Source organism: Streptosporangium sp. CA-115845, from assembly GCF_050943795.1.
Taxonomy (GTDB): Bacteria; Actinomycetota; Actinomycetes; order Streptosporangiales; family Streptosporangiaceae; genus Streptosporangium.
In genome coordinates this window covers 171,428-229,098 of the sequence record NZ_CP191987.1, presented here as the reverse complement: position 1 = coordinate 229,098, position 57,671 = coordinate 171,428, and the positions used below count along the sequence as shown (strand labels likewise).

General features: G+C 67.6%; 51 protein-coding genes and 1 pseudogene (2 of these 52 running past the window's edge). 30 read left to right on the top strand and 22 right to left on the bottom strand.

Going from position 1 to position 57,671, the window contains the following annotated elements; genetic code table 11:
• From ACQP0P_RS01055 to ACQP0P_RS01040, 4 genes are all read left to right on the top strand, one after another.
• A protein-coding gene (locus ACQP0P_RS01055) for a hypothetical protein (RefSeq protein WP_433358580.1) crosses the window boundary here: on the top strand, window positions 1-501 show its end. 555 nt of this gene lie to the left of the window's left edge; only the last 501 of its 1,056 coding nucleotides appear in the window; its start codon lies off the left edge, out of view; its stop codon occupies window positions 499-501.
• Complete coding sequence (locus ACQP0P_RS01050; protein ID WP_433358913.1) at window positions 501-1,235, top strand: coenzyme F420-0:L-glutamate ligase; 735 nt, start codon at window positions 501-503, stop codon at window positions 1,233-1,235. The genes ACQP0P_RS01055 and ACQP0P_RS01050 overlap by 1 nt, the downstream gene beginning before the upstream one ends.
• Window positions 1,232-1,999: an NAD-dependent epimerase/dehydratase family protein gene (locus ACQP0P_RS01045; RefSeq protein ID WP_433358578.1), complete on the top strand. Its 768-nt coding sequence runs from the start codon at window positions 1,232-1,234 to the stop codon at window positions 1,997-1,999. Before ACQP0P_RS01050 ends, ACQP0P_RS01045 begins: the two co-directional genes overlap by 4 nt.
• An 85-nt stretch (window positions 2,000-2,084) precedes the next feature.
• Window positions 2,085-3,326, top strand: a complete 1,242-nt coding sequence (locus ACQP0P_RS01040) for a DUF1173 family protein (RefSeq protein ID WP_433358576.1) — start codon at window positions 2,085-2,087, stop codon at window positions 3,324-3,326.
• 74 nt (window positions 3,327-3,400) lie between these two features.
• Here the strand turns inward: ACQP0P_RS01040 and ACQP0P_RS01035 are convergent, their stop codons facing one another.
• The 9 genes from ACQP0P_RS01035 to ACQP0P_RS00995 form a co-directional block, all read right to left on the bottom strand.
• The gene (locus tag ACQP0P_RS01035; RefSeq protein ID WP_433358575.1) at window positions 3,401-4,498 is read right to left on the bottom strand and encodes a DnaB-like helicase N-terminal domain-containing protein; all 1,098 of its coding nucleotides are present in this window, start codon (window positions 4,496-4,498) and stop codon (window positions 3,401-3,403) included.
• Window positions 4,499-4,523: 25 nt separating this feature from the next.
• Window positions 4,524-5,708, bottom strand: coding sequence for a DnaB-like helicase N-terminal domain-containing protein (locus tag ACQP0P_RS01030; RefSeq protein WP_433358574.1), 1,185 nt, complete (start codon window positions 5,706-5,708; stop codon window positions 4,524-4,526).
• Complete coding sequence (locus ACQP0P_RS01025; RefSeq protein WP_433358572.1) at window positions 5,705-6,574, bottom strand: hypothetical protein; 870 nt, start codon at window positions 6,572-6,574, stop codon at window positions 5,705-5,707. Before ACQP0P_RS01025 ends, ACQP0P_RS01030 begins: the two co-directional genes overlap by 4 nt.
• Window positions 6,571-8,256, bottom strand: coding sequence for a type IV secretory system conjugative DNA transfer family protein (locus tag ACQP0P_RS01020; protein ID WP_433358570.1), 1,686 nt, complete (start codon window positions 8,254-8,256; stop codon window positions 6,571-6,573). The genes ACQP0P_RS01025 and ACQP0P_RS01020 overlap by 4 nt, the downstream gene beginning before the upstream one ends.
• Complete coding sequence (locus ACQP0P_RS01015) at window positions 8,253-9,941, bottom strand: hypothetical protein (protein WP_433358569.1); 1,689 nt, start codon at window positions 9,939-9,941, stop codon at window positions 8,253-8,255. The genes ACQP0P_RS01020 and ACQP0P_RS01015 overlap by 4 nt, the downstream gene beginning before the upstream one ends.
• Before the next feature lie 363 nt (window positions 9,942-10,304).
• Window positions 10,305-11,852 carry an SCO6880 family protein gene (locus ACQP0P_RS01010; protein ID WP_433358568.1) on the bottom strand — a complete coding sequence of 516 codons (1,548 nt, stop codon included), beginning with the start codon at window positions 11,850-11,852 and terminating at the stop codon, window positions 10,305-10,307.
• Complete coding sequence (locus tag ACQP0P_RS01005; RefSeq protein ID WP_433358567.1) at window positions 11,849-13,708, bottom strand: hypothetical protein; 1,860 nt, start codon at window positions 13,706-13,708, stop codon at window positions 11,849-11,851. Before ACQP0P_RS01005 ends, ACQP0P_RS01010 begins: the two co-directional genes overlap by 4 nt.
• Window positions 13,709-14,203: 495 nt before the next feature.
• Window positions 14,204-14,944, bottom strand: coding sequence for a hypothetical protein (locus ACQP0P_RS01000; RefSeq protein ID WP_433358565.1), 741 nt, complete (start codon window positions 14,942-14,944; stop codon window positions 14,204-14,206).
• Window positions 14,944-15,351, bottom strand: a complete 408-nt coding sequence (locus ACQP0P_RS00995) for a DUF6112 family protein (RefSeq protein WP_433358564.1) — start codon at window positions 15,349-15,351, stop codon at window positions 14,944-14,946. The genes ACQP0P_RS01000 and ACQP0P_RS00995 overlap by 1 nt, the downstream gene beginning before the upstream one ends.
• Before the next feature lie 152 nt (window positions 15,352-15,503).
• Here ACQP0P_RS00995 and ACQP0P_RS00990 point away from each other — a divergent pair, with 152 nt between their 5' ends.
• Genes ACQP0P_RS00990 through ACQP0P_RS00980 form a run of 3 tightly spaced genes read left to right on the top strand, consistent with a single transcriptional unit; the run spans window position 15,504 to window position 17,664 of the window.
• Entirely contained in the window at window positions 15,504-15,986 is a 483-nt protein-coding gene (locus ACQP0P_RS00990; protein WP_433358563.1) for a helix-turn-helix domain-containing protein, read from the top strand.
• On the top strand, window positions 15,905-16,576 hold the full coding sequence (locus ACQP0P_RS00985; RefSeq protein ID WP_433358561.1) for a hypothetical protein: 672 nt from the start codon (window positions 15,905-15,907) through the stop codon (window positions 16,574-16,576). Before ACQP0P_RS00990 ends, ACQP0P_RS00985 begins: the two co-directional genes overlap by 82 nt.
• Window positions 16,573-17,664 carry a C40 family peptidase gene (locus tag ACQP0P_RS00980; protein WP_433358560.1) on the top strand — a complete coding sequence of 364 codons (1,092 nt, stop codon included), beginning with the start codon at window positions 16,573-16,575 and terminating at the stop codon, window positions 17,662-17,664. Before ACQP0P_RS00985 ends, ACQP0P_RS00980 begins: the two co-directional genes overlap by 4 nt.
• A gap of 576 nt (window positions 17,665-18,240) precedes the next feature.
• Here the strand turns inward: ACQP0P_RS00980 and ACQP0P_RS00975 are convergent.
• Complete coding sequence (locus tag ACQP0P_RS00975) at window positions 18,241-18,975, bottom strand: hypothetical protein (RefSeq protein WP_433358559.1); 735 nt, start codon at window positions 18,973-18,975, stop codon at window positions 18,241-18,243.
• Window positions 18,976-19,199: 224 nt separating this feature from the next.
• On the opposite strand from ACQP0P_RS00975, the gene ACQP0P_RS00970 reads away from it, so the two are divergent.
• Both ACQP0P_RS00970 and ACQP0P_RS00965 read left to right on the top strand, forming a co-directional pair.
• The gene (locus ACQP0P_RS00970) at window positions 19,200-19,991 is read left to right on the top strand and encodes a crotonase/enoyl-CoA hydratase family protein (RefSeq protein ID WP_433358558.1); all 792 of its coding nucleotides are present in this window, start codon (window positions 19,200-19,202) and stop codon (window positions 19,989-19,991) included.
• On the top strand, window positions 19,988-20,368 hold the full coding sequence (locus tag ACQP0P_RS00965; protein ID WP_433358557.1) for an AMP-binding protein: 381 nt from the start codon (window positions 19,988-19,990) through the stop codon (window positions 20,366-20,368). The genes ACQP0P_RS00970 and ACQP0P_RS00965 overlap by 4 nt, the downstream gene beginning before the upstream one ends.
• A 50-nt stretch (window positions 20,369-20,418) precedes the next feature.
• Here the strand turns inward: ACQP0P_RS00965 and ACQP0P_RS00960 are convergent, their stop codons facing one another.
• The gene (locus ACQP0P_RS00960; protein ID WP_433358555.1) at window positions 20,419-21,315 is read right to left on the bottom strand and encodes a hypothetical protein; all 897 of its coding nucleotides are present in this window, start codon (window positions 21,313-21,315) and stop codon (window positions 20,419-20,421) included.
• A 720-nt stretch (window positions 21,316-22,035) separates the two neighbouring features.
• Between ACQP0P_RS00960 and ACQP0P_RS00955 the strand changes: the two genes are divergently transcribed.
• The 16 genes from ACQP0P_RS00955 (at window position 22,036) to ACQP0P_RS00880 (ending at window position 42,839) form a co-directional block, all read left to right on the top strand.
• Window positions 22,036-23,601, top strand: coding sequence for an RNA polymerase sigma factor (locus ACQP0P_RS00955; protein WP_433358553.1), 1,566 nt, complete (start codon window positions 22,036-22,038; stop codon window positions 23,599-23,601).
• 158 nt (window positions 23,602-23,759) lie between these two features.
• Window positions 23,760-23,933: a hypothetical protein gene (locus tag ACQP0P_RS00950; protein ID WP_433358552.1), complete on the top strand. Its 174-nt coding sequence runs from the start codon at window positions 23,760-23,762 to the stop codon at window positions 23,931-23,933.
• Between the two features lie 34 nt (window positions 23,934-23,967).
• Complete coding sequence (locus ACQP0P_RS00945; protein ID WP_433358551.1) at window positions 23,968-25,545, top strand: hypothetical protein; 1,578 nt, start codon at window positions 23,968-23,970, stop codon at window positions 25,543-25,545.
• 1,378 nt (window positions 25,546-26,923) lie between these two features.
• Entirely contained in the window at window positions 26,924-29,086 is a 2,163-nt protein-coding gene (locus tag ACQP0P_RS00940) for a hypothetical protein (protein ID WP_433358550.1), read from the top strand.
• A gap of 391 nt (window positions 29,087-29,477) precedes the next feature.
• The gene (locus ACQP0P_RS00935; RefSeq protein WP_433358548.1) at window positions 29,478-30,293 is read left to right on the top strand and encodes a 3'-5' exonuclease; all 816 of its coding nucleotides are present in this window, start codon (window positions 29,478-29,480) and stop codon (window positions 30,291-30,293) included.
• Between the two features lie 80 nt (window positions 30,294-30,373).
• A complete protein-coding gene (locus ACQP0P_RS00930) occupies window positions 30,374-30,679 on the top strand; it encodes a hypothetical protein (protein ID WP_433358546.1) in 306 nt (101 codons plus the stop codon).
• A gap of 399 nt (window positions 30,680-31,078) precedes the next feature.
• A complete protein-coding gene (locus ACQP0P_RS00925) occupies window positions 31,079-32,434 on the top strand; it encodes a hypothetical protein (protein WP_433358545.1) in 1,356 nt (451 codons plus the stop codon).
• A gap of 199 nt (window positions 32,435-32,633) precedes the next feature.
• A complete protein-coding gene (locus ACQP0P_RS00920) occupies window positions 32,634-32,915 on the top strand; it encodes a DUF6247 family protein (RefSeq protein ID WP_433358544.1) in 282 nt (93 codons plus the stop codon).
• 332 nt (window positions 32,916-33,247) lie between these two features.
• Window positions 33,248-34,633 carry a dsDNA nuclease domain-containing protein gene (locus tag ACQP0P_RS00915; protein WP_433358908.1) on the top strand — a complete coding sequence of 462 codons (1,386 nt, stop codon included), beginning with the start codon at window positions 33,248-33,250 and terminating at the stop codon, window positions 34,631-34,633.
• The gene (locus ACQP0P_RS00910) at window positions 34,630-35,175 is read left to right on the top strand and encodes a hypothetical protein (protein WP_433358907.1); all 546 of its coding nucleotides are present in this window, start codon (window positions 34,630-34,632) and stop codon (window positions 35,173-35,175) included. Before ACQP0P_RS00915 ends, ACQP0P_RS00910 begins: the two co-directional genes overlap by 4 nt.
• A gap of 33 nt (window positions 35,176-35,208) precedes the next feature.
• Window positions 35,209-37,110: a hypothetical protein gene (locus ACQP0P_RS00905; RefSeq protein ID WP_433358906.1), complete on the top strand. Its 1,902-nt coding sequence runs from the start codon at window positions 35,209-35,211 to the stop codon at window positions 37,108-37,110.
• Between the two features lie 439 nt (window positions 37,111-37,549).
• Window positions 37,550-37,999 carry a hypothetical protein gene (locus ACQP0P_RS00900; protein WP_433358905.1) on the top strand — a complete coding sequence of 150 codons (450 nt, stop codon included), beginning with the start codon at window positions 37,550-37,552 and terminating at the stop codon, window positions 37,997-37,999.
• A 641-nt stretch (window positions 38,000-38,640) separates the two neighbouring features.
• A complete protein-coding gene (locus tag ACQP0P_RS00895) occupies window positions 38,641-39,012 on the top strand; it encodes a hypothetical protein (RefSeq protein ID WP_433358904.1) in 372 nt (123 codons plus the stop codon).
• 263 nt (window positions 39,013-39,275) lie between these two features.
• Window positions 39,276-39,734 (top strand): hypothetical protein, encoded by a 459-nt coding sequence (locus ACQP0P_RS00890; RefSeq protein ID WP_433358903.1) that lies wholly within the window; start codon window positions 39,276-39,278, stop codon window positions 39,732-39,734.
• Entirely contained in the window at window positions 39,731-41,437 is a 1,707-nt protein-coding gene (locus ACQP0P_RS00885) for a hypothetical protein (protein WP_433358902.1), read from the top strand. The genes ACQP0P_RS00890 and ACQP0P_RS00885 overlap by 4 nt, the downstream gene beginning before the upstream one ends.
• 277 nt (window positions 41,438-41,714) lie before the next feature.
• The gene (locus ACQP0P_RS00880) at window positions 41,715-42,839 is read left to right on the top strand and encodes an IS630 family transposase (protein WP_433358901.1); all 1,125 of its coding nucleotides are present in this window, start codon (window positions 41,715-41,717) and stop codon (window positions 42,837-42,839) included.
• A gap of 1 nt (window position 42,840) precedes the next feature.
• Here the strand turns inward: ACQP0P_RS00880 and ACQP0P_RS00875 are convergent, their stop codons facing one another.
• Window positions 42,841-43,119 (bottom strand): hypothetical protein, encoded by a 279-nt coding sequence (locus ACQP0P_RS00875; protein WP_433358900.1) that lies wholly within the window; start codon window positions 43,117-43,119, stop codon window positions 42,841-42,843.
• Between the two features lie 174 nt (window positions 43,120-43,293).
• Here ACQP0P_RS00875 and ACQP0P_RS00870 point away from each other — a divergent pair.
• Window positions 43,294-44,183, top strand: a protein-coding gene (locus tag ACQP0P_RS00870; RefSeq protein ID WP_433358771.1) for an IS5 family transposase whose coding sequence is annotated in 2 segments (ribosomal slippage) — window positions 43,294-43,699 and window positions 43,699-44,183 — 891 coding nt in all. Because the reading frame shifts where the segments join, the coding sequence is not laid out codon by codon here.
• 15 nt (window positions 44,184-44,198) lie between these two features.
• Here ACQP0P_RS00870 and ACQP0P_RS00865 read toward each other — a convergent pair.
• The 4 genes from ACQP0P_RS00865 to ACQP0P_RS00850 all read right to left on the bottom strand — a co-directional run bounded on the left by ACQP0P_RS00865 (window position 44,199) and on the right by ACQP0P_RS00850 (window position 47,686).
• Window positions 44,199-44,477: a hypothetical protein gene (locus ACQP0P_RS00865; protein ID WP_433358899.1), complete on the bottom strand. Its 279-nt coding sequence runs from the start codon at window positions 44,475-44,477 to the stop codon at window positions 44,199-44,201.
• A 297-nt stretch (window positions 44,478-44,774) separates the two neighbouring features.
• On the bottom strand, window positions 44,775-45,122 hold the full coding sequence (locus tag ACQP0P_RS00860; RefSeq protein WP_433358898.1) for a hypothetical protein: 348 nt from the start codon (window positions 45,120-45,122) through the stop codon (window positions 44,775-44,777).
• 81 nt (window positions 45,123-45,203) lie between these two features.
• Window positions 45,204-45,503 (bottom strand): hypothetical protein, encoded by a 300-nt coding sequence (locus tag ACQP0P_RS00855; protein ID WP_433358897.1) that lies wholly within the window; start codon window positions 45,501-45,503, stop codon window positions 45,204-45,206.
• Between the two features lie 1,388 nt (window positions 45,504-46,891).
• Window positions 46,892-47,686: a ParA family protein gene (locus tag ACQP0P_RS00850; RefSeq protein WP_433358896.1), complete on the bottom strand. Its 795-nt coding sequence runs from the start codon at window positions 47,684-47,686 to the stop codon at window positions 46,892-46,894.
• Between the two features lie 1,284 nt (window positions 47,687-48,970).
• On the opposite strand from ACQP0P_RS00850, the pseudogene ACQP0P_RS00845 reads away from it, so the two are divergent.
• Window positions 48,971-49,090 (top strand): annotated as a pseudogene (locus tag ACQP0P_RS00845) (IS630 family transposase); the annotation flags it as partial.
• 18 nt (window positions 49,091-49,108) lie between these two features.
• Here the strand turns inward: ACQP0P_RS00845 and ACQP0P_RS00840 are convergent.
• Window positions 49,109-50,184, bottom strand: a protein-coding gene (locus ACQP0P_RS00840; protein ID WP_433358895.1) for an IS630 family transposase whose coding sequence is annotated in 2 segments (ribosomal slippage) — window positions 49,109-49,641 and window positions 49,641-50,184 — 1,077 coding nt in all. Because the reading frame shifts where the segments join, the coding sequence is not laid out codon by codon here.
• Window positions 50,185-50,497: 313 nt separating this feature from the next.
• Here ACQP0P_RS00840 and ACQP0P_RS00835 point away from each other — a divergent pair.
• Window positions 50,498-50,644 (top strand): winged helix-turn-helix domain-containing protein, encoded by a 147-nt coding sequence (locus tag ACQP0P_RS00835; protein ID WP_433358894.1) that lies wholly within the window; start codon window positions 50,498-50,500, stop codon window positions 50,642-50,644.
• Window positions 50,645-50,809: 165 nt separating this feature from the next.
• Here the strand turns inward: ACQP0P_RS00835 and ACQP0P_RS00830 are convergent, their stop codons facing one another.
• On the bottom strand, window positions 50,810-50,980 hold the full coding sequence (locus ACQP0P_RS00830; protein WP_433358893.1) for a hypothetical protein: 171 nt from the start codon (window positions 50,978-50,980) through the stop codon (window positions 50,810-50,812).
• A gap of 57 nt (window positions 50,981-51,037) precedes the next feature.
• Window positions 51,038-51,169 (bottom strand): transposase, encoded by a 132-nt coding sequence (locus tag ACQP0P_RS00825; RefSeq protein ID WP_433358892.1) that lies wholly within the window; start codon window positions 51,167-51,169, stop codon window positions 51,038-51,040.
• A 657-nt stretch (window positions 51,170-51,826) separates the two neighbouring features.
• Between ACQP0P_RS00825 and istA the strand changes: the two genes are divergently transcribed.
• Together istA and istB are read left to right on the top strand one after the other, a co-directional pair.
• On the top strand, window positions 51,827-53,362 hold the full coding sequence (gene istA, locus ACQP0P_RS00820) for an IS21 family transposase (protein ID WP_433358912.1): 1,536 nt from the start codon (window positions 51,827-51,829) through the stop codon (window positions 53,360-53,362).
• A 59-nt stretch (window positions 53,363-53,421) separates the two neighbouring features.
• Window positions 53,422-54,138 (top strand): IS21-like element helper ATPase IstB, encoded by a 717-nt coding sequence (istB, locus tag ACQP0P_RS00815; protein WP_433358911.1) that lies wholly within the window; start codon window positions 53,422-53,424, stop codon window positions 54,136-54,138.
• Window positions 54,139-54,885: 747 nt separating this feature from the next.
• Here the strand turns inward: istB and ACQP0P_RS00810 are convergent.
• From ACQP0P_RS00810 to ACQP0P_RS00800, 3 genes are all read right to left on the bottom strand, one after another.
• Complete coding sequence (locus ACQP0P_RS00810; RefSeq protein ID WP_433358891.1) at window positions 54,886-55,428, bottom strand: hypothetical protein; 543 nt, start codon at window positions 55,426-55,428, stop codon at window positions 54,886-54,888.
• Between the two features lie 370 nt (window positions 55,429-55,798).
• On the bottom strand, window positions 55,799-56,467 hold the full coding sequence (locus ACQP0P_RS00805) for an isochorismatase family protein (protein WP_433358890.1): 669 nt from the start codon (window positions 56,465-56,467) through the stop codon (window positions 55,799-55,801).
• Between the two features lie 96 nt (window positions 56,468-56,563).
• A protein-coding gene (locus tag ACQP0P_RS00800) for an isochorismate synthase (protein ID WP_433358889.1) crosses the window boundary here: on the bottom strand, window positions 56,564-57,671 show its 3' portion. It continues 128 nt past the right edge of the window; only the last 1,108 of its 1,236 coding nucleotides appear in the window; its start codon lies beyond the right edge, outside the window; it ends in the stop codon at window positions 56,564-56,566.

Genomic DNA, 57,671 nt, shown 5'->3' with positions numbered 1-57,671 from the left:
ACCTTCGTGCTGCTCACCGCCGCTGCGCACGGTCCCGTGACGTCCGTACGGTTCGACCAGTCCAAACGGCACGCCGGCTCCTTCCCGCACCTGTCGGCTATCTACCACGAGGCCGTTCCCGTCCTGCTGCACATGACCGCCGCCTGGAATCCGGCGCCCGCGCCGCGCGGCGACGGTCCGGCGCCGTACCGGGCCGCCGATCGCGAACTGCCGCCCGGCCGTCTTAAAAGCATGCTGGCCACGTTGGACGACCTCTCCCCGTTTTCGCCGAGCGGATACGATGAATACCCTTGGCCGCTGCCTGCTGCGGACGCCTGGCGTGCCGTCGCCTCCGGCACCCCGGCAACCGATGCGGCCCGCCAGTTATGGCCGCATTACACCCATCGCGTCCGCAACTGGCTCACCAGCAACCAGTACGCCACCACCCGGCAACGAGCCCAAGAACTCGCTGTCGCCCACACCCGCCTGCACGCCGCTCTCACCTCAGCAGGAGCCCCATGATGACCACTGCCTCCACCTCCGGTTTCTCCGCCTTCGCCCTGGAGCCCTTTCCTGACTTCCAGGTCGGCGATGACCTGGTCGGCACCATCACCGGCGTCCTTGCCCGCACCAACACCAAACTGCGCGACGGCGACATCGTGGTGGTCGCCTCCAAGGTCGTGTCCATCGCGGAGAACCGCTACGTCGACCTCGCCAGCGTCACCCCCTCGCCCAAGGCGATCGAGCTGTCGGCCCGTACCGGCAAACCCGCCGAGATCGCCCAGCTCATCCTGGACAACTCGACGGAGTACTTCCTGGCCACCGAGCGCGGCCCGATCATCGCCCGGCACACCCTCGGCTACCAGCTCACCTCCGCCGGAATCGACCGCGCCGGAACGGATGGCGCCTGGCTGCTGCCCGCGGACCCGGACGGCTCCGCCCGCGCCCTGCGTGACGCGTTGATCGCCTTCACCGGCGTTGATCTGGCCGTCGTTATCGCCGACTCCGACGGCCGTGCCGACCGGCGCGGAGCGACCGTCATCTCCATCGGCGCCGCTGGCATCGCCTCCTTGCGGACCACCGAGCACGGCGGCAAACGACAAGAGGAGACCTTCACCGACCTGATCGCCGCCTCCGCCGGAATCATCCTTGGTCAGCGCGGACGCGGGGCCCCCGTCGCCGTCGTGCGCGGTATCGCCTACACCCCGAGTAACGAAGGTGTGGCGTCGATGCTCCACCACGCCCCCCGCCGATGAGCGACCTCGTCCTGATCACCGGGGCTAGCGGAACCATCGGTACTCATCTGGCCACTGACTTGGCCAAGGACGGCATTCGCCTGCGACTGCTTGACCTACGGCCACCGGCTGGCGGACCGCCCGCGGGCGCCGAGTTCGTCCAGGCCGATCTGCGCGACCAAGGCGCGATCGAGAAGGCAGCCGCCGGGATATCCACGATCATTCACCTCGCGGGTATCACCCAGGAAGGGCTGTTCACCGAGATGGTGGAGCACAACATCACCAGCACCTACCACGTTCTGGAAGCAGCCCGCCGACAGCGGGTGCCGCGCGTGGTGCTGGCCAGCAGTCACCATGTCACCGGCATGAACGTCGTCGGCGACCAGCCGGACCAGGCGTCGTTGGCCCCAGACAGCTTCTACGCCGTCAGTAAGATCGCCATGGAGGCCCTGGGTCACCTCTACGCCCACAAGGGCGGCATCGAGGTCGTCGCCGTACGAATCGGCAGCTACCGGCCCAGGCCAAGCGAACCCCGGCACCGGGCGACCTGGCTTAGCCCACGGGATGCCACCGCCCTGCTGTACGCCGCTGCCACACGGCCTCTGCCGAGCCCGTTCCTCACCCTGTACGCCACCTCCGGGAACGCCGAACGCTGGTGGCCCCGAACCGGCTGGGGCGCCATCGGCTACCAGCCCGTCGACGCCGCCGACCAGCACCCCGGAACGGGACCGCTCACCGACCGTTTTACCGGCGGCGCCTTCGCTGACCACGAACTCCCTGCATGAGCGCAGGAAAAGGGCCTAGATCGACCACCAGAACTCTGACTAACTATGTCAGAATTTTCCCGACTATTGAGTCGAGGAGGTCGGGATGTCTGCGAGCGACAACACCTCGTTCAGCCAGGAGGCGACAGAGACGGGCCAGCACGTTCAGCTGGCTGACACGGTGGTGCCTTTATCCACTGTGCGGGCCAACCCGGCTCGGTTTACCCGCTTGTTCACCCGGGCCAAGGCCGAGGCCGGTCATGCCCAATGTTTGTGCACCGCCCCAGCCCTCAAACTCGTGATCCGCGTGCGAGAGGGCCGCTACCACTTGGCGCGCTGGCCAGGTCAAGGCGACCACCACAAGGCGGGATGTGACTTCCACCAGGTCGATCCTGGCCTTTCCGGCCGTGGGCACTACAGCGACCAGGCGATCTGTGAAACCGACGAGGGGACCGCCATCCGTTTGGGTATCCCGCTGGAGACCCGGCTGACCACTTCTCGCCCGACCCGCGCGAAGAGCCGGCCTGCGGTGTCGGTGGGGGGTTCACGCCGCGCCGTCGGATTGCTGGGGTTGCTGCACTGGATGTGGGAGGAGGCAAAGCTCACTGAATGGCTGCCTTCGCGGCGGCGTACCTGGCGGGACTGCCATGCCCGTCTGCTGCACCGAGTGGCGGAGTGCACCGTCAACGGGCTCGATTTGGCCACTGCGCTGTACGTCGTGCCGCCCTACCGGCCCGAGGACGCCGCGCGCAACGCCGGGGCCTTCGAGGCGTTCGGCACACGATTGGGGCGCCAGGGCGCCATCGCGCGGCGCGCTTTGATCCTCGGTGAGATCAAGGAGATCGGTGACACCCCGTATGGCAAGCGGATCATGCTGCGTCATCTGCGCACGCCCCTGTATGCCACTACTGTGCTGGTGGAACGCGTTCGCGCCTCCTACCGCAGCGTGTTCTCAGCGGCCGCCGGTGATGAGGCGCGGCGGGTGGCTTTATGCATGGTCGAGCGCAGCGCCAGAGGTCACCTGACGATTGTCGATATGGCGGCCATGCTGACCGGCCGTGCGTCGATTCCGGTCGATTCTTCATATGAGCTTCGCATGGCTGATCAGCTCATCGCTGCGGGCCGTAGTTTTATTAAGCCGCTGCGCTATGAGGGGGATGAGGTTTTTCCTGATTTCGTGCTCATCGACGTCACCCCTTTTGTGTATGTCGAGGTGTATGGGGTGCGCGGCCGCGAGTCCTATGACCAGCGTAAACGCGTCAAACAGAAGTACTACCGCACCGCGGGCATCTCCGTGCTGGAATGGGACGTCACCCAGCCCCTACCTGATCTTTCCGGCAGCCGGTAGCGCCACCTCGCGCATCGCCGAACAGCCCTCTCCCCCGCAGGTATGGACTGCATGCTCTTGCTGTGGCTCGCGGACTACAGGCGGGGTGCTTGCGCTGAGGGCTCCAGCGCTGGGGCCTCGAGTGCTGGTGGTTGGTAGAGCGGCTGAAGGTGGTAGGGCTGGCGGGCGGTGAGGGTCTGAAGCTGCTGGGCGGCGAAGGCGAGCAGCTCACGCGGGTCGAGACCGGGCAGGGCGGCGGCGTTTGTCAGCCGGATCACGGCGGCGCTGGCGTAGGCGAGGGCGGAGCTTTCCTGGACGCGCTGCGTCAGCCACAGCACCGAGGCGGGGCCTGGCTCACCGAAATGCTCCTGGAAGCGGTCAAACGTTTCTTGGCGGGGATCCGGCAGCAGGCCGGCGCGCTGGGCCTGCCCCATCACGGTCACCAGGTCGATGGCGGCCTTGTTCTCAGCCATGGTGATCAGCAGGGTGAACAGTTGGCCACGGTAGGGGTCGCTGAAGTCGCCGGCATCCAGCAGGTCATGAATCTGGTTGATCTGGTGGGGTGCGGCGATCAGCGCGCTCAGCAGCTGATCTTGGTGGTCGAGGTCGACACGATCAGGGGCGGTAGCGATGGCCGGTTCGGCGTCAAGGCGCCGCAACACCACACTGGACAGGTCAGGGACGTCCAGCCGCTCCCCCAGCCGGGCCACGATGATTTTCGCGCTTTCGGCGGCGGCGAACAGGGCCGGGAGCTGCTTTCCGTCCTGGCGGTGGCGCTCAAGGGTCTGGGCCAGGCGCATGATGTGCAAGGCGACGGCTCGGCGCGTGTCGGCTTCCACGACCATGAGCGCGTAGGCCGTGACATGAGCAGGCTTCGGACAGCGCTCAACGAGCTCATACAGGCCCAGCGCGCCGAAATTGGGAATGTGCTGTATTCGCTCCCACATGATCATAAGGGTCTGTTCCAGGGAGTCGGATTCAGGCGTGTAGGCCGGGCTGTCGATGTAGGCCAGCAACGTTGTGTAGACCTCTTGGTGGGCCGGCCGGTAGAAGTCCTCGGCCTCCAGCCAGTCGCGTACCTGCGCGGCCAAGGAGGGCGCCAGCAGCAACGCGCCCAAGAGGGCCTGCTCGGTGTGAATCTCCAGCGGTGTGGCGTCATACAGGCCGTCGAGTCCTTCGGGCAGGTCGCTCACCGGTGCTCACCTCCTTGACCGCTGATCACATCGAGGTTTTGGCGCCGGGTTCGAGGCCGGTGGCCGCGGGGTCGGCCAGGGGAGCACCGTAGGCGCCGGGCGGCGGGGCGTAGGTCATGGTGTCGCTGGCGGTGACGCTGCGCGAGGCGTGCCAGCGCTCCACCTTCCCGTTCAGGCTCTCCAGCGCGGCGAACGCTTCGGGGATGGCTTGGCGGGGGGTGGCGTTGACGGAGGTGACGGAGGTGAGGACGCGCTGGGTTTGCTGATCCACCGCGGTGGCGATGCCGCGCTCGACGACGTCTCGGGCCAGGGGAACGGCTTGCCCGGGGGCCGCGTCGGCGCACCGTGCCAGGAAGGCGGAGACCTGGCGGTCGTCGATGGCGGTGGTGCGGCTGGCTTCGAAGACGACGGTGATGGCGTTGATGGGTTGTCCCCGTTTTTCCAAGTCCAGGAGCGCTTGGTAGAGCGCGGTGCTTTGGGGGGTGGTGAAGTCGCTGGTCTCCAGCCAAGGGCGGATTTCAAACAGCTGGCCGGGGTCGACGACGAGCGAGGCCAGCAGCTGATCTTCCGTGGCGTTGTTCGACACCTCTCGCAGGCTTTGGAAGGGGGCTCGCAAGGCGGCCAGGCCTCGCTGTAGGAGGGAACCGCGCCCCTGTTGGGACTCGGGGGCGGGCGCGGATCGGCCGGCGGCGGGGGCGCTTTCGCCGGCAGCGGGCGCTGCGGCGGGTTCGGGCCGGGTATCGGGGTTGAGGTTCCAGCGGTTGGCGAGTTGAAGCAAGACCGTGCGGGTGAGGGTGATCTGCTCGGTGGCCGCGTTGGCGGTGGCGCCGGGGGCGGTCATGGACGCGGCGATGCGCTGGGCGTGCTGGGCGATGGTGCGCCGGGTGGATCCCTCCAAGACCATGCCCGCGTATTGAACGGTCTGGGAGGGATTGGGGACGGTGGCGGCGATCTCTTGCAGCCAGGAGCCGCTGCGGCCGAGGGAGGCGGCGTGCAGTTCGAGGATCGCGCGAAAGGCGTTCCATCCGTCGATGCTGCGCAGATCGTGCGCTTTGGCCTGCTCGGCCATGACCTTCAGCAGGCTTTGATGGTCTGGGTCGGAGAAGTCCTGTGGTTGCAGGCCGCTGTTTGTCAGGATCGGGCTGATCTGGCGGGGGTCACGCAGGAACGATCCCAGCAGGGCGCGTTCGGCCAGGGTGTCGGGTCTCATCGTTCCTGCCTGGGCTCAGCGGTGGGGGGCGGGGAGTCGATCAGGGGTGTGCTGGCGTAGCGGGCCATCGCGGCTTGGCCGGCGGTGTATTTGGCCAGGTGGCGATCCAGGTCGGCGGTCATCGCGGCGTCGTCGACGCGCACGTAGATGCCCTCGCTGCCCAGCCACCAGGCGCCGTCGATGCGTACGGCGGGGATGTGGCCGATGCGTTCGGCCAGGCCGGAGGCCAAGAGGGCGTTGACGTCGGCTTCGGCCATCGCTGCGGGAGGTCTTTCGGAGTTGTGCACGGCAGAGGCGGTGGGCACGGGGGCGGTCCTTTCGGGCAGGAGCAGAAAGGTGATGGTCACGGCGGGTTTCGTCGCCCAGGTGGAGGTTTTCAGCCAGGTGGCGAAATCCTGGAAGGGTTCGGCGTCGCGGCCGTCGTCGTGGGTGCGGCGCAGGCAGGTTCCCGGGTAGCCCAGGTTGGGGGCGTGACGGGCAAGGGCGTCGTAGAACGACAGCAGGGGTATTTCGCTGTCGGGGTTGTGAATGCGGATCCATTCGGCATACAGGGCGCTGAGCACATCCAGCGGGCCGGGGTGCATGTACCAGCAGGCGGGAATCTTCTCGTGCAGGGTCAGGGGAGGTTCGCCGTGGCGGGCACGAAGCCAGTCCACCCACTTGGCCATCTGCGTCATCTGGTCGCGGCGCGCTCCTGGGGCCATGGCCTCCCATATCCACCGTGGCGCCCCGCCTTCTTGGCCAGGGCCGGCCGGCAGGGCGGGCGAGTCGGGCGAGATGGTGGGCAGCGCAAGTTGCACCGGCCCGGTCAGGGGGGTGCGCTGCAGGGGCGGGGTGGGCACGAAGGAGGAAGGTGGTTGGTTCATGCGCTGTGTGCCTGGGCGAGGGTTTTGAGGGCGGGGTCGCCGAAACAGGTGCGCATCTGCACGTTCATCGGCGGCAGGTTGGCGTATTGCATCACCGCGTTCCACTCCGGTAGCTGCTGCAGCATGTACACCGGTGCCAGGTCGTCTTTTTGCAGGTTGGTCGAGACGCTGTGGCGCCCGTCGCTGCCGGTGCTGTGGCTGGGGCGATCGGCCAGGGAGGAGCCGAACATCTGGGAGAAGTACTGCAGGGTGTGCATGTCGCCCATGCCGGGCAGCAGCATCCGCAGCTTGGACTGCGACAAGATGGTGCGGGCGGAGTCTTGGCCGTAGCGGGTCTGTAGCTGGGCCAGGTCGTGCCAGACGGTGATGAGCTGGATGCCCATGCCGCGGGCGGTGGTCAGCAGGGTCGGCAGGCCGGGGTAGCGAAAGACGTTGCCGGCCTCGTCCAGGGCGGCCAGCAGCCGTGGTTTGAGCGGGCCGGTGCGCTCATATTGTTGCTCGGCCTCGTGCACGATGCTGGCCACCAGCGCGGTGAACATCGGTGCCAGGCTCTCGGCTTGGCTGGGCGGGGCGACGATGCACACGGTGCCTTTTTCGGCCAGGAGTTGTGCGGCGGTGAAGTCGCTGGTGCAGGCGCTTTCACGCACCCGGGGGCGGGAGTAGGCGTCGACCACGGCGGCGGCGGTGAACAGCACGCTGCCGATGCCATCGGGGTGCAGCCGCCAGACCGAGTCGTAGTTGTCGGCCATTTGCTCGTGGCCGTGTTCGGTCAAGATGGCGCGGATGTCGCGGCGGACGTCTTGGCCGTCCAGGCACCAGCGGTAGAACTTCTCCACGCCGCCGCCAGAAAGGGCGGCGGCCATCAGGATGGGGCCGACCAGGGCGCGGGCCTTGAGGACCCAGGGGCGGGTGCGGGGGTCGTCGGTGATACCGGAGGCCTCACACAGCCACTGGGCCATCCGGTCGGCCGATTCCTCGTCGATGGCATAGGTGGTGGGTGACCAGCGGGCCGGGCGCATGAACGACAGGCCCTCGGGAGCCACCACCCACACGGGGCCGCGTTTGCGGCGGGCCTTGACGATCCATTTCAGGTCGGGGCCCTTGGCGGTGGAGACCACGCACGGGCCGTCCCATTCCAGCACGTTGGGGATGATCAGCCCGAGGGTCTTGCCCGAGCCGTTGGGCCCGAACACGGTGGCGGAGATGCAGTCGTCTCCGGCGAGCAGGGCCCGGGTGCGGGTGCTGCGGCCGGCGACGATGCGCCCGGGCCGCTGGGTGGGATCTTCGGGCACGGTGATGCGTTGTTCGTGGACGGGCCCGGCCCAGACGGCGCCCCGGTCGCCGCGCGGGGCGCGCTGCTTCCACAGCCGCAGGCCCGCGTACGCGGCGCCGGCGGTGAGGGCGAGCAAGGCGATGAGCAGCGGCCAAAACAGCGCGACCGGCAAAGGGGGCTGGCCGGTGACGCGGGTCCAGGCGTGGGCGGCATCACCGGTGGCCAGCAGGTAGACCGTGAACGGCAGGGCGTCGCCGTAGCCGCTGGCAAAGCCGCCGCCGCTGGTGGCGGCGGCGAGCTGGGCGGCCAGCCAGGTCACGCTGACCGTGGCCACCAAGGCGGCGAACAAGGCGGCGATCACGTAGTAGGGCTCACCGTTGCCGCTGGTGGCCGCATCGGAGGTGTTCACCCCTGCTGCCCTCCCCCGGCGAATCCGGCGCCGTTGCTGTTGGCGGCGGTCGCGCCGCCGCGGCGCGGCTTGGGCGGCGCGGGTGCTGGAGGCGCCGGGGCGGAGGGTTCGGCGGTGGTGGGGGGCAGGTCGGTGGCGTCGAGCAGGGACAACTGCTCGGCGCCGCCGGACGTGCTCGCCGCGGCGGCGGGTGGGCGGTAGTCGGTGTGGGTGAAGGTGGCCTCGGCGCGGCTGCGCACATGGTGCACCAGGAAGGAGCGCCGATCGCCGACCCTCCACAGTCCCATTCCGGGACGCAGGTCACGCACGATCGCCTCCTCGGCGCTGTTGAGACCGAAAGAGGTCGCACACAGGGGCAGCTGCCCGGGCTTTTGCTGATACAGCACGACCGTGCCGGTGTCGGCGATCAGGCTCAAGGCCAGTGCTTCGCGTTCGCTGCCGGCGTCTCCGGCGGTCAGCAGGTCGCCCGGCTGGTGGAAGACCAGGAGGTTGGAGACCAGGTTGTGGCGGGCGAGCTTGCGCATCGACTGATACCAGCGCAGCGTGCCCAAGGTGAGGTCGGCCCAGGCCTCATCGGAGACGACGAGCCGGCGGCGGCCGTCGCGCCTGCTGAGGGCCGATTGCAGCCAGGAGGTGGCGCAGATGCGTACCAGCGGCAGCGCTGAGCGGCGGTGTTGCAGGATGTGGGAGAGGTTGATGACGATCAGCCGCGAGGCGGGCCCGGCGTCGATGTTGGTGTGGGTGTCGAACATGCCGCGCAGGTCGCCGTCCAGCAGCCGCTGGACGCCCATGATCAGGTCGGCGGTCTTGTCGCGCAGTTCGGCGCGGCTGATGGGCAGCTGGTCGACCAAGCGCTGGCCGGGATTCAGCATCGCCTCGACGACCTCGGGCAGGATCGGGACGCGGGGGCGGTCGCCGGGGGTGAGGGCGGCCGCCAGGCTGTCGTGGCCGCCGGTATCGGGGGGGCGCGTCAGCTGCAGGGAAGCGTCGGTGATCTCGGCGATGGCGATCTTGCACAGGGTGAGTTCGGCCTGGGTCAGGGGCCGGTCCAGCACCGCGGTGCCCAACGCGACCAGCATGGCCAGTTGCCGCTCGGCCACCAGGGTCGGGTCGGCGCCGCTGGGCCCGGGGTCGAAGGGGTTGAGCCGGGCGGCCAGGCCGGGGCCCAGGAAGAGCGGCTGGGCGCCCAGGAAGCGGGCCAGGTCGCTGTATTCGTCTTTGACGTCGGTGACGAACGCATCGCGGCCGAACTCATAACCGCGGGCGATCATGCATTTGATCAGGGTGGATTTTCGCGAGCCGATCTCTCCGAAGATCATCGCGTTGGGGTTTGAGGTGATGCCTGCGTCGTAGTACTCCCACGGGTCGTAGCAGAAGGTGCCGCCGCCGAGCAGGTTGTGGCCGACCAGCGGGCCGAGCACGCCGATCCCGGCATCGGCCATCCAGGGATAGATGGCTTGGAGGACATCAGAGGTGGCCCGGTGCGGCGGCAGGTGCAGGCGGCGCAGCTGGCGGCCGGACATGGGCCGCTGGGCGCCGTCGCCGATTACGCCGGGGACGGTTTCCACCGCCCAGGCCGCCTGGCGGCGGGCCGGGAGGCGGGCGGGCCGGCGCCGCAGCCGGGTGAGGGCGGCTTTGACCTCTACCACCGGCCCGGTGGGGGTGGGACGTTTTCTGAGCCACATCGGATCCTCCGAGAGGTCGGGGCACTGCGCGGGCAGAGACGAGAAGCGGAAAGGGGGCGGGGTGCTTGCGCGGGCGTGTTCTGGTCGCGATCTGCCGCGCGGTGGTGGGCGCGGGCGGCGGGGATGGAACATGCGGGGTGCGCGGGGGGTGGTGCGGCAGGGCAGTGTCGTAGCAGCCCTGGCCTGGTGGGGGCGCATGAGGTAGCGGCCAGGCGCTCAGGTGCCTTCGCCGTGCCCCGCCGAAGGCGGCGAAGGACGTGGTGGGTCTGTGGCCACCGCCGGGCACCGGAGGCCGAAGGCCAGGGCCGGGGGCGCGGCGCGGCCCGCGGCGGGGCTGGTGAGCCGGTGCGGGCAGGTGTGCCATCATCGCAGCAGCCCGTAGCGCAGGCCGCGCGCCAGCGGCAAGGTGGCGGCGAAGGCGATGTCTTGCTCCATGTACAGGCGGCGCAGCTTCAGGGTGCGGGCGTTGATCTCGATGTCACCGCAAGCCTGATCCAGGGCTTGAACGCTGGGCGCGGAGATGCGGATCAGCCCGAGGAAACGGTAGGGGGCGTGCCCGGAGGCCAAGGCGTCGTCTTGGCGCTGGCGCATCGCCCGCTCATGGCGGTCACGGGCGGAGGTACGAAAACCCCACCGCTGGCGCATCCCGGCGTCAGAATCCTTGGCGGTCTCGGCGCGGGCGAGCTCGTCTTCGGCCTTGCGGGCATCGCGCGGTTCCAGCAGCACACTCAGCGTCCGCTCACAGCGGGTGTGCAACAGCAGCTGCTCTAAAAACGCGCCGGTCACCGGCCGCCGGGGCCATTCGGAAATCCAGTACACCGCGTGGTAGCTGCCGTCGGTGCGATAGTAGGCGGCGTGGTCACCGTCGCAGCCCATCGGCCCGGCCTCGGCGACGGCCAGACCGCCCTCGCGCTGGGCGTCAGGACCGCGGGCCTCGACCGCCCAGCGGAAGCCGGGATCGTAGGCGGTGCGCAGCAGCGCGGCGATCTGGCGGGGGGCCAGTGCGCCGTTGGCCTCGACACCGGCGTTGAGCAACTCACGCTGAATGGCTTGGGCCTGGGCGATGAGGTGGGCGCACGCGCCGATGTCACCACCGCCCAGGGTACGGATCTGACGGCGGGCCCGGCCCGGGTGCAAGGTCAAGCCGATGTAGTTGTCGTGGCGCTGGGTGAGCGGGCGGGCATCTAGCAGCAGGTCGCGGTAGGAGTCGCGGGTGGCGTCGCTGCCGCGGCCGCCGCCGTGACTCCAGTGCCGGGCCAGTGCTTGGCCGGAATCGGGCACGGTGGAATCGAGCAGCTGGATGCGCACGATGCCGGTGCCGGGGGCGGCCAGCGCGGCCAACGTCTCACCCCAGCGCAATAGCCGCTGGTCTTGTTCTTGGGGGGTCAGCAGCTGGAACGCTCCGGCGCGGGTGGACAAGATCAGCGTGTACAGGCCGCGTCGGCGGTCTTTGATCACACCGACGTTGCGCGGGCCGTGGCGGGTGTGGACCTGCGCGGTCAGGATCGCCAATCCGGCCAGTTCACCGGGCAACTCCAAGGCCTCGGCGTGCGGCGCGCGCCCATTGCCCGGGCGGCGGCGCGGGCCGGTGGCCCGCTCGGCGGCCGGGCCGCCGCGAAACTGGGTGTAGCCCACCGCGCGGCGGGCGGCGAAGGCCGCGGCGATCGGCAACCACTGGGCCAGCGTCCGGTCGGCCACCGGCACCCACACCGCGATCACGGTCGCCGCGACGATCACCAGCCCGGCGGCCAGGCCCAGCGCCCCGGCTTGGGCCAGGCGGATGAGCAGGAACAGCGCGGCGAAGACGGCCAGCACTGAGCCCATGCTCAGCCCCAGCACCACCCCGGTGCTTTCGCGGGGGCCGAAGGTATAGGTGTAGCGGCGGTAGGGGGTCTGGCCGGTCTCGCTCATGGGCGCTCTCCAGACGGTGGTGACGGCGGCGGCACGGGTGGGGAGGGCGGCAAAGGTGAGGGCGCGGAGGGGTCTGGGATCGGTTTGACGCCCTCGTAGCTGCGCAATCCCGCCAGCGGCGCCTCGGGGATCGGGGGTGGCGGGCTGGGCGGGTCGCTGCGCGGGGCGGGTGGGTCGTTGTCGCCGAGTGCGGGCAGCAGTGCCGGAGGCACCCGCCGGTAGGTGCGTTCCGTGAGCGGGGGTAGGGGGGAGGCCGGCTCGCGGGGACGCTCGGCACCCGGGGGGTTTGCGCCGCCGCCGCCGTTGCCGGGGGTGGTGCCGGTGGCGGGTACGGGCGTAGAAGGCGTGGAGGGTGGGGTGGTGGGGGCGGATGCGGGCGGGGTGTTCCTCCCGGGGGCGGGTGCGGCTGGTGATGAGGGCTGAGATGCCGGAGTGCCGGTGCCGCCCGGGGGGATGTTGGTGCGGGGTTCGTAGCCAAGGGCTTGCAACATCTCGCTGCTGATGGGCTTGATGCTGGTGGACTCGTCCTGCTTTTCGGCTGCCTTGGGGGATAGCGTTGTGGCCTTGGCGGTGGAGGGCTCGGTGAGGGCGGGCATCGGGGTGCGTCCCCCGCCGCGCATCGCGCCACCGGCCTGGCCGCGGGCCAGCGCGGCGATCCGCGGGCCTACCCCGAGCGCCTTGGTCGCGGCCGCGCCGACGCCGGCGGCCGCGACTTGGCGCAGGCCCTCACCGCTGTGACCGGGGTTGAGCGCCCCTTGCACCAAGCCGATGATCTTCATCACCATGAACGGGGAGAAGGCTCCCAGCCAGTACAACCCGGCTGCCAGCAGCAGGTCGTCGGCGGAGTCCGCGTTGATCAGCAGGGCTGAGGCCATCTTCAGCAGCAAGACGATGATGAGCTTGACGATGAGCAGTGAGGCGATGGAATCAGCCAGCCGGCGTGTCCATACGCGGGCTCCGCTCCAGATGCTGCCGGAGGCGGCCAGGGGCCACATCATCACGCACAGGTCGATCAACATGCGCCGGATGATCATCTCGATCCAGATGACTCCGAGGGCGAACAGCATCGCGACGCTCAGCAGGAGCAGCAAGACGAAGGGGTTGCTTTCGTTGCCGGCGGAGGTGGAGATCGTCCACAGATATCCCGCCGGTCGCAGCAGGGCCTGGGTGATGGACTCCCAGCCGCCCGTCCCTAAGATCATCACGCAGAACTCGTCTATCAGCCGGTGGGCCAGCATGACGATGGTGATGATCAGCCCTGTGGTGACGCCTGCGCGCAATACCCCCACCAGGGTCCGGCCGATCTCGCCCGCGTCGCGGCTCAGCGCCGCAAACAGCACCGAGACCAGCAGCGCGATGAGGGCGCACATCGCTGCCAGCACCCGGAGCAGCCCGAACAGGTCATCGAACCAGGCGCGGTTGAGATCCAGCTGGCCGTGTTCTTCGATCGCGGTGGTGATCTGTGTCGACAGCCAGATCGTGGTCTCGCTGATCAACGTCAGCAGCGACTGTTTGATCTCGCGATACAGGCAGTTCGGATCGATGCCGCTGCCGATCATGTTGTCGCACCACGGATCGGTTTCGCCCTGCAGGATGCTGGGCTGCGGAGTGGGTGTCGCAGGGGCGGCCGAGGGGGAGGTCGACGAGCCCGGTGAGGGAGGAGGCGCCGACGGCGGGCGTTGCGGGGCCGGTCCGGGCGACAGGGGCGCCGCCAGGGGCCCGGCGGATATCGGCGCGGCGCCCGTCAGGGCGGGCACGACGCCGACAGTGAGGGCGGCGGCGCTTGGCGGGCAGATACCGAGGAGGCCCACGACCACCGTGAGTACCCCTATCACCGTGCCCAGGAGGCGCTTCATCGGACGCCCGCCGGGAGGCGCGCCCGCCCGAGCGTGAAAGCGGGGCGGGGGGTGCGCATGTCAGCGGGCCGCAGGCGGTGATGCCCGGCAGGTGGCGCCGCCCGGCCTCGCCGGGGCCGCACCGGGGCGGGTGCGGGGCCGGGCTTGGCGTGCTGGTGGGCACCGGGCAGGTGGGGCGGGTACGGCCTGGGGTGAATGATCACCTGAGGCGGGTTCCCGCTTTGGTGCGCCGCTGAGCGCCGCGCCACAGCGCATCGCCACAGCGTGCGAACCCGTGGTGAGGACGCCTCGTCCGCGCCGGGCGCCGACGCATGGCTGGGGGTTGTGTCTGCGGCGCCGCCCCAAGTGCGCTGCGCCGCCCTGGGCGGCACACCCGCAGGCGTCTGTGGCGGCAGGTGGGCGCTGCGGCCAGTGGTTGGGGCCGATGCGGGTGTGCCGGGCCCGCCGCCCCGCCCCCTCCGGGGGGCGGTGGGCCCGGCCGGGGCGCGAGGGGCTTTAGTGCACCACATAGCCCGGCGCCACCGATTCGGATAAAAGATCACGCAGTTGCTGGCTGAGGAGGATCAGATTGTCACCGTTGATCGGCTGCCAGCCGCTGGGCGGGGCACTGTAGCCGACCGGGATCGGCCCCACCGCGCCGCTGCTGCGATAGTCGCTCACCCGCCACCCGGCGGGTGTCCACGACAGCTGCAGGCGCATCAGGCCGTGGCCGAGGCTGGCGGGCTGGCCAGATCCGGCGATGTAGATCGCCACGAACACGTTCACGCTGGCCTGGGTGGTGCTGACCTGTTCGGCGCGCAACGCCACCGGTACGCTGCGAAGCGCGAAACGCACCCCGCGCTCGGCGTCGTCGCGCAGCCCGGCCAGTGCCGGTGTGGAGGCCTCGCGATCCAGCAGGGCGCGCACCTGCGCTCGGCGAGCGGGATCGGCCACCTCCTCGCTGAGCCAGTCGCGTCCGGCGGGGGTGAGCACCTGGGGGGAGCCGATCAGGGCGACGCTTCGGGCCGCCGCCGCCAGTGCGCCTTTTTCTCCCCGCGTTCGCGCGTCCGCGCCCGCGGCGAGCCCTGAGGATCCGGATCCGGATCCGGCCGGGGTCGAGGCAGCGGGCGCAGAAGCGGGCCCGGCGGTGGCCGGGGGGCGGTGATCGGCGCTCAGGCGGCCCAGCGCCCAGGCGGCCAGGACGGCGAGCAGGGCACCGGCGCTCAGCGCCAGCCGGATGCGGCCGGTAGGTGACATCAAAACTCCTCGCCGATGTTGAAGGCCCACTCCACCAATTGCCCGGAGGCGCCGATCACCAGGGCGGCGGCCAGGCTGGCGAACACTCCGGCGCGTCCGGCGCTGGAGGCATAGGGGTTACCGAACCAGCGGCCGACCCCCAAAACCATCGCCGAGATCACCACTCCGGCCAGGGCCGCCAGGACGCCGTAGGATTTCAGACCTCCCACGATCTCGATGAAGGACTGGGCGCCGGGCAGGGCGTCGGGATCCAGCGGGACATCTTGCAGGTTGGTTCCGCCCGAGCGGCTGGGCCGCGGGGTGGGGGCCGGGCTGAGCAGTCGTTGCAGCCTGGAGGCGATCGCCCAGCTCACTCTCATCGTGATCGGCAAGGACACAGTGCCGGTGTCGCCCGCTGTCGCATCCATGTGACCTCATCTGCCGCTGTCGATGATCGCCGCGGTATCTGACACCACGACTTTACATTTTTACGGTCGGTGGGTCATTTTTACGGACATGATGCGGAGAAAGCAACGGACACCCCGCTGGCACTCCCCCGCGAGGGTGCGAAAATCAACGGGTGGATGCGCCCTCACGCCCGCGCGGCCGGCCGCGCCGCGGCCAGGCGGCGGCCGACCTGCTGCCCGCCGACGGACCCGTGATGACCGCCGCCCACGTCGCCGCCCTGCTTGGCGTCAGCGACCGCACCGTCCGCCGCGACGCCCACGCCCAAACCATCCACGGCCTGCTGTTAGCCCCCCGCGTGTGGCGCTTTGGCCGCGCCTGCCTGCTGGCCCGTCTGCGCGGCACCAACTGCGCCGACATCGTCTACGACGACGAGATCTTGACCATCGAGCAGGCCGCCGCACTGCTGGGCATCGCCCCGGCCACACTGCTGGCCGCCGCCGGCGGCGCCGTCATCCCCTCGGTGCGCGTCGGCGGCCAATGGCGCTTCAGCCGCGCCGCCCTGCTGCACGCCTTGTGCCCGCAGCACCTTCCCTCCTCCCCAGCCCCCTCCTCCCTCGCCGCCTCCCCGGACGATCCACCGCCCCCGCCCCGGTAGCGCGCGGCGGGCCCGCGGCGAGCGCCTGGCTGAGTGTCCTGGCCCTGGCGGCCGCGCTCCTGCTGGGGACCGGCTGCACCGCGGCGCCCCCCACCTCCGCTCCCGCCGACACCGCCGCTTCGGTTTCGATCCCGGCCCCTGCCGTCGGCACCGCGCCCGCTCCCCCGAGCGCGGGCCCGCCTCATCGGCCGGGCGAGGAGGAGCGCGCGCAGCGCCGGACCGTCCTGGCCACCGCCCGCCACTTCGCCACACGCCTGCTCACCTACACCCACCGCGCCCCGCACCGGCTGGCCCCCTCCCGCCGGATCGGCGCCCTGGTCACCCACCGCTACGCCCAAGAGCTGGCAGCGCGTGATGCCATCGACCCGGCCCTGGCCGTGGCCCAGCGCGAAAGCTCCCGGGTCCACATCACCAGCGCCCGTCTGAGCGCCGAGGCGCCCAACGAGACCGGCACCCAGTACGTGCTGCTGACCTGCACGCAGACTCTCACCCTGGGCGGCCACACCGAACGCCTCGCGCTGAGCTGGAGTCTGCGGCTGCTGCGCTTTCCCGGCGGCTGGCGCGTCGATGAGGTGATCCAAGCCGGATGATCACCCACCTCCGCCCCCTGCTCACCGCCATCCTGGCCGCCATCGTCGCTCTCGCTGTGATCATCGGCCTGCTGTTCAGCGATGAAAACCTCGATGGGAGACTCCCCGCCGGCGCGTCACAGTGCCAAGCCTCCGCCGCGACCATCACCCCCCGCACCGGCACCGCGCCGGGCGCAGGTCAAAGCACCGCGCTCAGCGCCGAGCAGATCGCCAACGCCCACCTGATCGCCACCGTCATCCGCGAGCGCCTGCCCGCCCCTCAGGCCCACGCCGCCACCGCGATCGCGCTGATGGTGGCCATGGCCGAGTCCTCGTTGCGCAACCTCGACCACGGCGACCGCGACAGCCTGGGCCTGTTCCAGCAGCGCGCCGGCTGGGGCAGCGCCACCCAGCGCCGTGATGTGCGCTACGCCACCGCCGCCTTCCTCGGCGGCCCTGCCCCACCGGCCAACCCCGGCCTGACCGACCTGCCCAACTGGCAGTACCTGCCCCCCTGGGCCGCCGCCCAGGCCGTGCAGCGCTCGGCCTACCCCGACGGATCCAACTACCGGCGCTGGGCGCCGATGGCCACCGCCTTGGCCACCCACCTCCTCAGCATCGAACCCCCCTCCCCCGCATGCGCCACCCCGCCCCCCGCCCCGACTGACCGAGGCGGCCCTTCGAGCGACTCCACCGTGCCCGCGCCGGTGCGCACCGCGATCACCTGGGCGCTCAAAGCCCTCGGTACCCCCTACCAGTGGGGCGGCCACTGCGAGGCTCCGAAGATCAAGCCCGTTAACCCCATCCGGGACAACTGCGACTGCTCCAGCCTGCTGCAAGTCGCCTACCGCACGGGCGGCATCGCCATCCCCCGCACCACCTACGACCAGGTCCACGCCGGACGTCCAGTACCCATCAGCCAGGTGGCCCCAGGAGATCTGGTCTTCACCCCCGGCAGCGGCGGCTCGGCCACCGCCCCCGGCCATGTCGCGATGTACATCGGCGACAACACCATCATCCAAGCCCCCCGCACCAACGACGTCGTCAAACTCACCGACTGGGCCCTGCACAAACCTTCCGTGGTCGCCGTGCGCCGCATCGTCAACTGAACGCCATGACCACTCTCACCGGCGCAGACCCCTCCCCCCAAGGGGGCGGCCCGAACATGTCCGAGGGGCCGCGCGCCTCCGTCAGAAACACCCATCGGTGAGAACCCACAGGTGGAGAACCTGTTCGGTGCTGAGCGGGGAAGCGGCGGGACTTCACGCCGACGGGGAGCGATCGCACCTGATGCGGGAATCCCGCCCCTCATGCAAGGCCGCTTTCGACCCACCGAGGCATCGGATAACGTGCGCAAGCCGCGCAACCTGCCGAGCTAGCGGGCGGCAGGCCTCCGGGATGACGGCCACCGCGACGTAGCAGATAACAACCCCTTATCCACTACATCCACGCCCGCGCGGCCCCCTTCCGGCGTACTGGCCTGCGAGGAGGATTGGTGCAGGAATCAGCGGTAAGGCTGCGATCTTGGTTCCGGTTCGGTGACGGGTCGGGTTCGTCCTGGTGGCGGGGCCTGCGTTCCGGTTCATGCCTTACTGCCGACAAGAGGACGGTGCACCAGCGAGCCCTGGCGGCTCAGGTGGCTGCGATGGCGAGGAGCGTGTCGGCGACGGCCCGAAGTCCGATAATCATGAGGTCGTGGCCGGTGTCGATGTCCCACAGGCGGCCTTGTCGTCGGTGACGGCTTCGACGGTTGGCTGGGGGGCGTCGAGGTCGAGGAGGCGTCCCCAGATCCTCTGGGCGGTGTCCTGGTAGGCCCGGGTGAGTTCGACGAGGCGGCGGCGGGGTCGCGGGTCGCACAGGTCGTCGGGCAGGAGCGGGTCGTGGAGGATCGTGGCGATGGCCTGGCTGCCGAGAAGAAGGGATTCGTGGGCAAACTCCTCAGGAGCGAGGGCCGACAGGCGGTCGTAGCTGTCGGTCAGGGCGGCGGCGGTCCGTCCCAGCCGGCCGACGAGGGCTTCGGCATCCCATAGACCGCGGAGGTCGGCGTCGTCGGCGGGGTCGAGATGGTGGATGCCGAAGACCGCGGCGCCAGGGGCCATGCCGGTGTTCTGAAGGGTGGCGCGTAGGGCGTCGATGCCGCCGGTGAGGTTGTCGGGGCGGACGTGGAGGGCACCTCGCCAGGGCCGGAAGCCGAGGAGGTCGAGGGTGCGGTCGTGGTGGCGCAGGACGGCGCGGTCGGTGCGGGCGGTGGTGGAGTTGTCGACGGCGGCCCAGGTGCCGGTCCAGGGGGTGCGGGTGGTGTGGCGGGTGGCCCAGTCCCGCACGTGGGGGTAGATGGGCAGGGCGTCGGGGTGGAGGGTGTAGCTGCCGCGGCCGTCGCGCTCCAGGACGCCTTCGTCGTGCAGGCGGGTGGCGGCCATCCGGATGCTGGGGGCGCTGAGCCCGACGATCTCGCCCGCCTAGCACAGCGCGGCGATGGAGAACCGGGTGGTGGGCCGGGCAGTGGCCAGGTCGAGCAGCAGCTTGCGAGCCGTCAGCTCCGTCATTTGCAACAGCTCCTAAACAGGATTTTCCAAAGCTCGTTATAACTTGGGTCCGTTCCCCACTGTAGGGCCGCGAAGGCCGTGACGTGCCGGAGGTAGAGATGGGCGACGCGAGGGTCGAGATCGAGGGCTCGATCACCACGATCTGGATGGACCGGCCGGACCGGCGCAACGCCGTCGACGGGGCCATGGCCGCAGAGCTGCGGGCGGCGTTCGAGGAGTTCGAGGCCGACCCGGATCAGCGGGTCGCGATCTTGGCGGGCAGCGGCGGGACGTTCTGCGCGGGCGCCGACCTGACCGCTGTCGGCGACCTCGAGCGGCGCAACGAGCTCGACCCCGAAGGGGGCGGCGGCGGCCCGATGGGGCCGACCCGGATGGCGCTGAGCAAGCCGCTGATCGCCGCGATCGGCGGGCACGCGGTGGCGGGCGGGCTGGAGCTGGCGCTGCTGGCCGACCTGCGGGTGGTGGAGTCCGACGCGGTGCTGGGGGTGTTCTGCCGACGCTGGGGCGTGCCGCTCATCGACGGCGGCACGGTCCGGCTGCCGCGGATCGTCGGGCTGGGCCGTGCCCTGGACCTGATCCTCACCGGACGGCCGGTGAAGGCCGACGAGGCCCTGGCGATCGGCTTGGCCAACCGGGTCGTCGAGCCGGGCAGTGCGGTCGAGGCGGCCCGTGAGCTGGCCGAGCAGATCGCGGCGTTCCCGTTCGGCTGCGTCTTGGCCGACCGGGCCTCCACCTACGCCGCCCTGGACCTGCCCATGGCCGAGGCGCTGCGCGCCGAGGGCGCGGCGGGCGTCCCCATCGTCGAGGCCGAGGGCGTGGCCGGCGCCGCCCGCTTCGCCGCGGGCGCCGGCAGGCACGGAGTTTTCACCCGAGAGGAGACCACTCCATGAGCCCCACCACCCGAGAACTCATCGTCCGCGGCGCACGGCAGCACGCCGAGCGCACGGCGGTCGTGTTCGGCGAGAACGAGCTGACCTTCGCCGAAGTCGACGAGCTGAGCAATCGCTTGGCCCACGCATTGACCGAGGTCGGCGGCGGGCACCGGCGTCGCACCGATCTGCTGGTTAACAACAGCCTGCTGAGCGTCCCGGTCGATAACGACTCTTACCAGTCTCGCGGGCCTGCTTCGGCCGCATCCCCTGTGGTGAGGCCTCCGGCGCAGTGCGGGCATATGCCGTCGCCGAGGGCGGCCAGGGCATGCAGCATGCCCAGACGATGGATCTCCTCGGGGACGGTGAAGCTGGGGCAGGGCCGTGCAAGGGCATGAGGTCCTCTTCCTGGCGACAGAGGGGAGCGTAGGGCATCACTGCGCTTACCTCAGGCCCGCCGGGTGAGAAGCCACGCGGCTACGGTGACCTCGTGCCACTTCGGCTTACGGGTGCCCCTGCCCGTATCGGGCTGCGGGGCCTGCTCTCGCGTGACGTAGCCGGTGAGGGTGGTGGTGGCGATCCTCGCGCGCTCGGCGACCTGCTCGGTGTCGAGCATCTGGCCACCCAGCTCGATCTCCTGCTCGGCGAGGGCGGCGAGGATCGCGCCGCGGTTGTCGAGGAAGTTCCTCGCGTAGTTGCGGGGGTCGCCGCTCTGCCTCAGGAGCTCCATCGTCGCGGTGAGCACCCGGCGCTCACGCTCCCCCTCGACGAGGTGATGGCAGGAGGCGCCTCGAAGTGACCATGCTCCGTCCAGGCTGAGCCGAAGTGCTGCGTTGGCGATGGTCTCATCGGTGTCCCACTCCAGGTGCTCGCTGGCCGCGCCGATGGCCAGCAGCACCGCGATGGCCGGGGCGGCTTCGTAGGCTCCGGAGATCAGGATCCGGTAGTGGTCTCCGTCGTTGAGATCGGGGTACATCCGCTCAACAACCTGCCAGGTGTTCGCACCCCACTTCAGGCCCTCGTCGTTGGTGGGGCTGCTGGCCCGTAGGTCGGCGGACCGAACGGAGATGTAGCCGCGCTGGCCGAGCAGGTGCCGGCAGTCTTCGGCGGGGCCGACATAGCGCCAGAGGAGGATCTCGTCGTAGCGGTTGGGGCCGTCGGTGTCTCGCGCGGTGATCTCGTACACCGCCTCGTCGCTGATGGCGTGGGCGTCGAAGTGGGCCATGATCTCGGCCGCGGTGTGCTTGTGCTTGGCGAGGATGCGTTTGCGGTCGTACTTGGCCTGCTGGTAGGCGGCCACAAGCGGGTGGCGCGGGTGGCTGATCTTGACGGGCGGGGTGGTCACGCCAACACCGTACAGCGCTAACGCTGTAGTGCACAGTGCTATCGCTGTAAAGACTTTGCGCTCCGACCCCATCCGGACCCATTCGGACCCTTCCGGACAAGGAATCGTTATCCGCTACATCGCGGTGGCCGTCATCCCGGAGACCTGCTGCCCGCCACCTCGGCAGGTTGCGTGACGTGCGCACGTTAGTCGCCCAGGACAACGGGTGCTTCCACGGCGAAGAGACCCCGCCCCGCCTTCGAGGCGGTGCCCTCTTGGCTCGGGGAGTTCGTTTCCAGCGAGGCGCTCTTTTCGCGAACTGCCCGCCAAGGAGGTGGACTCCTGCGCGGTGCGCACAACTTGACTACGCCCCCTCGCCTTTCTTGACAACCGGGGCGCCGTGATCGCCGGGCGAGCGGCGGCAACCGCGAGAGCCGCCCCGAAGCGGCCGGCCCGGCGAAGCCCTTCGGATCCTTCCCGCTGCCCGTGACAGCGGGAGCACTGCGGGCGTGACCAGCGAGGCTCTGAGGGCTCGGCGGCGCCGAGCGCACTTTCCGGGCCGGGGAGACCCCCCAAAAAAGCTTGACAAGGGGAGTCAGATTTGGCGACTCCATTTGTCACGAAATGGTCACAATGCACCGACTGGCCCCGGGAATCCATGGAAGCGGCCGGAAGATCCCCATAGCTTTGACAACCGCCTTGACTCCAATGTCATCCGCTGGGTTTCGAAGGGTGGGCACCATGATCAAACAACCGACACACACCGATCCCCCATCACCACCACCCCACCCCCGCACCACAACCGCGGCCCCCACCCGCCACGAACTCACCGACCGCTACGGCGCCGCCCTCCTGGACTACGCCCTCACCTGGCGCGCCGTCCCCGACCTCGCGGCCGACACCGTCCGCGACGCCCTCACCCTGGCCACCCGCCACCCCCACCGCATTCCCAGCCCCGACCAACTGCGCGCCTGGCTGTACGCCCTGACCCGCCTCCTGGCCCACAACGGCGACGGCACCCACGCCTTCACCACCGCCCCCCTCCCCCACACCCCACAACCCGCCACCCACGGCCACCCCTACGCCCCCACCGGCACCGAGCCCCCCATCTCCGGCCGCCAACTGGCCCGCGACGCCCTCTCAGCCCTCGACCGCGGCGACCGCGAACTCCTCGAACTCGCCCTGCGCCACGACCTACCCCCCCACCACATCAGCGCCATCACCCAACGCCCCCTCGCCGAAACCACCGCGGCGCTCACCGCCGCCGAAGACCTCATCGAGGCATGGGCCAGCGTCATCCGCCAAGCCGGCAAGCTCAACCCCACCTGCCCCCAAGCCGCCACCTTGGCCACCCAATGGATCGACACCCCCAGCCGAGGACTGCGCACCAAGGTCCGCATGCACGTAGGCCAATGCGCCACCTGCGGCAAAGCCGCCCACATCACCATCGCGGCCGCCACCCTCATGGCCCACCTCCCCATCACCGCCCTCACCCCCGAACTCCACCAGCACCTCATCACCCCGGCCGATCCACCGGCCACAGATCCCCCCTGGAGCGACACCGGGTTCCCCCACCAACCCGACCAGCCCAAACCCCAACAGCACCGGGCCGCCGATCCAGCACTGCAGGGCTTCCAGGAAAACGACAACAGCGACTTCTGGAACGACCCGCCCCCGCCGCTGCCCACAGACACCGACGCCGCTTCCACCCCGGCCACCACCGCCAGCAATCCCGCACCCCGCGGCGCCCACCGCCAGCACGACCACCCCACCCCCCTAGCCGCCGCCCTCACCCAGCTGCGTCGTCTTCAGGCCCTCATCAACCCCGGCCAACGGCGCGCCCTGCGCACCACCGCACTCGGCGCAGCCAGCCTGCTCATCTGCCTGACCATCTGGTCCTGGACCGGCCAGCCCCCTCAGATCCACAACGCCAGCGCCCAAGCCCCGCACACCGCCGCCTTCAGCCAAGACCCCCTCCCCCTGGAGTCAGCCCCCCCGCCCCCGCTCACCCCGGCGACCACGGCGCCCATCCCGGCCTCCGACCCGCCCCCGCCCAGCACACCGTCACCGTCCCCGCCCACCACCACCGCCGGCACCCCACCACCAACGACCGGCACCTCCCGGCCACGCCCCGCCCCGGCGCGCGCCACCCCTGCCCAGCCGACCGTTCACATCACCCCCCATCCCCATCCCCGCGCCCACCGACCACCCTCACCAGCGGGCCCGATCACGCTCCACCCCCGCCCGGCGCCACCACTCACCCCACCACTCCCGTTTCCGCCCCGACCTCCCCAAACGCGGCCCTGAGCGCATCAGCCACCGACCTCGACCTCAGCGCCGGGGCCAGCGTTCCCCTCAGCCTGTCGGCCACCGGCCCCATCACCTGGAGCGCCACCACCACCGGCACCGCTCCTCCCCGCCTGACACCAGCCAGCGGCACCCTGCTCGCCGGCGAAAACACCACCGTGACCCTGCACCCCCCCGCCCCCGACGAGGGCGGACCCTCCTTCGTGAACTTCAGCGCCTGCGCCACCCCCGCCACCGGCCTCATCACCATCCACTGGTCAGGCCCCACCAACAGCCCCGACGACGAAGGAACCCTCACCATCACCACCCGCTCCCCCGCCCCCTGCGGCTAACGCCCGCGCCGACGCCAAAGGACACCCACCTGCCATGACCGACCCCACCCCAACAGCCCCTGCCCGCACCCGGCCCTGGCGCCTGATCGCCCTCATCGTCGTCGTGCTCCTCGGCATACCCACCACCTACGCCATCGCCAGCCCCGACCCCCAACCCACCACGAAACAAACCTGCGCCACCCTCTACACCCGCGGCACCACCGCCTACAACGACTGCCTGACCCTCACCCTCGACACCGCCACAGCATCCTCCGCCCCCAGCCGCAGCGCGGCGGCCAAGAAGACCATCAACGTCGTCGAAGGGTTCGACCCCAGCCCCGCCTACAACGGCGGCGGCGACGGCGCCCGCCTGTTCTGCGTCGCCGACGACGGCACCTACACCAGCAACGCCCAAGCCCGCCGCAGCTCCTCCTGCCCTCGCCCGATCACCTGCACCCCCAGCCCCCCCACCTCCAAGCTGCAGTGCCTCGACCACACCGAAACCCCGATCAACCCTCCCGGCGACCTATGCCAGCGCTCCACCGACTACCTGTGCACCGCCACCAGCTCCACAACCTCCCCCACCACCGAGCAAGCCCCCAACCTCGCACCCCCCAGCACCGGCCCCGACCCAGGCCTGATCACCCCCGCACCCGCCATCACCCTGACCGCCTCTCAACCCCCGCCCACACCCTCGCCCCTCACCCCGAGCCCGAGCCTGTCCCCCGCCTCTTCCCCCACCCCCTCGCCCGCACTCTCAGCCAACGACCCTCTCAACCAAGCCATCGAGCACGCACGCACCCAAAACCTGCGCATCTGGCTGGAAACCGACCTCACCACCACCTGGCAAGCCGGACCCACCCACCTCAAAGCCACCGCCGACCGCCTCGCCCAATACGCCGCCCAACCCGGCGTCGCCGGCGTCAAAATCGCCTACGACCTCGGCATCCGCGGCTTCACCACCACCGAGCAAATCCAACGCTTCATCGACGAAACCTCCGCCACCCTGCGCGCGGCCCTGCCCGCCGGCCGCCAACTCGCCATCGACGTGACGGTCCCCGAACTCGGCTGCGGCACCAACCAACCCTGCCAGCAGGCACTACGCACCAAATATCCGCTCATCACCTTGGACCGGGTGGAAAACTACGTCCTGAGCGGAAGCATCGACGTCGTCAACGTCTCCAACATCCTGTCCGCCACCGACTACCAGCCCTGGAAAATCCCGCTGGAGCGAGCCCTCACCCAGCAATGGCTGCGCCTACGCACCCGAGGCTGGGACACCCGCGTCCACCTCGGCGCCCGCGAAATCGCCCTGGCCCACCGCGGCGCCACCTCCACCGCCAGCAAAGCCTCCGCCGAAGCCGCAGTCACCGCCCGCGTCGACCAACCCCTCAACACCGGCGGCGCACGCAGCGTCGTGCTGTGGACCTACCGCCAAACCTGGGACGGCGCCACCTGGCGCCTGACCAACACCGGCCCGACCCCCAACCACGTCTGGAACACCCTGATCCGCCGCAAATCCCTTGGACGACTCGCCATCACCTACAACCCCCACGAGCCGGAAAAGACCATCACCGAGGACATCCACACCATCGCCCAAGCCGCCACCGAGGTCTACCTGCATGCCCAATGAAACCCACCCGCTCGGCACCCGCCCGCCGAACATCCCGGCAGCTTCAGGCGCCACCCGCCGACGCCCACCGCGAGAGGAACTACAGCAATCGCGAGCATCACCAGGCACCGATCGCCAGAGCATCTCAGCAGGTCTCACCCGACGCCGACAATTACCCCTCGGCGGCCCCGGACCAGGGGCGAAGGCTGCGACCATCAACGGCCCACCGCCGACTAGGACGGCCCGGGTGATCACCCCGATCACAGCACCGAACAGCTAAAACCCGACAACTCAGCCAGGAGAGCGCCCCTCAATGAGAAACAGCGGCAACCCCTGCGGTGCTTGGGAAACACACATCGTATGTGGAACGATGGCCAACCAGGCGACGCCCACCGCTCATGGTGGACCAGCCCGCAGAAACGACAAAGGCGCCCCCCTGGCAGGAGGCGCCTTGTACCGCAAACCTGTGGAACCAGCTCCGAAAAGGTTGAGCGCCCAGACGAGCCAGACCACAGACCAACATCTGGAGCACACGATATCAGCTACCCCACGGGGCGGCACAGCCCGCGTTTGCCCTGGCGCCCCCAACAAAGATTCTGCTGCATCCCAGGTCAGCTGTGATTTCTTCGGACCAAAACCACAGACGTCCATGATTCGGGTGACCAGATTGCGACACGCCGGGGTCAATGCTGCACTGACACTCTCAACTTGTGCCATGATCTTCCCCATGGCTATGACGAGTGGGACTGCTAGAGGTGGCGCCAAGCGCGGCGCACCCCGTGGCGAAGTTCGTCGTGAACCGACCTACGACGAGACCAGCGGACTTCCCTGGCGGACGACCGCCAACCTCGAGCCGGAAATCGCGTCGAAACTTGTCAGATACTGTCGCAGGCACAAGATCAGCGTCAGCGCGGTCTTGGCACAGCTGGTCGACCGCTCAATCGACGAGCAAGGGCGCTCAATCGACGAGCAAGGAGAGGCGCGTATCGCGAGCTAAAACGGCAAAAGCCCCCGGAACACCCTTGTCCGGGGGGCAGCCACCACACCGCTGCGAGAAGATCTTCAGCCAGGTTTCCAGGCCAGGACGCTGAAGTTTTCTCTGTGATCAGTCCGGACGGCATAGCCGCCATGGACCGGTTTTTTATTGCTCGGGAACGAGTCCCTTGGAGGGATCATAACCGATGGTTCCCGGGTTGGCACGATCGTGCCTACGATCGGCGCGTCTTCGCGCGGATCCGTGGCGATTGATGCCCTTCCCGGATCGCCGTGGGCTGACCCAGTGCTTGCGCCACGACCAGGCGCAACCTCGGTCGGCGGGTCCACGCCCAGCACCTCCGGAATCCCGGAGACCGCTCGGCAGCAATGGGCCCTGTTTGCTCCTGCCCTGAGCCAAGACGGCATGATGCGCGTCTCTCGCGACGGAGGCCGCAGCTACTCCAAGCGCCGCCGCCAACGCCTCAGCACCACCCACCCCCACCAGCCGACGACCATCTCGGTCTACAACCCCGAACTCGGCAGCGGCAGCGTCCTAGTCCTCGACTTCGACGTCTCCAAAGCAATCCAGGCACCCAACCCGGTCGCCCAGGTGCGCGCCGACGCCGACGACTGCGCCGCCCTCATCACCCGATGCGGCGGCCGCTACATCGCCGACGTCGCCCCCCGTGGCGGCCGCCACCTCTACATCCTGTGGGCCACCCCACAACCCTGGCAGGAGCTCTACCTCCTGGCCCTCGCCCTGCGCCGCCGCTACCCCCACACCCTCGACATCACTCCCAACTCCAGCCCACACGGCCAGATCCGCCCGCCGGGCTCACGCTACAAATCCATCAACGGCCACAGCCCCGGCTTCCAAGAACTCAGCATTCCACTGCCCATGGCCCTGACCGCGCTCGCTCACCCCAACGACGCGCACGTATGGGCACGCCTGCAGCAAGAACTCACCGCCGAGCTTGCCCACAGCGCCCCGATCCGCCACGCGCCCTCTCCCGACGCCCTCAGCGACGCCCCACCCAGTGGATGGAGGAGCGTACCGCGTGACATCGACGATGAGCCCTGGCTGCCTCGCGAAGGAGGCCGCTCCCCGCTGCGCCCCGACCTCGCCCAGATCGCCGTCACCGGGAACTACGACCCCACCCAATTCGATCCCGGAACCGCCACCGCCGGCCACGCAGCGCGCGTCGCCGTACTCAACTCACTGGCCGCCCGCGGTTGGCGCCTGAACGAAGTCCGCCAGCTCATGCAGGACGGAACCTGGCCAGGCCTAGCCAGCCTGTTCGCTCGCTACCGCCCCTCCAACCGCGACTCAGCTCTGGTCCGGGACTGGAAAAACGCGATCGATTACATCCTCCAGCAGGAATCTGTCCGCGATTCCGACACTAGGGAGTCGAGCCCACCCGCCGCTGTTACAGGCAAGAGGGTGAAGGCACAGATCTGCGGTCCGTGGCCTTTAGAGGTGAGCTCTGAGAACCAACGCTCTTTACTTTGTAGATCTGTGTCACTTGCTCCCCCTTACCACCTCGACCCCTACCAACAGATCCGCACCTGGTGGAACGCGGTCCTTCTCGCGGAGCAGGACGCTGAACGGATGCAAGGCTGGGGCCGGGCCGCGACCTCTGTGCGCCTGGTCCTGAGAGCCCTAGGCGCTGCGGGCCAGATGACCGGGCTGACGGCCGTGGAGTTCGGCGTACGCTCTCTCAGCCTCATGACGGGCCTGCACTACGACACCGTCGCTCAGGTCTTGCGCACTCTCAGAGAAGAAAACGACGCCTTCATCTACCGGGTGGAAACCCAACGTGGCGAACGCGGAGACCTTTACCTGCTGCAACTCCCTGACAAGTACCGGGAGATGGCCCTGTGGCAACGCTGGAGAGCCGGCAACATCCAAGCCCTTCACCCTGTCTTCCGCCTCCTGGGCGGCGGGACAACCGCTCTCGTCTACGAGCACCTCACCACCGCCCCCACCAGCCGTAACGACCTCATCCGTCTGGCGGTCCTCTCCCCCACCACCGTCAGCGAGGCGCTGGCAGCCCTCCTGCAGTACGGACTCGCCGAACGCACACCACAAGGCTGGATCCGAGGACCAGAGGATCTAGACATCCTTGCCGACTTCCTCGGAGCCGGAACCCTGGTCGAAGCACTACGAGACACCTATCGCCAGCACCGCGCCCAATGGCACGCCTACCTGACCAGATCACACGTCACGATCGCCGACATTGTCGACGCGACCCCCAAAGACGGTCATATCCCCATCGAACCGGCTTGGCACGACCGCGAACCCGTCGCCACGACGGGAACGCAACATCGCCACCGTAGTGACGATGACGACGACCTCCAGCGGCTTGCCGACGCAGAGGTGCCCCCCTGGCTCGACGACCACCTGGGCGGTACCGACCACATCCCGGAGCTTGTCCCCGATCGCGATCCGATCTGGGAACACATATGGGGCAAAGAAGTCGAAACAGGCTTAAATCCCCTGCGCAGTTTCTGTCGATCCGCTCCCCGTAAGACATCGGCTAAAGGGCAGCGAGCGACTGATAGTGAGGATGTGAGTGGCATTGCTTGATGGTCTGCCCCTTCGACTGCCTGACGCTCCTGTTAAGACTTGAGCAGCACGGGCTGGCTCTGTGCTGGAGCCCAGAGCAGCGATCGAGCTGGTCTGACCAAGGGGGCCCTCCCGCCTGGTCGCCTGGCGCAGTTGGCGGTCGACGCGGCCTGGCCGACGTCGCCGTGGCGGCCACCGTGCTCCTGACCCGGGGAGCGTATGGCCGCGTCTGGCCCTGCGAGCATCCCTCCACGCCTCACTGTCAGCGCAGGTAGTTCGTGCGCCGCACGGCGGCGTACGGTGACCTCTGCCGGTATTGCTCGACCCCGGCCGCCGTGTACAGGTAGGTGCCCGGCGGAAGCTGATTGAGGAGGAACCACTCGATCGGGGTGCTCCTGTTAGATCATTAGGTATGGGATCTCCAGCAGAGACGAACCTGGACAGTCTTCCCCGGGTCACCTGGAAGCAGGCCATGAGCAGCGGCCTCGACACCTACAAGCGCCTCGTCCATGACGGCCTCCAGCCCGTCCGGCCGCCCGTGGCCCTCACCGAGTTCGAGCGACGCCCGGTCAAGCTGTTCTCCCGCGCTGAGACGGTCAGCCTGCGCGAGGTCACCGGCCGGGCAATCGACTGGGCCACCGCCGTCCTCGTCTCCGACGCGGTGATCCTCGACACCGAGACGACCGGTGTGGACACCAGCACCGACAGGGTCGTGCAGATCGCCGTCATCGACATGAGCGGCCGCCAACTCCTGGACACCCTCATCGACCCCGGTGTGCCGATTCCGGAACGGGCGACCACCATTCATGGCATCAGCGACCAGGCCGTCGCCTGCCAGCCCACGTTCGCCCAGGCGCTGCCCGAGATCTCCGACGTCCTGGGCGACCGGGACGTCGTCGTCTACAACTCGGTATACGACGGAGCCCTGCTGCGTGCCGAGGTCGCCCGCGTTCACGGCGACGAGCACGCCGAGCAGTGGACGCGAAGCCGCACCTGGAAGTGCGCCATGCGGGTCTACAGCTGGTACAAGGCGCAGTGGAGCGTCACCCGGGAGGACTGGATTCGCCACAAGCTCCCCGGCGCGCTGCACGGCGCCATGGGCGACTGCCAGGCCACGCTGGAGCTGATCCGCACCATGGCCGCCGCCGGAGAGCCGCCGGAGGGCTACGGCGCGCCGGTGACCGACTCGCGCGGCAACCCCCACGGCTGGCCGACTCCGGTGGAGTAGGGCCCGGATCTTCGCTTCCGATCCGACACGCCGCCGGAAGTGCGCTCTTGATTTTCTGATTCAGGATAGGGTCGGCGACCATGAGTAGTGGCCGTGCAAAACGAGGCCGCCCGTCCAAAGGCGGGCGCCGTATCCCCGTGCGGTTCCTGCACGCGGACATCCTGACGCAGACGTCTGGCAAGGCCGAAGAGCTGGGGTTCGACTCCTTCTCGGCCTACGCCGATTTCGTATTCGCTCTCGTCCACGGCAAGTGGCGGGAACTCGGTTTCAAGAACGAGGACGCGGCACGGGCATACATGGCCGACCTCGGCCGTGGGATTTTCCGCCCGCCGCCCGCCAGAGCACTCCAGATGGGGTGGCTGCTCACCGAAGACACCGCGGCGTAGCCGTCCCGGCCACGCCCGAAGGAGACCTATCGAACAGCTCACATTGAGTCTGCGGAGCAGATCGCAGACAGCAAACAGGGCCCCCGCGCCATAGCCGCCACAGCAAACGCGCGAGGACCCTCTCTACAGGCCACCGGTTCCCGGCGGGCTTTCGCATGCCTGGAGCCGGTCCCAGAAGCTTCGGAGACCACGATAGACGATGTCGCCGAGGCTCGGCTACTCATGCCCGAAAGCGGCGTGTCGCAATCGGGTGATACTGGCCTTGCCTCACACAATGATCACAACCGCGCATCATCGCACTGGGCACACAGCAAAACGCCTGGTAAGCGTCGCCGCGCGGTCTGCTACGAGGACGATGACCGGCTGCCCGCCGTCCCAACCCTGACGTGGTTTCGGCTGGTGGCGTTGGCCTGGTGGCGCTGCACGTTGGCCGATCGCTGCGCCTACCGCATGGCCCGCCACCTGACCCACCACGCGGACAAGGCCGGCCACATCACCAACCTCCCGAAAGTCGTCGGCCTGTACGCATCCCAGCACAAGGTGGGGCGCCGTACCGCGTGGACGGACCTTGGCCGTCTGGTCGGGCTCGGCATGCTGCGCAAGACCCTCGGGGCGGCCCCTGGCCAGCGCGCCGAGTACGTCTTGTGCTGGGACCTGGCTCGCCTGCCCGGGGGCTTCCCCAAGAGCCTGGGCCGGGCGGTCGAAACGGTCACTGACAACCCGAAGAGGCTGGCCATGCGGCGGCCGACCCTGGCATCGATTCACCGCGCACTTGCCAGCTGCGTCACGGTCCGGTACGGCTCTCGCACCTGCTCGACGCCCATCCGCAGTCGTGGCTGTGGACTAGTGCACACGTCTCCTTATACGTATGAAGGTTCTACCCCTCCTCCGACAGAGTCCGGCCTGGACGAACCACCGGGCTGTGATCGGCGAAGGTCTGAGGGGGACAAAACCCTCGCCGAAAGGATGGACGAGGCGCGGGAACTGCTGGAGCGGTGCCGGGCGATGTGGGTGATGCAGCGGGCCGGTCAGGTGCCCGAGGGGACAGAGGTGCCGTCGAAGAGTGGCATGGCCTCCCTGGAGCACCTGGTCGAGCTGCTGCTGCGGCACCTGCCACCAGGCGAGGTCGAGGAACTGCTGTCGGCTCAGGTCCGGTCGGCGAGGAGCATGGTGGGCCTGGTGCAGTGGCGGGCCGGTCGGCTGCTGCGTGGTATCCGGCGTCGTCAGCAGATCCGGGTGGATGATGCCGGGGTGCGGCATGCGGCGTGGATGGCGGAGCAGGCGGCCCGGTGGGAGGGGCAGTACGCGGGCTCAGAGAACCGGCGGCGGGCGATCGCCGAAGCGCGGCGGGTCCAAGAGCGGCATGGGACGTCGACGGTCGTGGCGCGGGGACGGCGGGCGGATACGGCGGCGGCCGTGGCGCGGTGGGCGGCCGAGCCGGAAGTGGGCTTCGCCCGGGTGGTCCAGGAACTGGAGCCTGGGGTGGACGAGACGGCGAGGGCCCGGGAGGAGGCGCGGCGGCGGGCGGTCGCTCGCGCCCGGCTAGAGCGGGAAGCGAAGACGCTGGAGAGGCAGCGCATGCTCACCGCCGTTCCGCTCACCGACGACGAACGTGCCGCGGTCGACGACGGCCAGGCTGCCTTGGACCGGCAAGCCCTCGCCGAGCTGATCAACCAATGCGTGCAGGAGGAAACCGACCCTGAGCGGCATCTCGCGGCCTGGGAAACGCCCGAAACCCTGGGCCTCCTGGCCTGACGGCATCACTACTGTCCAGCGGAGCGATCGTTATCTTGAGTCTTTGAGCGTTCTTGCTGGTCAGCTGATTGATGCTTAGGAAGGCATGTCAGGCAAGTAGCTGGCCAACCACCGACTCAACGACGCCCTCAGAGATGGCCGGTTGTTGTCGCAGGACGCTGATAGCGTCAAGCCTCCGCTCGTGGAGGGGAACCTGCCTGTGCCGATCATCGCGCCCGAGCCTCGGCCGGAGAAGACGTTGCCCGCGATCCGCGAGGCCTTGAGCCACCCACGCGATCGAGAAGGTTTCGACTGGGGGCTGCCCGCCGCGGTGGAGGAAGCGCGCGCGGTCGGCGACTGGAAGTCGATGGAGGACTTCACCCATAGGTGGTGGATCATCGCCTGTGACAGCATGCAACATGGGGTTTCGGTAGCAATCGCGGAAAATCCAACAGATATAGGTCTGACCTGCATGGATAGAGCTTGGCCCGCCGTTTCGTGATCGTGTTTTCCTAGGAATCTCCGCAGGTCAGCAGCAACATCGTTGGATTCACGGCCATTACTACCGGGACCCCGAGATGATCTCTTCTTTCGCATGTGCCCCGTGCTGGTTTCAGGGCCTCCAACCAACCCGGACCGATTCAGTACTCCTCGGTCCTGCTCGCCAGGATGGAAGACAAGAGGTCTGCGGGGTTGCTATTGCTGCTGCGGCCAGTGTGGTGGGTCGCACGACAAGTCGTCTTTCATGCTTAACAGGCTATTGCGTACCGCTCCGTGATCGGGTTCGCTGTTCGTGAGTTTGCGCTTACCGGTCGCAAGGAAGGTGGATGCACCGTGGCGGGTGACGCTGCTTCAGGAGCCGGGCAGGAGCACGGGCTCTCCGCAGATGTCGACCCGAGCGGTCAGCTCGAGCTGGACCTCTTTCGGCGGCCGGCCGAGGACGCGGGCGCGCCGACCCAGGGCAACTACCACTACCAGACCGAGATCATCGCCTCGTACTGCCTGAGCCTGCACACCGATACGTCGATCGTAAAGATCATCTGTGAGTGGCAGGAAGACTTCATCATCGTGCGGGACAGACCGCCGCTGCTGGAGCTGGTGTCGGTCAAGCACCACGACCAGATGCTATACACCACCATGAAGTCGCTGTGTGACCACGGCGGGATCGCGCACCTGTTCGACCGGTGGCTCGGCTACACCAGCTGGCCGGTCGTACGGCTGGCCAGCAACACGCGTCTGGGCGGCAGACCGGGTGACTACACGCCGCGTGCCCTGCTGGACGTGTGCCGGGCCGGTGAGCTGGACACGCCGCGGGGGGCCGCGCTGATCGCGCACCTGGCGTGGGCCATGATGGAAATGGCGGCGAAGTCCACCACCCTGGACAACATCCCCAAACCCGCCGCACCGGTGCCGCCCAAACCGAAACGGCACGACCCGGCCGGTCTGCCGACAGGGCTGTTCGAGATGCTCCTGCGGTTCGTGCACAGCTGCCAGTTCGACTGCGAGCGGCCAGCGAAGCGTGACATCCGGGATGTCAACATCCGGCAGATTGTGGAACCTGCGGCTGGCACGCTTGGCTTCGCGCCATCGGCAGCCGCTGACGTCTACAAGGCGGTCGTCGATCTCGTCTCGGAGGCGAGCCGGGATGACAGCGGTCGGCCCGTCGATCTGGCCCAATATCTAACCAACCCTGGCGCCTACGACCCGCGGTCGGAGATCGCGCAGACGGTTCAGCGGCGGACCATCTCCCGTGACGCGGTCCTGGACGCGATCCGGCTCGGCACGCGGCGCGCTGTCGGCGACCCGGTGTCGCTGCTGCGGTCCGGGCAGGCGCCGCCACGTGCCCCCGGCGGTCATCGCCTTATCGAGAAGATGCGCGACGCCCTGATGGGCGATGACGAACGGGACAACGCCCTGGGCCTGCGAGACTTGTGGCTGCACATCTGGCCGCAGGCCAGGACCGGGTTCCCGGAGGACATCGAGACGCAGTTCCGGCTGGAGATGGAGATCCTCGACATCGTCCGCCGGATCCGTGCCCAGCTGATCGGCAACAGCGGCCACCACGGCATCCAGTTCCAGGCGCTGCTGCATGCTGAGCTGCGCCGGGCGGAGCTCAGCAAGAAGATCAGCGTGCCACTCGATGACTTCCACATCCTCGGGTACGCCTACGAGTTGAGCGACATGTGCAAGTTCGGATTCTCGCGACCGGCGGGTGGATGATGATCGCTCCGCTGCCCGCTGCCGCTGTCCTGGCGATCCGCCAGGAGAGCCTCTATCACGAGGCTCGGGTCCTCATCCTCGTCTGCCAGTTCACCCAGCCGGGGGAACCATTCCGCGGCCTGACCAAACTGGCGAAGATCGATTTCCTGCTCCGGTATCCGGTCATGGCCGAACGCCTCCTGCCGGCCGGCGTCGCTGGGCCGGGCGTCGCGCCGACCGACGACGAGCGACAGGCGGTGGAGAGCCGCATGATTCGCTACAAGTACGGGCCGTGGGACGACCGCTACTACCCCATCCTCGGCGCGCTGGTCGGCAAACGCCTTGCGACGTTCGCCCGGGTTGACGGCTCTACCGAGATCACCCTGACCGATGCCGGACGCGACCTCGGCATGGCCTTGGAGGGAACCAGCCCGTGGGCGGTCGTGGCCGAGCGGGCCCGATTCCTACGCGCACACTTCGACCTGCCTGGCCGGGATCTGAAAGACCTGATCTACGAACAGTTGCCGGACGTCGTCGCGCTCCCGCTCAGAAGCGAGATTTAGATGGCCACGAAGCTGCGTATCCGGTCTCTGACCGTGTCAACCAACCGCGCGTCGCACACGTTCGACTTCACGTCCCCGCTGACGTTCGTCACTGGCACGACGACGATGGGCAAGTCGACGCTGCTGATGCTGATCAAGCACGCGTTCGGCGGTAACGCGGCTCTAACCCCTGCGGTGGTCCAGCACGTCACCTACGTCGATCTCGCTATCGAGGCGGGGGATTCGTCGCTGATTCTGCGCCGCAGAATCGGCGCCGACTCCGGCCTGGTGGAGATCATCGAACCGGGCTCGCATCGGGTGCAACGCACCTGGGCGGTCAGTCCCAAGCCCGCCGACGGGCCGTCCATCTCCCGGTTCCTGCTGGAGGCGCTGGGCATCCCGGTCGAACGGGTGCCAACGTCCCGGGCCGGCGTCAATTCCCGCACCGTCGCCCTGACCTTCAAAGACATCTTCCGGTACTGCTTCCTGCAGGCTAAGGAGATCGACCGGTCGGTCGTTGGGCATCTCGACACCACGAACATCAACCCGAAACGCATCGCCGCATTCGAGTTGATGTTCGGTCTCACCGACCCGGAACTTTTCGAGCTGAAACGCCAGCGAGGGATCGCCCGCGACCGCGCCAAACAACTGGACAAGGACGCCGCCGCAATCGACCGATTCATCCGCGACACCGGCATCGCCGATGTCGACGAGCTACGGGCCCGCCGCATGGATCTGGTGCAGCAGCTCGCGGCGGCGGAGGACAAGCTGCGAGCGACCCGTGACGAAGTCACCGCACTGACCGGTGCGGAAGAAGACCGCCGCGCCGAGCTGTCCAAGGCCCTGACCGCCTCGAAGAAGCGGCACGAGGAAGCCGACCTGCTCGCGGTCACCGTTCGCGGCCGCGAGGCCACCCTCGCCCAACTGCGCCTAGACCTGGCCAAAGCTGAACGGCGCAGTACCGCGATCGGGCTGCTCGCGCCATTCGAGTTCGCCACCTGCCCGCGCTGCATGCAGGACCTCGACAGCCGCGAGGTCGCCGAGACGGACTGCCGCCTGTGTTGCCAGCCGCTGGCCCCAGTCGTCATCGAAGACCTCCACGCCTCCGACCAGAACGCCGACCGGATCCGGGCACAAATAGTCGAAACGGAAACCCTGCTCCACGCCGACATCACCGCGCTCGAACAGGCCCGGCTGACGGCCCGCCACACGGACCTGCACCTGGATACCCTCCGCCGCGAGTACGACCAAGCGACCGCCAGCGCGGTCTCCCCGCGGATCGAGTCGGTCGCCCAGCTGAGCCGGCAGGCGGAATCCCTGCGCCACGGCATCGACGAGACCGGCCGGCACATGCAGATGTGGCGGCGGCTCGACCAGGTCCGCGCCGAGGCCGTTGCCCACCGTAAGACGGACCGGCAGCTCAAGGTCGACATTGCCGAACGGGAGAGGGCCCTGCGCGCCCGCGGCGCCCAGCTCGATGACATCAGCGCGGCGTTCACCGACGAGGTCGATCTGATCGGCATCCCCGCCGACGGCACCGCTCGCATCGACCCGGACACCTTCCTGCCACTGGTGGGGGACACCGCGTTCGAAGACCTACAGGCCAGCGGAGGCGGCGCTAGTACCGCGCTCAACATCGCTTACCACCTGACCCTGCTCACCACCGCGCTCGACCATCCCGGCGTCCTGCTGCCGAGCCTGCTGATCATCGACTCCCCGCGTAAAGCGATCGGCACCGTCGACCAGGACCGCGAGCTCGGCCGCCGCATCTACGCCCGCCTGGCCACCCTCGCCGAGGCATACAAGGACCGGATCCAGCTGATCGTGGCCGACAATGACATCCCTGCCGAGCTCGTGACCACGCGCAACACGATCGTGCTCACTTCCGAGCGCTCGGCCGTCCCCGGCGTCACCAACACCGGCGTCGGGGAAGGCCAGCGAGTTGAGGACCTATAGACGCCGGGGGACCGCTCAATCGCGCCCGGGAGGATCGAGGCGGGCTACGCGCTCGGATCCACCACCGCGTAGGAGCCGGTAGCGAGCCATGGCGATTAGCCGTGCATGGCAGTCCCCGACGTCATCCCCATCGGATACGAACCTGACTACCACACGGACAGGATCGGCCACTGGGACGGCGATCGTTATCTGGGGTTGTTGGCCTCTTCTCGCAGGTCAGAGAGAGATATTCAGGCAAGTAAGGCACGTTGACTGGCTCACAGCATGTTGCGAGGACCGGGCGCAGGTCTCGACGGCGTAAGCGCGCCGCGGGCCATCGCGCCCCGGCTTAAGGCCGTCCCATTGATCATCGACTGGATGTCCCGTTCCGCTGGCGCGTGTCCCGCTGGCTGCGCATCATCGGAGGATGGGCTCGTGCGGCGGTCATCAATATGCGTTCGTGATCCAGACGCGGGACAGCGGTGACCCGCACTGGTCTTGGATCACCGATTTCGGCAGCAAGGATCGTCTCGTGATCGGGCGCGGGGTGATCGACGATGCCGTGGGAAGCCCGCGGGTCTTCGGCCGCGCTACCTTCCGCGCCTACCTGGATAAGCTGGTTGCACAGGCGCCTGCAGCGGTCGACTACTACTTGTTCGACGACGATCACGGCACCGACTGGCGCATCCTGATATGGGACGTCCCCACCACGGGCTACGACCAGCGCAGCACGGTGCCGCCTCCCGGTGATCCGCTCCGCGCGGGGTACGCCCTCGCGATGGCCATCGAGGGCGGCGAACCGCACTACGTGGGCACATGGAATGGAATCGATGTCCGCAAGCGGCTACGCGATCTGGCGATGCGGGCCGAGGCGTCGCGCACCAGGGAGGCCGTTCCTCCTCCCGTGTGAGCCGCCCCTTCTAGCGCGGTGGCGGCCTGAAGCAGGGCGGGCGGCGCGCCACCTACGCCAGCGGGCTCCTCGTGGCGTTCGGTCCGCATGATCCGGCGGGCGATCAGGGTGCTCACCGCATACGGGCCCTCGCCTATGCCGTGCACGATGGGTTCGAGGTAGACACTCATGTCCAAGACTTATCTTGCGTAGCCAAGCGAAATAGCTGGTCAGCTGCTTGAAGGTCTGTCAGGCACGTCAAGCACGTAGGTTCGGCGCGGTCTCGTTGATCTTCTTGATGATCAACGAGTAAAGACCCCGGCAGCGGCGCTGGCGGGGGCGTGATGGTCAGGGTGGTGCCGGGGTTGGTCACCCGAGGCGGTTGGCTTTCTTCAGGCCAGAGCCCCAAGGTTTCGGGCGCTTCCCAGGCGGTCAGCTGCCGCTCAGGGTTGGTTTCTTGGTGCGCGAACCGGTTGATCAGGTCGGCGATGGCTTGCCGGTCCTGCTCGGGGAGGTCCTGCAGGCCACAGCTGGTTCTCTCTGAGCTTTCGGCGTGGGCGGCCACTTTTCCATCCCGGTTGGCGAATCGCGCTACCCGGGTGCATTTCGGGATGAGACACTCCCCGCAACGAGCCGAACACGGGATCACGATGGGGCGGGCCATGCTGGACTGGTTTGTCGCGATGGGGGCGGGAGCGGGCGGCGGGGCGATCGTCGAAGGTGTCGCGCTGTGGGGGAAGTTGAACGCCTGGCGGGAGGATCGTCAGCAGGTTCGCGCTTCCGGCGAGGGCGATCCGCCGGGGCTGCTCGACTATATCGATGTGTTTCCGGACACGCTGGTCGCGCTGACCCGCGTCGTCATCGGGGCCGTGGCGGGGGTGCTGCTGCGCGACCAGCTGACCGGCTGGATGGCTGCGGTCGTCGTCGGCGCCTCCGGTCCGGCCCTGCTCAGGCGGTTCGGGACGGCGCGGAGCCCCGCAGCCGTCCAACCGGTGCAGGAGGGGCCCTCCCTCACCGAAGGGAGCGGCGCGTGACCGGGTTCGCGGACCGCTATTGGAGGTCGCTCATCGACACGCGCACCCCCTTATCGGCTCGGGTGGCTCGGCGCGGATGGGAGGGGTACGGCTTTTGGAAGCGGTACTGGGCCTCGCTGCTGGATGTCCCGCTCGCGGTGCCCCGTTTCGGCAAGGAGGAGCTGGAGTCCGATCCCGGTCCGGCGCGCCGCCGGAGGAGGCCGCAGGCCCGGCGTGACCCGGAATCCGGGCGCTTCCTCCTTCCTCTGCCGCCCAGGAGGGGTGTGGTCACGGCCGCTGGTTCGGGTGGCGTCGTCCTGAGGGTCTCGGGGCCGGATCGGCTGGAGTTCCTGCTGCACCGGGTCGACGGGCGCGAAGCGGACGCCCAGACATCGGACTACCAGTTGGAGGTCATCTCGCCGGAGAGCGATGATCTTCCGGTCGTCCTATCGGTCTGGTACCAGCGTCTTGGGGACGGCGCCGAGCAGGAGATCCTCATTCCGCTGACTCGGGCACCGCTGGGGCCGGCCAGTTCTGTCATCGGGCTGGCCGGGTATGACCCTGAGGCTTCCTGGCAGATATCCCGGCCAGTTTCTGCGGGTCGGATTCCGGCCTGGAACCTGGGCACTGTCCGCACGTCAGTGGCGGCTGCGGCGAGCCAGGCCACCCTGAGCGCCTGGCATCACGTCGCCGACCGGGTGGACGAGCGGGTTCGCGCCATGATCCTCGGAGACATGCCGTGACGACCGTCAAGAAGGACGCCACAAGCCTGGTTCACCGGGCAGAACTGGACCGGCGGCTGTCGGGGCTGAAGGCGGGAGCAGACGGGTGCTCTCCCAGCGAGGTGGTCCGGGATCTGGCGGCAACCGGGAGATTGTGGTGGGACTGCTGCAAGGAGGCGGTCGCCCACGACCCGGAATGGCTCGCCGGGGACGAGGCGTCGGCGGTGCTGGCGCTGATCGCCGCGCACGCCTCCGGAACCGCCGACGAACGCCGGGCGGTGACCGACTCCGCCACGATGACTCTGCTCGTGGCCCAGGCACTCGGCGCTTCCGATGGCGAGCGGCCGGCCGTCCTTGAACGGGTGGTCGAGCATTGGAGCACCGCCGGGGCGCTTCCACCGAGGCCGGGCGGCGCGGGGCTGCTGGGGCGGGAGGGTATCGCCGCGGCCGACCTCTCCCTACGGCCCCGGCTGGAGGCCTTGGTACGCACGCTGGAGCGGCTCGGCGACGATCCGGTCCGGGCGATGGTCGCGTTGACCGGTCTGCGGCTGGCCAGAGAAGACACGCAGTCGCGGTACGTCGTCCGCATGTCGGTCGTGTTCGGTACGCCCGGAGATAACGGCGCCGAGAAGGGCGCCGCCGGGAGCCTGGAACTGTGGGAGTACCCAGGCGGGCCCGCCGGTCTCTTCCCTGATCCCCAGACGATGGCGGGCGTCCACGCCGACGGCGCTTTCGAAGACGCACTCGCCGTCGCTTGGAACGCCTCGCCGGGACGTCGGGGCGGACGGTGCGTGCTGTGGCGGATCGTCGTCAACGGCGCTGCGGTGCCGTCGGTGGAGGGGCCCTCGCTCGGCGCGGCCTTCGCGCTTGCCCTGCGTGAACTCCTGCGCAGACCCGCCTCGCGCCGCCCATCCGTGGCCGCGGTGCGCGGGTTCCTTCGCGGACCCCGGCCGCGAACCGCGGTCACCGGGGCGATCGACGAGAACGGCCGGCTGACCCACGTGGGCGACATCGAGGACAAGTTCGAGGCCGCCCACCGTAGGGGCTGGCGCCTGGTGGCGCCCCGGGAGAACCAGGGCGATCTCGCAAGCGCCCGGGACCCCGCCGCGATCGTCTTCGCCGACGATCTCAAGGACGCCGGCAGGCTCGCCAGACGCTGGCGCACAGGCCGCGCCCTCGTGGCGCTCGCGGTGGTCCTGCTCCCCGCGGCTGCCGGGTATGGCGTCTACCGATACACCGTCACTGATATCCCAAGGCTGAGAGCGGATGCGACCACGCAGACCGGTGCGGCCGCCTTCGAAGCTTTCGTCCGTTCGCACGAACGCCAGATCGTCTACATCGACGTCAGGTGCGAGTCCTACACCTCGGATGCGAAAGAGATCGATCCGCGATCGCACTGCTGGTTCCAAGGGCAGGACAATTACAGCGACGAATCCCCCACAGCCTTCTTACTGAGCACCTTCTCGCACGCCGCAACCGCCTACGAATGGTGGAACGGCCCCTCCCACGACTCCTGGGCCGGGCAGGGCGTTCTCCTCACCTACTTTCCCCAGAAGCCGGTCGGCAGCAGCACGTTCTTCACCCAGAACAACGGAGATGGCAGCAGCGGCGCAGGCGGCCTCGAAGCGAAGGGCTACTTCGAGATCGTCATCTCCGGAACCGGCTCTTTGGGCCCGCCTGGCCTGGACATCGTGGACCTGCGCCCACGCCCGGCGCCCTCCTGAACACCCACACAGCACGGCACCCGCCGCCGTACACACTGGTCACGCAGGTCAAACCTGCTCGGGTGACAGCCGCCCGTGGCGGATGCCCGCCCCGAGCAACTCGGCGTGGGCGTCCAACTGGGCGATCACTGACTCCGGGATCGCCTTGCCGATCTCATCCTCATTCGGCTCGGCCTGCTTGATGACGTGGCTAGTGCTGTGACCACATAGGTTCGCCGTGTTGGTGGTCGTGGCGGTTGGATGTGCAGTGACATCCGATCCAACCGCTGGAGGCGCGGTGGCCGAGCCTGTCCGTGTGCGCAGACTGACCGACCAAGAAGGGCAACGGCTGCAGCAGATCGTGCGCCGAGCCAGCACCAGTTCGGTGCGCTACCGGCGCGCGATGATGCTGCTGGCCTCGGCCGGCGGGAACCGCGTCCCGGTGATCGCCCAACTGGTACAGGCCGATGAGGACACGGTCCGTGATGTGATCCACCGATTCAACGAGATCGGTCTGGCCTGCTTGGACCCTCGGTGGGCGGGAGGCCGTCCCCGCCTGCTCAGTCCTGACGACGAGGACTTCGTCGTCGTGACGGCCACCACCCGCCCGACCAAGCTCGGCCAGCCCTTCACCCGCTGGTCATTGCGCAAGCTCGTCGCCTACCTGCGCAAGGTGCACGGGCGCATCATCCGCATCGGCCGCGAGGCCTTACGCTGCCTGCTCGCCCGCCGCGGCGTCACCTTCCAGCGCACCAAGACATGGAAGGAATCCCCCGACCCCGATCGGGAGGCGAAGCTGGACCGGATCGAGGAAGTCTTGGACCGCTTTGCGGACCGGGTCTTCGCCTTCGACGAGTTCGGCCCACTCGGGATCCGGCCCACCGGCGGCTCGGGCTGGGCCGCGCAGGGACACCCCAAGCGGCATCCGGCCACCTACCACCGCACCCACGGCGTCACCTACTTCCACGGTTGCTACTCGGTCGGCGACGACACTCTTTGGGGTGTCAACCGCCGCAGGAAGGGCGCCGCGAACACCCTGGCCGCGTTGAAGTCGATCCGCGCCGCCCGCCCCGACGGCGCCCCCATCTACGTCATCTTGGACAACCTGTCCGCGCACAAGGGCGAGCAGATCCGTCGCTGGGCCATCAAGCACCGGGTTGAGCTTTGCTTCACCCCGACCTACGCCTCCTGGGCCAACCCGATCGAGGCTCACTTCGGACCGCTGAGGCAATTCACCATCGCCAACTCCCACCACCTCAACCACCCCGTGCAGACCCGGGCTTTGCACGCCTACCTGCGCTGGCGCAACGCCAATGCCCGCCACCCCGACGTCCTCGCAGCCCAACGCCGCGAGCGTGCCCGTATCCGCAGCGAGAAGGGACTGCGCTGGGGAGGACGACGACCTCTCGCTGCTGCAGCCTGACCTATCGCGCGGCCTGCAACGCCGCCGAGATCTGGGCGACATCCAGGTCGACGACGACCTCCTCGCCATCCCACACGCCGCGCGAGGTGATCGCCAGGCCGATCAAAGCCAGCTCGGCAGCATCGTCACGCAGTTCGTACTCTTCGCGGCTTTCCTCGTCGATCTCGCCTAGCTCATCGCGATCCCAGGCAGCGACCGCCGACTCAGCCACGGACCGAGGTAACCGTACGCGGATCCGACTGATCTGGGGATCGAGATGAGCCCCGATCGCCACCAGCACGGTCCGGTCCTGCTGATACCTCACATACTGTTCGCGATCTCCCACGAGCCGAGAGTACTCAGGCTTGATCGAGTCACCGATCCCAAAGCCGGTGAACATATGCGGTCAGAGCACTAGGGCCTGTCCTGTGAATCTTCGGCCAGAGCATTTGGCCTGGTCGGTGATGCTGGAGGCATGGTTCATCGGGGCGAGCTCACCGATCAGCAGTGGGAGATGATCAAGTCGGTCTTGCCGGAAGGCGGCGGGCAGGGCGGTCAGTGGCGTGACCATCGGCAAGTGATCAACGGGATCTTGTGGCAGGCCCGGACCGGGGCGCCATGGCGGGATGTCCCCGACCGGTACGGGCCGTGGAAGACCCTGCATGAGCGACTGCGCCGATGGACCGCCGACGGTACCTGGGAGGCGATCTTCCAGCACGTCAAGGGAAACGTTCAGCTCGCCGAAGAAGACGATGCCACCGAACTATGGGAGGTGTCGGTCGACTCCACCGTCACCCGGGCGCACCAGCATGCCGCCGGCGCCCGGAAAAAGGGGGATCTGCCGCCATCGGCGCCTCTGGAGCGACGGTGGCGGCCGTCGACGGGGAGGCGCTGGGCCGCTCCCGGGGCGGCCTGACCAGCAAGCTGCACGTGGCGGTGGACGCCGGGTGCCGAATACTGGCCGTCATCCTCACCGCCGGCCAGGCGGGTGACAACCCGCGGCTGATCCCGCTGATCGACCAGGTCATCGCGCCCGCCCATACCGGGCAGCGCCGGGGCTGGCGATTTCGGGTGATCGCCGACAAGGCCTACAGCGCCCGCAGCACCCGCCGCTACCTGCGCCGCCGACGGATCGCCGCGACCATCCCGGAGAAGAAGGACCAGCTGGCCCACCGAAAGAAACGCGGCTCAGCGGGCGGCCGGCCGTATGCCTTCGACCCGAAGATCTACAAGCGGCGCAACGTGGTGGAGCGGGCGATTGCGCGGCTCAAGCGCTACCGCGCACTGGCCTCCCGCTATGCCAAACGCGCCCTCATCTATCGCTCCCAGATTCTGCTCATCGCCACCCTGGACTGGCTCTCATGATTCACAGGACAGGCCCTAGAGTGCCGGACAAAGGAGCCTGATGCCATCCAGGCGTTCGGTGAGCCGGCCCCAGTCCAGCACCCTGAACCACATCGACAGCAGGCTGGACTTGTTCTTGGGGCTCATGTCGCCTCCGTCGGCTTTGACCAGGTGCTCAAAGCCCGCGACGATCGCGTTCATGTCGGCGAATCCCAACGCCGCGACGTCCAGCCCGCCGCCGGGGCGGGCATCCAGCGCCCGGGTCGTGGCCTGGGCCGCCTTGTGCGCCCGGCGGACGTCGATCGCCGTCCCCACGTTACGACCGGCGACGTCCCATGCCGCTCTTGGACCCGCCGCGCTTCGGCGATCGCCCGCCGCCGGTTCTCTGAGCCCGCGTACTGCGCGTCCCACCGGGCCGCCTGCTCCGCCATCCACGCCGCATGCCAGCGTCATCCACACGGTTCTGCCGACACCGCCGGATACCGATCGCTACGAACAGCCGCCCGTGTCATCGCCCTGGACGACGACGACAAGCGTGTGCTGCTGCGCTATGAGGAGAACGGAGGTTTCTGGGCTCCCCAGGCGACTCCCTCGACAGCGGAGAGGAGCACATCACCGCTTCTTCACCCCGAACTTCGAGAGGAACCCGGCATCAAGGAGGGCGAAGTCCCACTGGGTGGGCAGATCGCTGAATGCAGCAAGGAGCAGCAGGTTGGCGGCCAGGAAGTCCGCCAGGTTGAGCGGTACTATTTCGCACGGATCGCGGTTGACGACATTGACCCTGATCGCGCTATCCAGCCCGGCGCCATCCAGGCCCGCCGCTGGTGGGCCCTTGATGAGCTGTGCTCGACGAGCGAGACCATCTACCCAATCGGCCTCAGCGATCTGATCGGCGCCATTCTCGCTGCGGGCGCGCCTGAGCGACCCGTCGTCCTGCGGTGACTCCAGAACATGGTCCAATGGAACACAGGTCAGAGGAAAGGCTTCCTCCGCGACCTAGAGGTCGCGGAGGAAGCCTTAGATCCCGATAATTGACCACGTCTACTCAAGCTCTGTTTCGATCTCCTCGCCCTCCTCATCAAATAGGTAGGCCTCGACGGCGGCACCGATCAGTGCGGACTTATGCCTGATCCCCACCTCAGCCATGATTTCCGTCAGTACGTCATGCTGAGCTGTGTCTAACTGCACCGGCCACGGTACGCGAGAGACCCCTTCCTCAGCCCGCGAACGGCCGATTCGCCGCCCGGGAAACCGGCCTCCTGCGGGGCGGGTACGACTGGTGCGCCGTCGCACCAAGTGTTCCAGAACGCCTTCATCAAGCGCCCACTCGATAGCATCCATCGCGATATCGGCGTACAGAACCCCTGATTGACCACGAGCCAACGCTATGTCATACGCGCGTGGCAGGATGTACACATTAATCTGTCGGGCTTTGCTGATAATCGGTGCAACACGCTGTGGCGCCGAAGGTTTCTTCGACCGTTGTCTAGGGGCTGTAGATTGAGCTGAGGGTCTCTTACCAGCCGGTTGCGCAACCGGCGCTTGTGAGCCCGTCGCGTCGTTCGCCGGTGATGCGATCGCATCGGCTGGTTTAGCCACGGTCGGATTGGTTGTCGTGGATTCTGCTGGTTTGTCAGTAAGCGCTGATGGGGCCGCCGTGACGGTGGCTGCCGTGACTGGGTCCGTAGCCATCGATGCTTCGGTCGTGGGCTTACTTGCCGGTGGTGTCGTCTGAGGGGGCACCACCGGTTGTGAGCCCGTCGCGTCGTTCGCCGGTGATGCGATCGCATCGGCTGGTTTAGCCACGGTCGGATTGGTTGTCGTGGATTCTGCTGGTTTGTCAGTAAGCGCTGATGGGGCCGCCGTGACGGTGGCTGCCGTGACTGGGTCCGTAGCCATCGATGCTTCGGTCGTGGGCTTACTTGCCGGTGGTGTCGTCTGAGGGGGCACCACCGGTTGTGAGCCCGTCGCGTCGTTCGCCGGTGATGCGATCGCATCGGCTGGTTTAGCCACGGTCGGATTGGTTGTCGTGGATTCTGCTGGTTTGTCAGTAAGCGCTGATGGGGCCGCCGTGACGGTGGCTGCCGTGACTGGGTCCGTAGCCATCGATGCTTCGGTCGTGGGCTTACTTGCCGGTGGTGTCGTCTGAGGGGGCACCACCGGTTGTGAGCCCGTCGCGTCGTTCGCCGGTGATGCGATCGCATCGGCTGGTTTAGCCACGGTCGGATTGGTTGTCGTGGATTCTGCTGGTTTGTCAGTAAGCGCTGATGGGGCCGCCGTGACGGTGGCTGCCGTGACTGGGTCCGTAGCCATCGATGCTTCGGTCGTGGGCTTACTTGCCGGTGGTGTCGTCTGAGGGGGCACCACCGGTGCCTCATCGGGTGTCGTAGCGGACGTTCTGACCGACGACAAGGCAGGCATCGTCGCCGGCCGCCGCTCGGTCACTGTCGTGGTTGAGCTGTTCGTCGGTGATTTGGTTGCAATCCCGGAGGAATCGGTGGCTGTGCGACCCACCGGATCTTGACTGGGTGTCGGGGGAGTAAGAGATGACGCTGGTTTGTCCATGATCACCGGGGCAGCCGTATCCCCCAGCGGGTGAGCAGGCGCTGGTAGCGGCTGCGGTTCAGTGGCCGCAGTTCCTACCTTACCGTTCGCGTTGCCTGCAGCGACGATGAGGCCGATGTTCGGCGGCATTCGCGAGCGTGTCTTCTTAGAGGGCTCTTTTGCCATCATGCCACTGCCATCGCATTAGAACGGGACAGGACCTCACCGGCCAGGCGCACATAGTTTGCTGCGGCTGGGCTGGAAGGGAAATGCAGCACAGCCGGCCGCCCATAGCTATAGGCCTTGGAAATAAGACGCGATTTAGCGATGGTCGTTTCGAACACCGGCACTTTCTGAGTAGCCAGGACACCGTCTACCCATCCAGCTTCTTCGGTGTCCTCATCTTTGTTGATGATCACACCAAGGAAGTTGATGGGCTTCGTCCGGTTAGCGTTGATCTCGTTCAGGGACACGCTGAACGAGATGCCTCCACGTGTGGTCATCATCTCAGGCTGCATCACCGCGATGGCATCCTCTGCGAACAAGACAGCATTCTGGTGCAGGATTCCTAGCTCAGGCTTGTTGTCGATGATCACGTCATCGGCGATGTCGCCGAGCTTGTTCAACAGCCGTGTGAGACCCATGAGGTTCGCTGTCCGCTGCATCTCGAAGGCGGCCTGTTCAAGACTTCTCATCTCCGCAGGCATCAGGAGCAACCTTCCACCATTGGGATTTTCGTCTATACGGTCAGTTGCATCGATTAGATGAGCCGTCGGTTCGATCGAAGTATCCAGGAGCAATGTGCCAACGGAGTGCTCCTCCGATGGTGTGACTCCGAAGTAGACGGTTGTATCAGCCTGTAGGTCGAGGTCGACAATGAGCACTCTGCGACCCGCTAGGGCAAGGGCTGCACCGAGGTTTACAGCTGTTGTGGTCTTTCCAGTGCCGCCTTTGAGAGTACCGACAGCCAGTTTGGTCATTGCTCAGACTTCCTGTTCGCGATGTTGCTCGGGGGGACAGAGAGGCGCCTGTGGTGATCGTCACCCAGACCTTGTGTCTGCAGGGCTTACTGGGAAGAGGTTGCCCTCCTGCGTCAGTGGTTGCATCCTCGGGCACTCTACTCCTTCGATCTTGAACTTCTCATGTTTTCAGCGGTGTGGCGCGTCGAAAGTTGATATCAGCAGGCGACGGGTACCTCCGTGAGCTGGTGAGCTGGCCCGTGTCCTAGCTGACTGGATAGTTGGACCTCCTGTCGTTCTACAGGTTGGATCAGCGATGGGGCTCCACATGGGAATGCCTACAGATGGTCCATAGGATTGAAGACGGGTTCACCAACTGCTGTAGCGACTAGTTCCCACTTGACACTACGACGGCCTTGTCTACAGAAGTAGATACAGGGATCACTGGTCGTCTACCTACTTATATACCGATGGCTTGATCTACGCTATCGAGCTTGGTTTCACGATGAGTTATACGACAGCTTGTCGTATAGGATCTCTCCTGGTTGCTCCTAGTTGAATAACTATAAGATGCTCGATGGTAGCTCATAGGTTTTCACTATGACATTGCCATTAGAAGCAATACAGGAACTCTCATTGTTATAGATATATATTCGCCTTCTGGTTTCACTATGGTAGCTCCTACAGGTTTGCTCTGACCTGCGGAAACTTGTTGGTAGCATGCTTGCGCGGCACTCAAAGACGAGCTGTCGACGCGGCTGATGGTGGTGACGTTCGATGTGCCACAGAGGGGCATGGAGAGGGGTGCCGCAGGATGTAACGGCACTGCATCGTGTCACCTACATGCGTTCGTAGGGCATTTACATCCTCCCTGACCTTCAGTGGCTGCTCTCTCGCGTCTGTCCATAGTGCATCATCACCTCGCACACAGATATATGGATTGCTCTTCATGCTGCAGATGTAAGGCTCCTGTCTTGCCAGAAAAATCCTCGTAGCACGACATGATGCTTGCATCATTTGGGCTTGATCCGGGTTGTCGGACACCTGAGGTCAGGGTTCGCCTCTGTGAGGATGACCATCGTTCACTCCGAAGTTCGAGGCCAAGAACGTTGAGCTGTGCTGTCGTAGGAGGTTGCTCGGTCGGTCAGATGTCGGAGGGCTTTGATCTAACCGAGTGTGTAGTGCACAGCCAGGCACACCAGGCAGAGGTCGATGTCGGGCAGAGTGACGGGCTGCTGATCTTTAACTTGTGGAGTTCGGCAGCCCGGTGGAGTCACAGGATCGATGTGGGTGTGTGTCCTGTTCATGAGGTATGCGCAGGGTGGCGGGCTGGCCGCCGCACAACGAACCAAACGAGAACAAGTGCAGCTGCGCGCGGCGGAGCTGTACGCGCCGGGATATACCGATGCACAGGTGGCTACTGAGCCTGAAAGTTGGGCGTTGCTACGGTGGGTCGGACAGGACGAGGCCGGTCTCGGCGATGAATCCGGCCAGGAGTTCGGGTTGGTATTGCATGGGCTTGAGCCGGTTCTTGATCAGGGCGGTCAGCTGGTCGATGTCATCCACGGTGAAGTTGAACAGCTTGGTGCGCAGCGCCGCCCAGATGCCCTCGGCGGGGTTGAGGTCGGGGGCATACGGTGGGAACCGGTAGACCAGCAGCCAGTCTTTCTGGTTGGCGATCCAGGCGCGCATCCGAGCCGAGACGTGTTCGGGCAGGCTGTCCCATACCAGCGAGATCGGGCCGCCCAACTGGGCGTGCGCGGAGTTCAGCAGGGACTGCAGCGCCACCTCGTTGAACCCTTTGTTCTCGTGTTTACGGCGGTGATAGGTGAGCGTGCGGTAGATCAGCCGGGTCCGCTCGCCGGGCCGGACGCACAGCAGCGCGGCGATCGAGGTACGGCCCGAGCCGCGATAGGACACCGGAAGGACCGGTGTGTGGCCCTTGGGTGCCCAGGTTCTGCCTTTGGGCGGTCTTAGGCTCTGGCCGGACTCGTCGGCGAAGACGAGCCACGAGCCCCAGGCCGCCCTGGTGTTTTTATCGCCGACCAGGCCCGTTTCACCCAGGTGGCGACCCGCGCCTCATCGCGTTGGCCGGCCCGGTGCGCGGGCACCTGGAATGACCAGCCCAGCCGCCGCAGCAGGTAGGCCACCGCACGCGGGGTATAGGAGACGTGGAATTTCCGCGCGATCAGCAGGGCGATACGCGGGCTGGTCCAGCGCTGGTCGTCCCAGCCGTGCGCGGCGGCGCCCTGGCCCAGGAGCGTCTCCAGCAGCCTCAACTGCTCGGCGGTGAGTTTGCAGCCGTTGCCCGCGGCGCCTTTGGAGACCAGCGCGGCCTTGCCTCCACGACTCCACAGGGCGTGCCATTCATACGCGGACTTGAGTGTGATGCCCAGCAGTTGGGCGACCCGGGTCGGGGTGATTTCCCCGGCGAACATGTCCGCGGCCCGGAACCGCAGCCTCTGCCGACGGTCCCGCTCTGGCGCGGACAGTCCTCCGCTTCTATCGGAGTACCTCATCCTTCAAGACTGCCACCTGGACAAATACCACCTGGCAGGCGCCTGGTAGTTACCTCACGCCCACACTTCTTGATCAGTAGGGAACTGCGGGTCACACGGGTGTCGGCGAGCCGGCGGCGACGGGCGGTGGTAAGACGCTGGCTTCTAAAGGGCAGGCCTCGCTGCCGCAGCTGAGCGCGGCGCAGTTCGCCAGGCAGAAGGCCGTGTTGAACCGGGGAGTAGCTGCACACGGATAGCCTGGCCAGCGCTGGATGCTCGCGTGGGTCAAGACACTGATCGGGCGGATGTTCTACCTGTTCTACTCGCTGGCGGGATGTGGAAGCTGCTGCGTCGTCACGGCTGGTCGTGTCAGGTGCCGGCGCGCCGAGCGATCGAGTATGACGAGAAGGCGGTCACGTTCTGGAAGAGTGGGTGTGATCGGCAGTGGGAAAACCCGGCGGACCCAGGCGCCTGGGTCTGATCGGAAAATCACCCAGTTTGGCCAGGCAAGCAGCAGCGGACTCTGACCGATGATCGTCGCTCAGGGGCGTGCAGGACAGTAATTTGGTCAGGCAGCGGGCTGGAGGGTGACCAGGGATGGAGTGATTCGAACTGGCGGATGTGGCTGCAGGTCTTGCGGTCCTTGTCAACGCGGGTGGTGTAGTAGTCGGCCCCCAGGTCGTACCCAGCCCTGCACGGGAACGCGTACGCCGATAAGCAGGGTCTTGAGCTTGCTGCGGCGTTTGACGATGCGCCAGTAGCGCTCGCCCAGGAAGGTGGCGGTTTTGGCCGCCGCGGCGGCGAGTTCGCCCAGCACGCCCTTGAGGCAGGAGTTGCCCTTCCCGGTTTTACCGGCTCGGGCCTTGCCGTCCGACTACAGGGTTGTGGGCGTCAGTTTGGCCCACGAAACCAGGTGGTCGGCGGCGGGAAACCGGCTCATGTCCAGGCCAATCTCGACGATGATGACCTGGGCGGCTTTCACGTCGAGACCGGGTATCTCATCCACCCGGGCGACCGTCGGGAGCGTGACATCAGCCGCGCGCCCTTGGCCTGATCAGACCGTCTCCCGCAGCACGATCTTCGATTTCGCTGAAAGTTGATACAAGCTGCACCAGCTATATAGCGAGTCTTGTGCTTACCCCCTGACGACGTGGAGACTCCGTTATGCGGCGACGGCCTCCTGGCGCCTTGCCCTAGTGGCCGCCCTCGCACCGTGATCTGTTGCTTGTAGCCGATCGGTGGTAGCCCTTCGGTGGCTGGCTCAGGGAAACGGGCTGGCGGCAGTATCGACATCGCGCCCTGTGTCAACGGATGCGCCGTAGTCCTGGGGCGACCGCACAGCTCCATGTTGTGTGGCGTCATGATCCACGGGCCGGGAACCGCCTGTCAGGGAGCGATCCCGGCCGAGTGCCCTGATGGACTGTATTGAAGGCTGCGGATGAGAGCGGCCACGTGGAACTCTTGATCAGCGGACAGGAAAGTCGCGGCTGATGGACACAGGTTCTTGGTTGGTGGCCATCAAAAGTCCTGGTCAATGGCCAGGTTGATCTCCTGATCCTGTCCGTGTGTCATAGCGCGGGTCCCCCTCCGCGGGGGCTTGGGTTGCCGGTTGTCGAGACCTTGCACCCCAGACCCGCGGAGGGGGCCCGTGACGAAGTCTGGCATGGAGCTGATGGAGATTTACGAGGCCTACGACCTGACCGGGTGCGCCTGGTCGGCGGCGCAACTGGCGGGGTGTGACCCCAAGACGGTACGCCGGTATATCGCGATCCGCGCGGCGGGCGGCAACCCGCACCAGCCGACGCCCCGGCCCAAGGCGATCGACACCTTCCTGGCGAAGATCGAGGAGAAGGTCGACCGGTCGAAAGGGAAGATCCGCGCGGATGTGGTGCACAAAGACCTGGTCGCGATGGGATTCGCCGGCTCTGAGCGGACCACGCGGCGGGCGGTCGCCGAGATCAAGGCGGCGTGGAAAGCCGGACGGCGGCGCGTCTACCGGCCCTGGGTGCCCGAGCCGGGAATGTGGCTGCAGTGGGACTGGGGCGAAGGCCCGCGGATCGGACAGCGCCGCACGCAGCTGTTTTGTGCCTGGCTGGCCTGGTCGCGGTTTCGAGTGGTGATCCCAGCGTGGGATCAGACACTGGCCACGTTGACATCATGCCTGGACGCGACGCTGCGGCGGCTGGGCGGGGCGCCGACGTATCTGCTGACCGACAACCCCAAGACGGTCACGATCGAGCACATCGCCCGCATCGCGGTGCGCCACCCGCAGATCGTCGAGCTGGGACGGCATTACGGCTGCGTGGTAACGACCTGTGAGCCGTTCGATCCCGAGTCCAAGGGCGGAGTGGAGGCGACGGTGAAGATCGCCAAGGCGGATCTGGTGCCCACTCACACCAACCTCCGCGCCGCCTATGGGAGTTTCACCGAGTTGGAGGCCGCGTGCGCCACCTGGAGTGAGCACATCAACGGCCGCCGCCATCGCGAGACACACCGGCCGCCGATCGAGATGCTGGCCGAGGAACGCGCTCGCCTGCACGTGCTGCCCGCCGATCCCTACGTGCTCGCGCTCGGGGCCGAGCGCCTGGTCGGTGACGACCGGACCGTCCGCTGGGGCGATGTGCGCTACTCGGTGCCACCCGGCCACGAAGGACAGAGGGTCTGGTGCCGCGTCCAGGGCGAGGAGTTGGTCATCGTCGGCTGCTCCAGCGCCGATGAGCACGCTCACCACGCTCACCACGGTCTGAAGGAACTGTGGCGGCATCGGCTGTCGGTTCCGGGCCGGCCGCAGATCGTCGATGCCCACTATCCCGAGCATGAGGGCGGCAACGGCCCCAAAGCGCCCCGGCCTCGCCCGCAGACCAAGGCCGAAGAAGCGTTCCTGGCGATCGGGCCGGGTGCGCAGGCGTGGCTGATCGAGGCCGCCGCCACCGGAGTGGCGCGGATCCGCGCCAAGATGGCCCGCGCGGTCGAGTTGAGGAGCCTGCTGGGCGCGGCCCGGGTGGATGAGGCGCTCGGCCTGGCCGCGATCAACGGCCGATTCGCCGAAGCCGACCTGGCCTCCATCTGCGATCACCTCGCCTTGCACGAGCGCGCCGGTGAAAACCTCCGCGTCGATGAGGCTCACTCGGCTCAGCCCGGCACTGCCTCCTGGGCTGCCTTCGGTAACACCGGCAACGTCAAAGGAGATCACTCGTGAGCGTCACCCTGCCCGCGGCCCCACCGGTCCCGGCCGAGTTGGAGGCCCTGTTTCGCCGGATGCGTTTTCCTTATGCCCGCAAAGCGGCGCCCGAGGTGCTGGCGACCGCCCGCGCGCAACGCTGGGACCCAGCAGAAGTCGTGCGCGTCCTGCTCAATGAGGAGGTCGTCGGCCGTGACCAGGCGACCCGCCGCAACCGGCGCAAGAGCGCGGGCTTTCCCTCCGGCAAGACCTTCTCCTCCTGGCGCCAGGAGGACTCCACGATCAACGAGGCCACCCAGAACGCGCTGATGACGCTGGAATGGGTCGGCCGCGCGGAGAACCTGGTGATCGCCGGGCCGTCCGGCACCGGCAAGTCCCACTTCGCTGAGGCACTGTCGCATCTGGCGATCGAGAAGGACCTGCGGGTGGCCTGGTTCACCCTGGAGTCTCTCAGTGCCACGGTCGGCCGAGCCAAGATCGACGGATCGGTCTCGCGCGCCATCGGCCGCATCTGCCGCAGCGACGTCATCGTTATCGACGACATCGGGTTGCTGCCGGTCGGCCACGAGACCGCCGAGGCGTTCTACCGCGTTATCGATGCCGCCTACGAGCGCCGCTCGGTCGCGGTCACCAGCAACATCCACCCGTCGGGCTTCGACACCATCATGCCCAAGACGCTCGCCACCGCGACCGTCGATCGGCTGATGCACCACGCCCATCTGGTGGAGACCAGCGGCGACTCCCACCGCCTGGCTGAGGCCCTGTCCGGACGCGGGGTGATCTCGTTGACCTGATCGCTCACCGGGAGATCGCCCTGGCCACCCGCCGGGATTTCCGGTGACCGCACCAGGAATTTTGATGGCCACCAGCCAGGAGAAATCTGGCCGCTTAACTGGAGAACGGCGTGTCCGCTAGCAGCGGAGAGGGCTATGACGGTAAGAGAAGTCGAGCCTTGGCAAAAAAGCACTGGCAGTCCACCGCCTCGCAACCAGTAGGCATCCGATCTATGTGGATACCCTCTGACCAGGTAAAATAGCGTTATGCTGCCCTGTGGGTTTTTCCGGGACAAGTTGTGAGTCAGAGGGGTGGCGAGGTGCGTGCGGAGAGAAATCTGATCGTTTCAAGATCATCAAGGCGGTCCGATCGCACTTCGTCAATACATTATTGACAAGCAATCGCTTGGTTGAAAACAGACAATTCGCACACGAAAGCTTGGCGACTGTTGAGCCGTCTTACAGCTTTGAAAGTGACAGCTACATATCCGGCGGGTCGCCATCCTCACGGGCGAGGCTGTGCTTGATGTGCTACACCCCGCCGGGCGCGACCCCGCTCAGCACGGGCCTGATGCCGACCGCTTCGACCTCACCTGGCGTCAGCAGCCCCACCTGAGTTTCGGGTACTGAACCTGAAAGCTCGACGTTGCCTGTGATCATGCTTCTGGCCTGGGCGGACAGAGATATTCCGGGTAATGCCAACCTTCGATCACCAGTAGTCTCGGAACGGCGGATGGAAGCTCATCCTCATCGCGAGCCGGTAGCCGGTCAGAGGAAGAAGATCACCAGAATGGTGAGGCCGAGGCTCAATGCCACGAAGCGGAGCGTTCTCGGACTTCGGCCGGCCTCGCGGCGAGAGGAGAGCACCAGTACGGTGACCACGGCCAGCGCCGTCAGGAGATGCAAGCCGTACCACCAGGGAGTGGGCAGCTTTTCCAGGACGGTTCCGGTGAGCAGGTCATCGGCGGAGCCGTAGCCGGCCAGACCGCCGAGCAGGACCAGACCCAGGGCCGCGAGGGCGTAACGGGATCGGCCGAGCAGGATCCAGACGACGATTCCCAGGACGAGCAGGACCGAGGAACTGTGGTGCAGGTGCCGGATGAGCAGGCCGCCACGCACCTCGGAGCTGATCTTCAGGATCGAGTCGTAGGCCGCGCTCACGGGGACACCCCGCAGCGGCTCGTAGAAGCCGTTGTAGGGGACCATCTGGTTGCTCGGTGTGTAGAAGAAGGCCAGGAAGCCGCCGGTGAGCAGGATGACAACGAAACAGTAGATCAGCATCTCGCCCACCAGCTGCCGCATTCGCTCCATTCGGCGCATTTCACCACAACGGCTCGGCGCCGTCTGGGTTTCTGATCAATTCCAGGAGTACGACGCCCCTGGCCTTCATCCTCGACGCGCTCCGCGCGGTACCCCTGAACCGGCAGGTACGGCAGGAGGCCCCAGGGTGTGTCTGTCCGGGACCTCCGAAGCACCGACCAACATAGGCCCAGCCTGTTGTGGGGCGGTCCTCTGCACACTGCCCCACCTGGAGAAACGGAACAGTACCTCCTGGGCCCGCCGCCGCACCCGCGCCGCCGGCACCACTTCCCGCCCTCGTCTGCAGATCCGGGGGCCAGAACGTGCGGCCGCTTGGTAATGGTCTGAGCGTCGCAGCCGCCAGCCCATCACCGCGAGCAGGTCAGGAAGTATCAGCCAGCGTGTCCTGACGCACCGGCGTCAGCCGAGCGATGATCTGTTCGGTGCTGAAGGTGACGCCGTAGAGTTCGGCGGCCGAGGTCAGCGCTTGCCGATGGTCTGCGGCGCTGAAGTCCGCGACCGCGTCGAGAGCGATGATCGGCTGGATGTCGTGCTGGAAGGCATCGGCTGCGGTGGCCAGCACCCCGATGTGGGCGTAGACGCCGCAGATGATGAGCTGGTCTCGGTTCAGCGCGGTCAGCAGTTCGGTCAGGTGGGTGCGTTTGAAGGCGCTGTAGCGGAATTTCGGCAGCTGGATCTCTCCCTTGCGGGGGGTGAGCGGCTCGATGATGTCGGTGTGGGCGGGATCGGCGCCGATGCCCTTCCCCCACAACTCCAGCAGCAGGCCGCGCTCCGCGGGGTTTTGCCCGCCGGGCTGGGCCGAGTAGATGATCGGTATTTGCAGGCTCGCGCAGTGCCCACGCAGGCGGTGGGTGTTGTCGACCAGCTCGACGAGGGGGGAGTGGCCTGGGCTGAAGGGGTCCAGGAAGTAGCGCTGCATGTCGTGGATGAGCAGCGCGGTGCGTTCGCCGTCGGGGGACCAGGGCAGCCGGTTGGCAGGCAGGTCGGCAGAGGTGGGCATCGCGTACGGGGCGATGGGGGCGATCGCCATGGGCGCTCTCCTTGGTGGGGGTGGAGCAGGATGGGAATAGGGCGGGGGTGAGACGGTCATCGCGGCCGAGGGGAGTCTGGTGAGTGGGCCGCGCGGTCAGATGATGCTGCGCACGCCCAGGGCGTGCAGCAGAGTGCTGGCTTTGGCGCTGGTCTCGGCGAGCTCGTGCTCGGGGTCGGATCCCGAGACGATGCCCGCACCGACGAACAGGCGCACCGCTTGTGCGCTCACCTCGGCACAGCGGATGGCCACCGCCCACTCTCCGTCGCCACGGGCATCGCTCCAGCCCACCAGCCCGGCGTAGAGACCGCGTTCGAAGCCTTCGAGGTCGGTGATGGCGGCGCGGGCGGTGGCGGTGGGGGTGCCGCAGACCGCCGGAGTGGGGTGCAAAGCCGCGGCTAGCGTCAGCGAGCAGGTGTCGCTACTGCGCAGGTGGCCGTGCACGCGCGTCGACAAGTGCCACATGGTGGGGGTGCTGACCAGATGCGGCTCGGCCGGCACGGTGAGGCGTATACAGTGCGGCGCCAGGGCGTCAGCGACGGCCTCGACGACTAAACGGTGTTCACGGCGGTCTTTGAGCGAGCGCAGCAGCGTGCTCGCGCGCTGGCGATCGGTGATTGGATCGGCCGAGCGGGCGGTTGATCCGGCCAGCGGGTTGGAGGTGACGACGCGTTCGTGCCGGGAGATGAGCAGTTCGGGACTCGCTCCGATCAGGGTGCGATCACCTGCGGCCATTGGCACGGCGAAGGTATAGCCGCCGTGACCCACCAGCCGACTCAGTAACTGCCGCACGTCGATGGGCCGGCCGTCCTGCAGGGTCAGTTCCAGCTGCCGGGCGAGCACGACCTTGTCCAGGCTTCCTTGTTCGATGCGCTTCAGCGCAGTTCGCACCGCGGCCAGGTAGAGGGCGGGGGGCGGGGTCTGCTCGATGCGCCAGGCGCGTGGCGGCGCGTTGGTGCGCGGTGCGGGCGGCAGGGGGGCTGACCATTGCACGTCGGTGGGCACACTCAGCTGAGCCGAGCCGTCGAAGCCGATCGCGCCGGCGGCGATCGCTTCAAAGCGGTGGTCTGAGGCAGCCAAGGCGTGGGCCACCTGCTCGGCCAGCGAGACGGGCGCGCTGCCAGATCTCGCTTCCGGGGCCGGGTCCGGGGGGGAGCCGGGGGCGGGGGAGGGCAGAAGGCGGCCGGTGATTTGGGTGTGCGGT

Bases quoted from the DNA above. Each gene is read 5' to 3' on its own strand.
- ACQP0P_RS00850 (WP_433358896.1), bottom strand. From the start codon at position 47,686: ATGACCAAACTGGCTGTCGGTACTCTCAAAGGCGGCACTGGAAAGACC.
- ACQP0P_RS01030 (WP_433358574.1), bottom strand. From the start codon at position 5,708: ATGAGACCCGACACCCTGGCCGAACGCGCCCTGCTGGGATCGTTCCTG.
- ACQP0P_RS01010 (WP_433358568.1), bottom strand. From the start codon at position 11,852: ATGAGCGAGACCGGCCAGACCCCCTACCGCCGCTACACCTATACCTTC.
- ACQP0P_RS00965 (WP_433358557.1), top strand. From the start codon at position 19,988: ATGAGCCCCACCACCCGAGAACTCATCGTCCGCGGCGCACGGCAGCAC.
- ACQP0P_RS00945 (WP_433358551.1), top strand. From the start codon at position 23,968: ATGACCGACCCCACCCCAACAGCCCCTGCCCGCACCCGGCCCTGGCGC.
- ACQP0P_RS00895 (WP_433358904.1), top strand. From the start codon at position 38,641: ATGCTGGACTGGTTTGTCGCGATGGGGGCGGGAGCGGGCGGCGGGGCG.
- ACQP0P_RS00940 (WP_433358550.1), top strand. From the start codon at position 26,924: ATGATGCGCGTCTCTCGCGACGGAGGCCGCAGCTACTCCAAGCGCCGC.
- ACQP0P_RS00810 (WP_433358891.1), bottom strand. From the start codon at position 55,428: ATGGAGCGAATGCGGCAGCTGGTGGGCGAGATGCTGATCTACTGTTTC.
- ACQP0P_RS00970 (WP_433358558.1), top strand. From the start codon at position 19,200: ATGGGCGACGCGAGGGTCGAGATCGAGGGCTCGATCACCACGATCTGG.
- ACQP0P_RS00930 (WP_433358546.1), top strand. From the start codon at position 30,374: ATGAGTAGTGGCCGTGCAAAACGAGGCCGCCCGTCCAAAGGCGGGCGC.
- ACQP0P_RS00855 (WP_433358897.1), bottom strand. From the start codon at position 45,503: ATGGATGCTATCGAGTGGGCGCTTGATGAAGGCGTTCTGGAACACTTG.
- ACQP0P_RS00995 (WP_433358564.1), bottom strand. From the start codon at position 15,351: ATGGATGCGACAGCGGGCGACACCGGCACTGTGTCCTTGCCGATCACG.
- ACQP0P_RS00935 (WP_433358548.1), top strand. From the start codon at position 29,478: ATGGGATCTCCAGCAGAGACGAACCTGGACAGTCTTCCCCGGGTCACC.
- istB (WP_433358911.1), top strand. From the start codon at position 53,422: ATGCGTTTTCCTTATGCCCGCAAAGCGGCGCCCGAGGTGCTGGCGACC.
- ACQP0P_RS00955 (WP_433358553.1), top strand. From the start codon at position 22,036: ATGATCAAACAACCGACACACACCGATCCCCCATCACCACCACCCCAC.
- ACQP0P_RS01000 (WP_433358565.1), bottom strand. From the start codon at position 14,944: ATGTCACCTACCGGCCGCATCCGGCTGGCGCTGAGCGCCGGTGCCCTG.
- ACQP0P_RS01025 (WP_433358572.1), bottom strand. From the start codon at position 6,574: ATGAACCAACCACCTTCCTCCTTCGTGCCCACCCCGCCCCTGCAGCGC.
- ACQP0P_RS00910 (WP_433358907.1), top strand. From the start codon at position 34,630: ATGATGATCGCTCCGCTGCCCGCTGCCGCTGTCCTGGCGATCCGCCAG.
- ACQP0P_RS01040 (WP_433358576.1), top strand. From the start codon at position 2,085: ATGTCTGCGAGCGACAACACCTCGTTCAGCCAGGAGGCGACAGAGACG.
- ACQP0P_RS00805 (WP_433358890.1), bottom strand. From the start codon at position 56,467: ATGGCGATCGCCCCCATCGCCCCGTACGCGATGCCCACCTCTGCCGAC.
- istA (WP_433358912.1), top strand. From the start codon at position 51,827: ATGGAGCTGATGGAGATTTACGAGGCCTACGACCTGACCGGGTGCGCC.
- ACQP0P_RS01045 (WP_433358578.1), top strand. From the start codon at position 1,232: ATGAGCGACCTCGTCCTGATCACCGGGGCTAGCGGAACCATCGGTACT.
- ACQP0P_RS01015 (WP_433358569.1), bottom strand. From the start codon at position 9,941: ATGTGGCTCAGAAAACGTCCCACCCCCACCGGGCCGGTGGTAGAGGTC.
- ACQP0P_RS00835 (WP_433358894.1), top strand. From the start codon at position 50,498: ATGTGGAAGCTGCTGCGTCGTCACGGCTGGTCGTGTCAGGTGCCGGCG.
- ACQP0P_RS00975 (WP_433358559.1), bottom strand. From the start codon at position 18,975: ATGGCCGCCACCCGCCTGCACGACGAAGGCGTCCTGGAGCGCGACGGC.
- ACQP0P_RS01050 (WP_433358913.1), top strand. From the start codon at position 501: ATGACCACTGCCTCCACCTCCGGTTTCTCCGCCTTCGCCCTGGAGCCC.
- ACQP0P_RS00980 (WP_433358560.1), top strand. From the start codon at position 16,573: ATGATCACCCACCTCCGCCCCCTGCTCACCGCCATCCTGGCCGCCATC.
- ACQP0P_RS01005 (WP_433358567.1), bottom strand. From the start codon at position 13,708: ATGAAGCGCCTCCTGGGCACGGTGATAGGGGTACTCACGGTGGTCGTG.